This is a genomic window from Saccharopolyspora indica, assembly GCF_027853965.1.
Classification (GTDB): domain Bacteria; phylum Actinomycetota; class Actinomycetes; order Mycobacteriales; family Pseudonocardiaceae; genus Saccharopolyspora; species Saccharopolyspora indica.
Window position 1 is genome coordinate 55,754 of the sequence record NZ_JAQGLB010000024.1, and the last position, 56,477, is coordinate 112,230.

General features: G+C 71.3%; 54 protein-coding genes (2 of these 54 running past the window's edge). 30 read left to right on the forward strand and 24 right to left on the reverse strand.

Going from position 1 to position 56,477, the window contains the following annotated elements:
- From OU416_RS34615 to asnB, 4 genes are all read right to left on the reverse strand, one after another.
- Positions 1-176: the 5' portion of a helix-turn-helix domain-containing protein gene (locus OU416_RS34615; RefSeq protein WP_270931292.1), read on the reverse strand. The gene continues 130 nt to the left of window position 1, outside the view; the window shows 176 of its 306 coding nt (coding positions 1-176); the start codon lies at positions 174-176; its stop codon lies off the left edge, out of view.
- Entirely contained in the window at positions 173-526 is a 354-nt protein-coding gene (locus tag OU416_RS34620) for a type II toxin-antitoxin system RelE/ParE family toxin (RefSeq protein WP_270931293.1), read from the reverse strand. Before OU416_RS34620 ends, OU416_RS34615 begins: the two co-directional genes overlap by 4 nt.
- Before the next feature lie 42 nt (positions 527-568).
- On the reverse strand, positions 569-1,321 hold the full coding sequence (locus tag OU416_RS34625; protein WP_270931294.1) for an SDR family oxidoreductase: 753 nt from the start codon (positions 1,319-1,321) through the stop codon (positions 569-571).
- Between the two features lie 146 nt (positions 1,322-1,467).
- Entirely contained in the window at positions 1,468-3,396 is a 1,929-nt protein-coding gene (gene asnB / locus OU416_RS34630) for an asparagine synthase (glutamine-hydrolyzing) (protein ID WP_270931295.1), read from the reverse strand.
- Between the two features lie 558 nt (positions 3,397-3,954).
- Between asnB and ctaC the strand changes: the two genes are divergently transcribed.
- The 3 genes from ctaC to OU416_RS34645 all read left to right on the forward strand — a co-directional run bounded on the left by ctaC (position 3,955) and on the right by OU416_RS34645 (position 5,733).
- The gene (gene ctaC, locus OU416_RS34635) at positions 3,955-4,911 is read left to right on the forward strand and encodes an aa3-type cytochrome oxidase subunit II (RefSeq protein WP_270931296.1); all 957 of its coding nucleotides are present in this window, start codon (positions 3,955-3,957) and stop codon (positions 4,909-4,911) included.
- A 42-nt stretch (positions 4,912-4,953) separates the two neighbouring features.
- Positions 4,954-5,352, forward strand: coding sequence for a cytochrome c oxidase subunit 4 (locus OU416_RS34640; protein WP_270931297.1), 399 nt, complete (start codon positions 4,954-4,956; stop codon positions 5,350-5,352).
- Positions 5,353-5,448: 96 nt separating this feature from the next.
- Positions 5,449-5,733: an Lrp/AsnC family transcriptional regulator gene (locus tag OU416_RS34645; RefSeq protein WP_093158894.1), complete on the forward strand. Its 285-nt coding sequence runs from the start codon at positions 5,449-5,451 to the stop codon at positions 5,731-5,733.
- Positions 5,734-5,764: 31 nt separating this feature from the next.
- Here the strand turns inward: OU416_RS34645 and trpD are convergent, their stop codons facing one another.
- The 3 genes from trpD to OU416_RS34660 all read right to left on the reverse strand — a co-directional run bounded on the left by trpD (position 5,765) and on the right by OU416_RS34660 (position 7,890).
- A complete protein-coding gene (gene trpD / locus OU416_RS34650; protein WP_270931298.1) occupies positions 5,765-6,799 on the reverse strand; it encodes an anthranilate phosphoribosyltransferase in 1,035 nt (344 codons plus the stop codon).
- Positions 6,800-6,930: 131 nt separating this feature from the next.
- A complete protein-coding gene (locus OU416_RS34655; RefSeq protein WP_270931299.1) occupies positions 6,931-7,338 on the reverse strand; it encodes a hypothetical protein in 408 nt (135 codons plus the stop codon).
- A 114-nt stretch (positions 7,339-7,452) separates the two neighbouring features.
- Entirely contained in the window at positions 7,453-7,890 is a 438-nt protein-coding gene (locus OU416_RS34660; protein WP_270931346.1) for a hypothetical protein, read from the reverse strand.
- A 95-nt stretch (positions 7,891-7,985) separates the two neighbouring features.
- Here OU416_RS34660 and ctaE point away from each other — a divergent pair, with 95 nt between their 5' ends.
- The 5 genes from ctaE (at position 7,986) to OU416_RS34685 (ending at position 12,789) form a co-directional block, all read left to right on the forward strand.
- The gene (gene ctaE / locus OU416_RS34665) at positions 7,986-8,594 is read left to right on the forward strand and encodes an aa3-type cytochrome oxidase subunit III (RefSeq protein ID WP_093158887.1); all 609 of its coding nucleotides are present in this window, start codon (positions 7,986-7,988) and stop codon (positions 8,592-8,594) included.
- Between the two features lie 88 nt (positions 8,595-8,682).
- Positions 8,683-9,489 (forward strand): cytochrome bc1 complex diheme cytochrome c subunit, encoded by an 807-nt coding sequence (gene qcrC / locus OU416_RS34670; protein WP_270931300.1) that lies wholly within the window; start codon positions 8,683-8,685, stop codon positions 9,487-9,489.
- The gene (gene qcrA / locus OU416_RS34675; RefSeq protein ID WP_270931301.1) at positions 9,486-10,607 is read left to right on the forward strand and encodes a cytochrome bc1 complex Rieske iron-sulfur subunit; all 1,122 of its coding nucleotides are present in this window, start codon (positions 9,486-9,488) and stop codon (positions 10,605-10,607) included. Before qcrC ends, qcrA begins: the two co-directional genes overlap by 4 nt.
- Positions 10,604-12,265 (forward strand): cytochrome bc1 complex cytochrome b subunit, encoded by a 1,662-nt coding sequence (qcrB, locus tag OU416_RS34680; protein WP_270931302.1) that lies wholly within the window; start codon positions 10,604-10,606, stop codon positions 12,263-12,265. The genes qcrA and qcrB overlap by 4 nt, the downstream gene beginning before the upstream one ends.
- Positions 12,266-12,363: 98 nt before the next feature.
- Complete coding sequence (locus OU416_RS34685; RefSeq protein ID WP_270931303.1) at positions 12,364-12,789, forward strand: PPOX class F420-dependent oxidoreductase; 426 nt, start codon at positions 12,364-12,366, stop codon at positions 12,787-12,789.
- Position 12,790: 1 nt separating this feature from the next.
- On the opposite strand, the gene OU416_RS34690 is transcribed toward OU416_RS34685, so the two are convergent.
- The gene (locus OU416_RS34690; protein WP_270931304.1) at positions 12,791-14,509 is read right to left on the reverse strand and encodes a DEDD exonuclease domain-containing protein; all 1,719 of its coding nucleotides are present in this window, start codon (positions 14,507-14,509) and stop codon (positions 12,791-12,793) included.
- An 89-nt stretch (positions 14,510-14,598) separates the two neighbouring features.
- On the opposite strand from OU416_RS34690, the gene OU416_RS34695 reads away from it, so the two are divergent.
- The 3 genes from OU416_RS34695 (at position 14,599) to OU416_RS34705 (ending at position 18,736) form a co-directional block, all read left to right on the forward strand.
- The gene (locus OU416_RS34695; protein WP_372907177.1) at positions 14,599-15,957 is read left to right on the forward strand and encodes an NYN domain-containing protein; all 1,359 of its coding nucleotides are present in this window, start codon (positions 14,599-14,601) and stop codon (positions 15,955-15,957) included.
- A gap of 452 nt (positions 15,958-16,409) precedes the next feature.
- Positions 16,410-17,381 carry a C40 family peptidase gene (locus OU416_RS34700; RefSeq protein WP_270931306.1) on the forward strand — a complete coding sequence of 324 codons (972 nt, stop codon included), beginning with the start codon at positions 16,410-16,412 and terminating at the stop codon, positions 17,379-17,381.
- Positions 17,382-17,476: 95 nt separating this feature from the next.
- Complete coding sequence (locus OU416_RS34705; RefSeq protein ID WP_372907178.1) at positions 17,477-18,736, forward strand: hypothetical protein; 1,260 nt, start codon at positions 17,477-17,479, stop codon at positions 18,734-18,736.
- Positions 18,737-18,880: 144 nt separating this feature from the next.
- Here the strand turns inward: OU416_RS34705 and OU416_RS34710 are convergent, their stop codons facing one another.
- Positions 18,881-20,689 (reverse strand): AMP-dependent synthetase/ligase, encoded by a 1,809-nt coding sequence (locus OU416_RS34710; protein ID WP_270931308.1) that lies wholly within the window; start codon positions 20,687-20,689, stop codon positions 18,881-18,883.
- A 218-nt stretch (positions 20,690-20,907) separates the two neighbouring features.
- On the opposite strand from OU416_RS34710, the gene OU416_RS34715 reads away from it, so the two are divergent.
- From OU416_RS34715 to OU416_RS34735, 5 genes are all read left to right on the forward strand, one after another.
- Positions 20,908-21,696 (forward strand): metallophosphoesterase family protein, encoded by a 789-nt coding sequence (locus OU416_RS34715; RefSeq protein WP_270931309.1) that lies wholly within the window; start codon positions 20,908-20,910, stop codon positions 21,694-21,696.
- A 65-nt stretch (positions 21,697-21,761) separates the two neighbouring features.
- A complete protein-coding gene (locus tag OU416_RS34720; protein ID WP_270931310.1) occupies positions 21,762-22,205 on the forward strand; it encodes an SRPBCC family protein in 444 nt (147 codons plus the stop codon).
- Positions 22,206-22,209: 4 nt separating this feature from the next.
- Entirely contained in the window at positions 22,210-23,427 is a 1,218-nt protein-coding gene (locus tag OU416_RS34725) for an ArsA family ATPase (protein ID WP_270931311.1), read from the forward strand.
- Positions 23,424-23,771: a hypothetical protein gene (locus OU416_RS34730; RefSeq protein WP_270931312.1), complete on the forward strand. Its 348-nt coding sequence runs from the start codon at positions 23,424-23,426 to the stop codon at positions 23,769-23,771. The genes OU416_RS34725 and OU416_RS34730 overlap by 4 nt, the downstream gene beginning before the upstream one ends.
- Positions 23,765-24,718, forward strand: coding sequence for an ROK family protein (locus OU416_RS34735; RefSeq protein ID WP_270931313.1), 954 nt, complete (start codon positions 23,765-23,767; stop codon positions 24,716-24,718). Before OU416_RS34730 ends, OU416_RS34735 begins: the two co-directional genes overlap by 7 nt.
- A gap of 43 nt (positions 24,719-24,761) precedes the next feature.
- Here OU416_RS34735 and OU416_RS34740 read toward each other — a convergent pair whose 3' ends face one another.
- Both OU416_RS34740 and OU416_RS34745 read right to left on the reverse strand, forming a co-directional pair.
- A complete protein-coding gene (locus tag OU416_RS34740; RefSeq protein ID WP_270931314.1) occupies positions 24,762-25,226 on the reverse strand; it encodes a DUF308 domain-containing protein in 465 nt (154 codons plus the stop codon).
- On the reverse strand, positions 25,223-25,990 hold the full coding sequence (locus tag OU416_RS34745) for an alpha/beta hydrolase (RefSeq protein ID WP_270931315.1): 768 nt from the start codon (positions 25,988-25,990) through the stop codon (positions 25,223-25,225). Before OU416_RS34745 ends, OU416_RS34740 begins: the two co-directional genes overlap by 4 nt.
- A 184-nt stretch (positions 25,991-26,174) precedes the next feature.
- Between OU416_RS34745 and OU416_RS34750 the strand changes: the two genes are divergently transcribed.
- From OU416_RS34750 to OU416_RS34765, 4 genes are all read left to right on the forward strand, one after another.
- Positions 26,175-26,921: a lysophospholipid acyltransferase family protein gene (locus OU416_RS34750; RefSeq protein WP_270931316.1), complete on the forward strand. Its 747-nt coding sequence runs from the start codon at positions 26,175-26,177 to the stop codon at positions 26,919-26,921.
- Between the two features lie 37 nt (positions 26,922-26,958).
- Positions 26,959-27,459 (forward strand): polyadenylate-specific 3'-exoribonuclease AS, encoded by a 501-nt coding sequence (locus OU416_RS34755; RefSeq protein WP_270931317.1) that lies wholly within the window; start codon positions 26,959-26,961, stop codon positions 27,457-27,459.
- Positions 27,460-27,843: 384 nt separating this feature from the next.
- Positions 27,844-28,869 carry a 6-phosphofructokinase gene (locus OU416_RS34760; RefSeq protein WP_270931347.1) on the forward strand — a complete coding sequence of 342 codons (1,026 nt, stop codon included), beginning with the start codon at positions 27,844-27,846 and terminating at the stop codon, positions 28,867-28,869.
- A 168-nt stretch (positions 28,870-29,037) separates the two neighbouring features.
- Positions 29,038-30,501, forward strand: coding sequence for an MFS transporter (locus tag OU416_RS34765; RefSeq protein ID WP_270931318.1), 1,464 nt, complete (start codon positions 29,038-29,040; stop codon positions 30,499-30,501).
- On the opposite strand, the gene OU416_RS34770 is transcribed toward OU416_RS34765, so the two are convergent.
- Positions 30,498-31,283, reverse strand: coding sequence for a hypothetical protein (locus OU416_RS34770; protein WP_270931319.1), 786 nt, complete (start codon positions 31,281-31,283; stop codon positions 30,498-30,500). The genes OU416_RS34765 and OU416_RS34770 overlap by 4 nt on opposite strands.
- Positions 31,284-31,496: 213 nt before the next feature.
- Between OU416_RS34770 and OU416_RS34775 the strand changes: the two genes are divergently transcribed.
- Entirely contained in the window at positions 31,497-32,885 is a 1,389-nt protein-coding gene (locus tag OU416_RS34775) for a class II 3-deoxy-7-phosphoheptulonate synthase (RefSeq protein WP_093158837.1), read from the forward strand.
- Between the two features lie 61 nt (positions 32,886-32,946).
- Here the strand turns inward: OU416_RS34775 and mptB are convergent, their stop codons facing one another.
- Positions 32,947-34,500, reverse strand: coding sequence for a polyprenol phosphomannose-dependent alpha 1,6 mannosyltransferase MptB (mptB, locus tag OU416_RS34780; protein ID WP_270931320.1), 1,554 nt, complete (start codon positions 34,498-34,500; stop codon positions 32,947-32,949).
- Between the two features lie 158 nt (positions 34,501-34,658).
- On the reverse strand, positions 34,659-36,641 hold the full coding sequence (gene pknB / locus OU416_RS34785; RefSeq protein ID WP_270931321.1) for a Stk1 family PASTA domain-containing Ser/Thr kinase: 1,983 nt from the start codon (positions 36,639-36,641) through the stop codon (positions 34,659-34,661).
- 182 nt (positions 36,642-36,823) lie between these two features.
- Between pknB and OU416_RS34790 the strand changes: the two genes are divergently transcribed.
- The gene (locus OU416_RS34790; protein WP_270931322.1) at positions 36,824-37,189 is read left to right on the forward strand and encodes an Rv2175c family DNA-binding protein; all 366 of its coding nucleotides are present in this window, start codon (positions 36,824-36,826) and stop codon (positions 37,187-37,189) included.
- A gap of 94 nt (positions 37,190-37,283) precedes the next feature.
- On the opposite strand, the gene crtI is transcribed toward OU416_RS34790, so the two are convergent.
- Together crtI and OU416_RS34800 are read right to left on the reverse strand one after the other, a co-directional pair.
- Positions 37,284-38,750: a phytoene desaturase family protein gene (gene crtI / locus OU416_RS34795; RefSeq protein WP_270931323.1), complete on the reverse strand. Its 1,467-nt coding sequence runs from the start codon at positions 38,748-38,750 to the stop codon at positions 37,284-37,286.
- A complete protein-coding gene (locus tag OU416_RS34800) occupies positions 38,750-39,826 on the reverse strand; it encodes a polyprenyl synthetase family protein (protein ID WP_270931324.1) in 1,077 nt (358 codons plus the stop codon). The genes crtI and OU416_RS34800 overlap by 1 nt, the downstream gene beginning before the upstream one ends.
- Before the next feature lie 161 nt (positions 39,827-39,987).
- On the opposite strand from OU416_RS34800, the gene metF reads away from it, so the two are divergent.
- The gene (gene metF / locus OU416_RS34805; protein WP_270931325.1) at positions 39,988-40,854 is read left to right on the forward strand and encodes a methylenetetrahydrofolate reductase [NAD(P)H]; all 867 of its coding nucleotides are present in this window, start codon (positions 39,988-39,990) and stop codon (positions 40,852-40,854) included.
- Positions 40,855-40,918: 64 nt separating this feature from the next.
- Here metF and OU416_RS34810 read toward each other — a convergent pair whose 3' ends face one another.
- Positions 40,919-41,587 (reverse strand): DUF3153 domain-containing protein, encoded by a 669-nt coding sequence (locus tag OU416_RS34810; protein WP_270931326.1) that lies wholly within the window; start codon positions 41,585-41,587, stop codon positions 40,919-40,921.
- 98 nt (positions 41,588-41,685) lie between these two features.
- On the opposite strand from OU416_RS34810, the gene OU416_RS34815 reads away from it, so the two are divergent.
- On the forward strand, positions 41,686-43,365 hold the full coding sequence (locus OU416_RS34815) for a DUF885 domain-containing protein (RefSeq protein WP_270931327.1): 1,680 nt from the start codon (positions 41,686-41,688) through the stop codon (positions 43,363-43,365).
- A gap of 56 nt (positions 43,366-43,421) precedes the next feature.
- Here the strand turns inward: OU416_RS34815 and OU416_RS34820 are convergent, their stop codons facing one another.
- Entirely contained in the window at positions 43,422-44,429 is a 1,008-nt protein-coding gene (locus tag OU416_RS34820; protein WP_270931328.1) for an SGNH/GDSL hydrolase family protein, read from the reverse strand.
- Positions 44,430-44,539: 110 nt separating this feature from the next.
- A complete protein-coding gene (locus OU416_RS34825; RefSeq protein WP_270931329.1) occupies positions 44,540-45,109 on the reverse strand; it encodes a GNAT family N-acetyltransferase in 570 nt (189 codons plus the stop codon).
- Positions 45,110-45,463: 354 nt separating this feature from the next.
- Between OU416_RS34825 and OU416_RS34830 the strand changes: the two genes are divergently transcribed.
- Both OU416_RS34830 and OU416_RS34835 read left to right on the forward strand, forming a co-directional pair.
- Positions 45,464-45,910: an SAV_6107 family HEPN domain-containing protein gene (locus tag OU416_RS34830; RefSeq protein ID WP_270931330.1), complete on the forward strand. Its 447-nt coding sequence runs from the start codon at positions 45,464-45,466 to the stop codon at positions 45,908-45,910.
- Positions 45,907-46,677 carry a maleylpyruvate isomerase N-terminal domain-containing protein gene (locus OU416_RS34835; RefSeq protein WP_270931331.1) on the forward strand — a complete coding sequence of 257 codons (771 nt, stop codon included), beginning with the start codon at positions 45,907-45,909 and terminating at the stop codon, positions 46,675-46,677. Before OU416_RS34830 ends, OU416_RS34835 begins: the two co-directional genes overlap by 4 nt.
- 77 nt (positions 46,678-46,754) lie before the next feature.
- On the opposite strand, the gene OU416_RS34840 is transcribed toward OU416_RS34835, so the two are convergent.
- The 3 genes from OU416_RS34840 to OU416_RS34850 form a co-directional block, all read right to left on the reverse strand.
- Positions 46,755-46,964 carry a hypothetical protein gene (locus OU416_RS34840; protein WP_270931332.1) on the reverse strand — a complete coding sequence of 70 codons (210 nt, stop codon included), beginning with the start codon at positions 46,962-46,964 and terminating at the stop codon, positions 46,755-46,757.
- Between the two features lie 101 nt (positions 46,965-47,065).
- Positions 47,066-47,272, reverse strand: coding sequence for a hypothetical protein (locus OU416_RS34845; RefSeq protein WP_270931333.1), 207 nt, complete (start codon positions 47,270-47,272; stop codon positions 47,066-47,068).
- Positions 47,273-47,326: 54 nt separating this feature from the next.
- A complete protein-coding gene (locus OU416_RS34850; RefSeq protein ID WP_270931334.1) occupies positions 47,327-51,883 on the reverse strand; it encodes an ATP-dependent helicase in 4,557 nt (1,518 codons plus the stop codon).
- Between the two features lie 154 nt (positions 51,884-52,037).
- Between OU416_RS34850 and OU416_RS34855 the strand changes: the two genes are divergently transcribed.
- A complete protein-coding gene (locus OU416_RS34855) occupies positions 52,038-53,831 on the forward strand; it encodes an Hsp70 family protein (RefSeq protein WP_270931335.1) in 1,794 nt (597 codons plus the stop codon).
- Positions 53,832-53,834: 3 nt separating this feature from the next.
- Here OU416_RS34855 and OU416_RS34860 read toward each other — a convergent pair whose 3' ends face one another.
- Complete coding sequence (locus OU416_RS34860) at positions 53,835-53,966, reverse strand: hypothetical protein (RefSeq protein ID WP_270931336.1); 132 nt, start codon at positions 53,964-53,966, stop codon at positions 53,835-53,837.
- A gap of 37 nt (positions 53,967-54,003) precedes the next feature.
- Here OU416_RS34860 and OU416_RS34865 point away from each other — a divergent pair, with 37 nt between their 5' ends.
- The gene (locus OU416_RS34865; RefSeq protein ID WP_270931337.1) at positions 54,004-54,198 is read left to right on the forward strand and encodes a DUF3046 domain-containing protein; all 195 of its coding nucleotides are present in this window, start codon (positions 54,004-54,006) and stop codon (positions 54,196-54,198) included.
- Positions 54,199-54,295: 97 nt separating this feature from the next.
- Here the strand turns inward: OU416_RS34865 and OU416_RS34870 are convergent, their stop codons facing one another.
- On the reverse strand, positions 54,296-55,039 hold the full coding sequence (locus tag OU416_RS34870) for a DUF4383 domain-containing protein (protein ID WP_270931338.1): 744 nt from the start codon (positions 55,037-55,039) through the stop codon (positions 54,296-54,298).
- A gap of 269 nt (positions 55,040-55,308) precedes the next feature.
- Between OU416_RS34870 and recA the strand changes: the two genes are divergently transcribed.
- A complete protein-coding gene (recA, locus tag OU416_RS34875) occupies positions 55,309-56,352 on the forward strand; it encodes a recombinase RecA (RefSeq protein WP_270931339.1) in 1,044 nt (347 codons plus the stop codon).
- A 17-nt stretch (positions 56,353-56,369) separates the two neighbouring features.
- Positions 56,370-56,477, forward strand: partial view of a regulatory protein RecX gene (locus OU416_RS34880; RefSeq protein ID WP_333779673.1) — the 5' portion only. 507 nt of this gene lie beyond the right edge of the window; 108 of the gene's 615 nt are visible here — the first part of the coding sequence; its start codon is at positions 56,370-56,372; the stop codon falls past the right edge of the window.

Sequence of the window (56,477 nt, forward strand, 5' to 3'; positions counted from 1 at the left end):
ATCCCAGCGGCTTCGGCGAGCTGAGCCTGCGTCCAGGATCGCTGTTCACGAAGTTCGCGGGTCCTTCGGCCCAGCTCATAGGCGATCCGGGTAGCTTCGTACGCTTCGCGGGCGCCTGGTTCCGCCATCCGACGATCGCGCAGCGACTCCCATTCCGACTTGGCCACGTCGGTCACTCCCCAATGTCCTCGTCCACTGAATGTCCTTCGCTCAGGCAGAGACGAAACGCTCGCCACGCCCGGTCGACCTCCCGGTTCTCCCGCATTCGAGTCTTCCGGAAGGCGGTGAGAAGCACGATTCGTCTCCCCGGAGCGATCCAGTAGGTAATCCGTACCGGCTCCCCGTCGAGGTAGAACCGTAGCTCTCGTAACTTGCGTCGAAGTTGTTTGGTGTGTGGCTCGCCGAGGAGTGGTCCCTTCTCGGCGAGAAGTTCGATGTAGAAGGTGGCCGCTGAGAAATGCGCAGGTGACAGTCCCTCCAGCCAACCTCGGATCTCTGGCTCTAGTTCCACACTACCCCAGGACATACCATCGATGGTATAGATTGCTCGGTTTTCACCAATGGGCGATCACTGGTTCAGCCAGTCCTGCCAGGTGGGGCCTTCGGTGGGGTGGTCCGGGAGGGTGAGGGCTCCGGCGCGGAAGGCCTTGCCCAGGGCTCCTGGGACGTGCAGGGGGAACTGGGACTTGCGGTGGCCTCGGGCTTCGAGCCAGGCCGTGGCGAGCTCCTTGAAGGTCATGACCTCGGGGCCGCAGACGTTGGTGATCTGCTTCGACGGGCCCGCCGCCAGGTTCTCCGCGATGGCCCGCGCCACCACGCCGGGGTCGACCGGCTGGCCGGGCACCTTCGCCGGGACCGGCATCAGCGGGAGTCGGGCCGCTCCCGAGAGCACCATGTCGATCGCCGGGTAGAACTGCGTGGCGCGCACGATCGACCACGGCACGCCGTCGCGCACCAGCTCCTCGCCCGCGAGCTTCTGCTTGAAGAACTTCCACGGGATGTCGTCGATGCCGACGATGGACGCGAACAGCAGGTGCCCGACGCCGGCCCGCCGCGCCGCGTCGCGGAGCCGCTGGGTGCCGTCCACATCGGTCCGCTGCGTGTACTTGCCCTTGTACGGGCTCGAAGCCAGGTGCGCGATCGCGTCGACGTCCCGCACCGCGTCGTCGAGACCCTCCCCGGTGGCCAGGTCCGCCTGGCGCCATCCCGCGTCCGGCGCCGCTCGCCTGCTCATCCGCACCACGTCGTGCCCGGCCTCCAGCAGCGCCGGAACCACCTGCTGCCCCAACGTCCCGGTCGCGCCGGTGACGAGAATCCGCATCATGTCCTCCTGTCGTTCACCGGGAGGACGGAGCGGTGCGGCGAAGTGTGACAGGCCCCGTGAGCGTTTCGGGGTGCTGTGGCGCCCCAAAACGCTCACGGCCCGCCCACCTCGGAAGGTGAGCGGGCCGTTCGCGGTGAGAAGCCTCAGAGGCGGACCGGGTAGTGCGGCTCCGGGACCTCGGGGGACAGGCGCCCCTCGATGAAGATGCCGTGCCAGAGCATGAACACCAGCAGCGCCCACAGGCGGCGGCTGTGGTCCAGCACGCCGGAGCGGTGCTCCTCCAGCAGCTGCAGCACCGCGGTGCGGTTGAGCAGGTGGTCGGTCTGCGACTGCTGGATGATGTTGCGCGCCCAGTCGTGCATCTCGTCGCGCAGCCAGTGCTTGATCGGCACCGGGAAGCCCAGCTTGCGCCGGTTGATCACGTGCGCCGGGACCACCTGGTACATCGCCTGGCGCAGCGCGTACTTGGTCGTCTCCTTGGTGATCTTCTGCTCCAGCGGCACCGTGCTGGCCACCCGGAAGACCTCCGGGTCCAGGAACGGCACCCGCAGCTCCAGCGAGTTGGCCATGGTCATCTTGTCGGCCTTGACCAGGATGTCGCCGCGCAGCCAGGTGAACAGGTCCACGTGCTGCATCCGGGTCACCGGGTCCCAGTTCGCCGACTGCCGGTACGGGCCCGCGGTGACGTCGCGGTGCGACACGCCCGGGTCGAAGCTGCGCATCACGTTGCGCAGCTGGTCGTCCCGGAAGATCCGCGCGTTGCCGTAGTAGCGGTCCTCCAGGCTCAGCGCGCCGCGGCGCAGCAGGTCCTTGCCGCGCACGCCCTCCGGGATCGCGGTGGAGACCCGGCCCATCGCCTTGCGCAGCGCGCCGGGCACCTTCTCGAACGGCGCCAGCGACAGCGGCTCGCGGTAGATGGTGTAGCCGCCGAACAGCTCGTCGGCGCCCTCGCCGGAGAGCACCACCTTGACGTGCTGGCGCGCCTCGCGGGCGATGAACCACAGCGGCACCAGCGCCGGGTCGGCCACCGGGTCGTCCAGGTACCAGACGATCAGCGGCAGCGCCTCCATCATCTCCTCGGCGGAGACGGTGCGGACCACGTGCTTGACGCCGATCGCCGCCGCCGACTCGGCGGCCACGTCCACCTCGGAGTAGCCCTGCCGCTCGAAACCGGTGGTGAAGGTGATCAGGTTCGGGTTGTGCTCCTTGGCCAGCGCCGCGATCGCGGTGGAGTCGATGCCGCCGGACAGGAACGCCCCGACCGTGACGTCGGCGCGCATGTGCTTGGCCACCGAGTCGCGCATCACGTCGACGATCTCGTTGTGCAGCCGCCGCGCGTCGGCGTCGGTGTTGACCGGCCGGGAGTGGAAGTTCGGCTGGAAGTACCGCTCGGTGACCAGCTGGCCGCCGGGGGACACGGTGAACGAGGTGCCCGACTCGATGCGGCGGACCTGCCGGTGCAGCGTCTCCGGCTCCGGCACGTACTGCAGCTGCAGGTAGTGCTGCATCGCCTTGTGGTCGAGCTCCTCGGCGATGCGCAGCGTGCTGGCCAGGCTCAGCAGGCTCTTCTTCTCGCTGGAGAAGGCGGTGCCGCCCGGGCCCGCCGCGTAGAACAGCGGCTTGATGCCGAACGGGTCGCGCGCCCCGAAGACCACCTTGCGCTCGTTGTCCCAGATCAGGAACGCGAACATGCCGCGCAGCCTGCCGACCATGGACGTGCCGAGGTAGTGGTAGGCGGCGACGATCACCTCGGTGTCGCCGTCGGTGGAGAACCGGGCGCCGAAGCGCTCGATCAGCTCGGCGCGCAGCTCCAGGTAGTTGTAGATCTCACCGTTGAAGTTGATGGTGTACCGCTGCGGGGTCTCCGGCGGTCCCCAGGTCAACGGCTGGTGCGAGTGCTCCAGGTCGATGATCGACAGCCGGTTGAAGCCGAAGACGACCTCACCGCCCTGCCAGGTGTCGCTCTCGTCCGGTCCGCGGTGTCGCTGGCACGGCAGCGCGTTGGCCACCGCGTTGACCGCGAATCCGGCGTTCTCTTCCGTGGGACAGATCAGTCCAAGCAGGCCGCACACGCGTCTGGAGCACCTCTTCGAGTCGGCGATGTCGTCTCTCTGGAGCCTCCCCCCGAAGGCTGGCCCCAGTATGCCGTCCGCCCGCCCGCGCGCTGCACGCGCGGGGGAGCAGCTGTTCGAGCGCGCGAACTCCCGAGCGCACAGCGTGCTGGACAGGGCCTTCGGGGTTCCGCTGGGTAACCGGCCCTCGTCGAATCTGAACCAAGGTGTTTTGTCTTTGAAGCGGCGGAGCCGCTTAGCCCACCCTCGCAGCTGGCGCCGCCGCGGGTTCTCAGCGTTCGCCTGGCGAGGACGGCCCGGCCGCCGCGTATTGGTCATACATAAGGCCGGGCACCCGCAGTCCAGGCGGGCGCTGAGAACCCGCCACCCGCACCGCCACGCAAAACGAGTCCGTCAGACAAGTTCAGAGATCGATCGACGCCCCCGGAGCAGTATCGCGGCTACACCTGGGCTAGAGTCTGCGCAGGATTCCGGCGGCAGATCCGGCGGTCCGGCCTCGCGGCCGGGCTCGGATCACCCGGCCGCACCGGTGAGTTTTGCACGAGGAGGCGTCGCGCAGTGGGCCTGAAGGAGGGGACCCGAGTGCCACGGCTGGTCAAAGTCGCTGGGCTGATCGGCCTGGTTGGTGTCGCGGCCACGGGTTGCACGACCGATGAGGTCCTGCGGTTCGGTTGGCCGGAGGGTGTCACCCCGCAGGCCGATTCGATGCGGAACCTGTGGACTTGGTCGGTCATCGCGGCACTCGTGGTGGGCGTGTTGGTGTGGGGACTGATCTTCTGGTCGGTCGCCTTCCACCGCAAGAAGAAGGGTGACGAGGAGCTGCCCCGGCAGTTCCAGTACAACCTGCCGCTGGAGCTGATCTACACGGCCATCCCGTTCGTGCTGGTCGTCGTGCTGTTCTACTTCACGGCGGTCACCCAGAACTACGTGCTGGCCAAGCCCGCGAACCCGGACCAGAAGGTCAACGTGGTCGCGTTCCAGTGGAACTGGGAGTTCAACTACCCCGAGTACAAGACGCCGGACGGGCAGCCGGTGCGCACCGTCGGCAGCAGCAGCGAGATCCCGCTGCTGGTCCTGCCGACCGATGAGAGCATCGAGTACACGCTGAGCGCCACCGACGTCATCCACTCGTTCTTCGTTCCGGAGTTCCACTTCAAGCGGGACACCTTCCCGTACCCGAACAAGAACAACCAGGACAACGTCTTCCAGAACACCATCGCGCGCGAAGGTTCGTTCGTCGGCCGCTGCGCCGAGCTGTGCGGCACCTACCACGCGATGATGAACTTCGAGGTCAGGGCGCTGTCCCCGGACAAGTTCGACCGGTACATGCAGCTGCGCACGCAGGTCAACCCGGCGACCACCCAGCCGTACACGGCAGCGGAGGCGCTGACCCAGCTCGGCAAGGAGCGGCAGGACTGCGGCGAGCTGTGCGAGCCGTACGCGGTGACCGGCGTTCCGTTCAACACCGAACGCACCGGCGGAGCACCTTCCGGTCAGCTGGTCGGGACCAAGTAGTGGTGCCCTCGACAGGGCGTACGGCGTGAGAGCGAGGACTCCATGAAGATCGAATCCCGGATCTTCAACATCATCACCATCTTCTTCTTCCTGTCCGCGATCGTGTACGGGGTCTGGGCCAAGGAGCCGGTGGGCACCGTGGCGCTGATCCTGGTCGGCGGCCTCTCCCTGATCATCGGCAGCTACTTCTCGTTCGTGGCCCGCCGGATCGAGGACCGGCCGGAGGACAACCCGGACGCGGAGATCAGCGATGGTGCCGGCGAGCTGGGTTTCTTCAGCCCGGGCAGCTACTGGCCGGTCGGCGTGGCGGGGGCCGCTGCCTTCGCCGGTGTCGCCCTGGCGTTCTTCCACGTGTGGATGATCGTCCTGGCGGTCGGCTTCCTGCTGATCATGGTCGCCGGTCTGGTGTTCGAGTACCACACCGGCCAGGGCCACCACTGACGGAGAACTACTGATCAGGCCCCCGAGTCCCAAGGGACTCGGGGGCCTGATTCGGTCTAGCATCGGTTCCGCACCCAGCTGCAGGAGGTACTTCCCTTGATCACCGCGATCGTGCTGATCCAGACCGCCGCCGACCGGCTCGCCGAGGCGGCCCAGGAGATCGCCGACCTGGACGGCGTCGACGAGGTCTACTCCTGCGCAGGTGATGTCGACCTGATCGCGATGCTGCGCGTCCGCCGCCACGAGGACCTGGCCGACATCGTGCCGGGCCGGATCAACAAGGTGGCGGGCGTCCTGGACACCGACACCCACATCGCCTTCCGCTCCTACTCCCGCAAGGACGCGGAAGCTGCCTTCTCCATCGGGCTGGAAGAGGAGTGACGCCCCGGCGCTGACCGCCGCCGAGCGGTGGTCAGCGCAGCGCGGTCGACGTCCGCGCCCAGCGGCTCAGCAGCTCCGCGGCCGCACCGGAGTCGATCGCCTCCGCGACCCGGCCCAGCGCGGCCCTGAGCTGTGCGCTGATGTCCTCTCCCGGGCCGTCGTAGGCGACCATCGCGCCGGCCGCGTTCAGCAGCACAGCGTCGCGAACCGGGCCCTTGGCGCCCGCCAGGAGGTCGTGCACGGCCTTCGCGTTCACCACCGCGTCGCCGCCCTGCAGGTCCTCCGGCCGGGCGTAGGCGATCCCGAAGTCCTGCGGATCGATCCGGTCCTCGCGGACCATCCCGTCGTGGACCACCCACGCGGTGCTCGGCGTCGTGGTGGTGATCTCGTCCATGCCGTCGTCGCCGCGCACCACCAGCGCGGACTTGCCGCGGGCGGCGAACACCTCGGCCACCACCGGCGCCATCCGGCGGTCGGCGCAGCCGATCAGGCCCGCCACCGGGCGCGCCGGGTTGGTCAGCGGGCCCAGCAGGTTGAACGCGGTCGGGATGCCGATCTCGCGGCGCGGGCCGCCGGCGTGCTTGAAGCCGGGGTGGAACACCGGCGCGAAGCAGAACCCGATGCCGACCTCCTCGACGCAGCGCCGCACGCCCTCCGGCGGCAGGTCGATGGCCACGCCCAGCTCCTCCAGCACGTCGGCCGTGCCGCACTTCGAGGAGGCGGCCCGGTTGCCGTGCTTGACCACGGTGATGCCCGCGGCGGCGAGCACGATCGCGGCCATGGTGGAGATGTTCACGCTGCCGGAGCGGTCGCCGCCGGTGCCGACGATGTCCACCGCGCGCTGGGCGATGTCGACGTGGCGGGCGTGGGCGAGCATGGCATCGGCCATGCCGCGGATCTCGGCCGGTGTCTCGCCCTTGGCGCGCAGCGCGACGACGAACGCCGCGACCCGCGCCGGGGTGGCCTCCCCGGACATGATCAGGTCCATCGCCCAGGCGGTGTCCTCCGCGGAGAGGTCCTCACCCGCGACCAGGCTGCCCAGCAGTCCCGCCCAGCTTCCCGCCATGGTTCCCACGCTTCTTCTTCCGTGCTTAGACCAGCGGCGGACCCGAAGGCCCGCCGCGGAGTCATCTGGAGTTCCGGTACCCGCATCGCGCCGCGGGCAATCCGCGCCGGCGGGGTTTCACCCACCAGGGGTCAGGCCGGGACCGGCTTGCCGCTGGTGCGCAGCACCTCGGCGACGGTCTCGGCCGCGGCCAGCGGGTCGAGCGGGTGCACCAGCACCGCGTCGGCCTGCGACCAGGTGGCCAGCCACCGGTCGTCCTTGCGGCGCACCGCCACGACCACCGGCGGGCAGTCGTCGATCTCGTTCTTCAGCTGCCGGGACACGCCCATGCCGCCGGTGGGCTGGGCCTCGCCGTCCAGGATCACCAGATCGGCCTTGCCCGCGTCGACCTCGCTGAGCACGTCGGCGACGGTGCCGACCTCCACGTAGTGCAGCCGGCCCAGATCCGGGGCCGGGCGCCGGCCGATCGCTGTGATGATCGCCTCCCGGACCTCGGGGCGGTGGCTGAACACGAGAACGGTGGTGGTCGGTGCGCTCATCGACGGCTCCTCAGTGTCTGCGGGACGCCCCGGCGGTGGGCCGGGCGAGGTCGCGAACTTCCCCGGATGCTAGCGGCCGGACCGGGACGAACAGTAGTCGCCCGGCGAAATCGATCAACCCGGCGCGCCGGGGCCCGGCTGCAGCGCGTCCCAGCCGTAGACCTGGCCGCCGTGCCGCTGGGCGAGCCCGGCCATCCGCGAGCTCTCCTGTGAGCAATGCAACGCATCGAGTTGCTGAACACGCAGCGCGATCATCGCGGTCAGCCCGGGGTCGCCGAGCTCCGCGCCGCGCCCACCGGGGCGCAGGTCCCAGCCGTCGGCGCTCAGCAGGCCGCGAGCCGACTCGATCGAGTGATCCGGCAGCGCCAGGTGGTGACGCAGCACCGCAGGTAGTCCGGGTTGCCACTCATCCGCTCGGGCTAGTGCCGCCGAAGCCGCCTCGGTCTCGTCGTAAGCGATCACCACGACCCGCAGGGCCGGATCATCGGTGCTGATCACGGACCCGCGACGGGTGCGGCGGGCGGCCAGCCGGGCGGACCAGCGGGCGCGGATGCCTTTCACGGTGCGTCACCTCCGGATTGCGATCCGATCACCCCTCGGTCGACCTGGTGGACCCGAAGGCGCGAGCGGAAAAGCTGCAAGACATAATGCGTCGCGTGACAACGGCAGCGCCCTCAATCAGTCAACGCGTGCACTCGCTGAACCGACCGAACATGGTCAGCGTAGGCACCATCGTTTGGTTGGCCAGCGAGCTGATGTTCTTCGCTGGGCTCTTCGCCATGTTCTTCACGGTGAAGGCGCAGAACGAGGGGCCGTGGCCGCCAGCGCCGACCCATCTGAACCTCGCGTGGGCCCTCCCGTTCACGGTGATCCTGGTTCTGTCCTCGTTCACCTGCCAGTGGGGCGTGTTCGCGGCGGAGCGCGGTGACGTCTTCGGCCTCCGCCGGTGGTACGTCCTCACGCTGCTCATGGGCTCGGTCTTCGTCTTCGGCCAGGCCTACGAGTACGTCGAGCTGGTCAAGCACGGGACCACCATCGCCTCGTCGGCGTACGGCACGGTCTTCTACATGACGACCGGCTTCCACGGGCTGCACGTGATCGGCGGGCTGGTCGCCTTCGTCTTCCTGATCATCCGGACGAAGCTGAGCAAGTTCACGCCCGCGCAGGCCATCGCCGCGATCGTCGTGTCGTACTACTGGCACTTCGTGGACATCGTGTGGGTCGGCCTGTTCGCCGTGATCTACCTCGTCCCATGATGACGAGGAGCCGAGTCTCCTCGATCGGCTTCTCCGAACGAGGTCGAAACAGAACTCCCCGAACCGGACAGCAAGGGTTGCCGCTCTCATGACCACCAACAAGAAACGGAACCGCGCGGGCTCGAAGCTCAAGAGGCGGATCTCCGGTGTGCTGGCGCTGGGCATCGCGCTGGTGGGTGCCGGTGGGCTGTACACCGTCGTGACTCCCGAGCCGCAGACCGCGCAGGCCGCTGCGGAGCCGGCTCTGGTGAGGCAGGGCGAGCAGCTCTACAACAACGCCTGCATCTCCTGCCACGGCACCAACCTGCAGGGCGTCCAGGACCGCGGACCGAGCCTGGTCGGCACCGGCGAGGCCGCCGTGCACTTCCAGGTCTCCACCGGCCGGATGCCGATGGTGCGCCAGGAAGCGCAGGCGATGCGCAAGCCGCCGAAGTTCACCCCCGAGGAGATCGACGCGCTGGGCGCGTACGTGCAGACCTACGGCGGTGGACCGGAGTCCCCGAAGCAGGCCGGCGAGGCGCTGCGCGGCGAGGACCCGGCGCGCGGCGCTGAGCTGTTCCGGCTCAACTGCGCGTCCTGCCACAACTTCACCGGACGCGGCATCGCGATGTCCTCCGGCAAGTTCGCGCCGAACCTGCACGAGTCGACCGAGCAGGACATCTACGAGGCGATGCTCACCGGGCCGCAGAACATGCCGAAGTTCTCGGACCGGCAGCTCACCCCGGAGGAGAAGAAGGACATCATCGCCTACGTCAAGTCGGTGACCAACGGGAACAACAACCCCGGCGGCAACGACCTGGGCGGTTATGGTCCGGGAACTGAAGGCGTCATCGCCTGGGTGGTGGGCATCGGCGCGCTGATCGGCCTCACCCTGTGGATCGGAGCCAGGGCATGAGTGAGCAGAACAAGGAATACACAGAGGCCGAACTGGCCGAGATGAGCCGCGACGAGAAGATGCGGCTCGGCCTGGCCCTCGACGACGTCGAGCTCGTCGAGTACCAGGAGCAGTGGCCCGTCAAGGGCACCCGCGCGGAGCGCCGCGCGGAGCGCAACGTCGCGGGCTGGTTCGTGCTCTCCGGGCTGTCGGCGCTGGCGTTCATCGCGGTGTTCGTCTTCTGGCCGTGGGACTACGTCCCGCCGTCGGACGAGCGCGGCTACTTCATCTACTCGCTGTACAACCCGCTGGTCGGGTTCTTCTTCGGGCTGTCGATCCTGGCCGTGGGCATCGGCGTGGTGCAGTACCAGAAGAAGTTCATCCCGCACGAGGTCGCGGTCCAGCAGCGCCACGACGGGCACGCCTCGGAAGAGGTCGACCGCCAGACGGCCGCGGCCATCCTGGCCGACGCCGGTGAGAAGAGCGGCATCGCCCGCCGGTCGATGATCAAGCGCACCGCCGGTTTCGGCGTCGGCGCGTTCGGCCTCGGCGCCGGTGTGGTCGCGATCGGCGGCTTCGTCCGCAACCCGTGGGCGACCACCGGGCCGGAGTCGCTGCAGCACACCGGCTGGCTGTCGGAGACCGGCGAGAAGACCTACCTGCGCCGCGACACCGGCAACAAGCACGAGGTCTCGCTGCTGCGCCCGGAGGACATCGACGCGGGCGGCTTCGAGACGGTCTACCCGTTCCGGGAGTCCATGCGCGGCACCGAGGAGCTGGAGACCTCGCTGCGCAAGGGCGACGCACCGGTCATGCTGATCCGGCTCCGCCCGGGCAGCAAGCCGGTCAAGCGCAAGGGGCAGGAAGACTTCAACTACGGCGACTACTACGCCTACTCGAAGATCTGCACCCACGTCGGCTGCCCGACCTCGCTGTTCGAGCAGCAGACCGGGCGCCTGCTCTGCCCGTGCCACCAGTCGCAGTTCGACGTGGTCAACACCTACGCGAAGCCGGTCTTCGGTCCGGCGACGCGGGCGCTGCCGCAGCTGCCGGTCACGGTGGACGAGGACGGCTACTTCGTGGCCAAGGGCGACTTCATCGAACCGGTGGGTCCGGCTTACTGGGAGCGTAACGCATGAGCTCGATCACCCAACCGACGAAATCGGAGAGCGCCGCGTACCGCAAGATCGCCACGGCGGCTGACGAGCTCGACTCGCGCTACCGGGTGGCCAAGGGCATGCGGCGGCAGCTGAACAAGGTCTTCCCCACGCACTGGTCGTTCCTGCTCGGGGAGATCTGCCTCTACACGTTCATCCTCCTGATCGTCACGGGCGTCTACCTGACCCTGTTCTTCGACCCCTCCATGGAGGAGGTCGTCTACGAGGGCGTCTACCAGAACCTGCAGGGCATCCCGATGTCCCGCGCGTTCGAGAGCACGCTGGACATCTCCTTCGAGGTGCGCGGCGGTCTGTTCGTCCGGCAGCTGCACCACTGGGCGGCGCTGATCTTCGTCGCCGCGATGATGCTGCACATGTTCCGGATCTTCTTCACCGGTGCGTTCCGGCGCCCGCGCGAGGCGAACTGGACCATCGGCGCGCTGCTGCTGATCCTGGGCATGTTCGAGGGCTTCTTCGGCTACTCGCTGCCGGACGACGTGCTGTCCGGTACCGGTATCCGCGCCACCATGTCGGGCATCGTGCTGTCGATCCCGGTGCTCGGCACCTGGCTGCACTGGGCGCTGTTCGGCGGGGAGTTCCCCGGCACCGAGATCATCCCGCGCCTGTACGTGCTGCACATCCTGGTCATCCCGGGCATCATGCTCGGCCTGGTCGCGGCGCACCTGGCGCTGGTCTGGTACCAGAAGCACACCCAGTTCCCGGGCGTGCGGCGCACCGAGAGCAACGTCGTCGGCGTCCGCATCATGCCGGTCTTCGCCCTCAAGGGCGGTGCGTTCTTCGCACTGGTCACCGGTGTCTGCGCGATCATGGCGGGTGTCTTCCAGATCAACGCGGTCTGGCACATCGGTCCGTACAACGCCTCGCAGGTCACGGCGGCTTCGCAGCCCGACTGGTACCTGATCTGGGCGGACGGCATCCTGCGCGTCTGGCCGGCCTGGGAGCTGTACCTGGGGCCGTACACGGTGCCGCCGGTGTTCTTCGCCGGTGCGATCGGGATGGGCATCCTGTTCACCACGCTGATCGCCTACCCGATGCTCGAGCGCAAGCTGACCAAGGACAACGCCCACCACAACCTGCTGCAGCGGCCGCGCGACGTGCCGGTCCGGACCAGCCTGGGCGTGATGGCGCTGACCTTCGTCGGGGTGCTGTTCATCTCGGGCGCCAACGACATCGTGGCGTTCCAGTTCAACATCTCGCTGAACCTGATGACCTGGTTCGGCCGGATCGGCCTGCTGGTGCTGCCGCCGATCGCCTACTACATCACCTACCGGATCTGCCTGGGCTTGCAGCACAGCGACCGCGAGGTGCTGGAGCACGGCGTGGAGACCGGCATCATCAAGCGACTCCCGCACGGTGAGTTCATCGAGGTCCACCAGCCGCTCGGCCCGGTGGACGACCACGGCCACCCGGAGCCGCTGCCCTACCAGGGCGCTCCGGTGCCGAAGAAGATGAACAAGCTCGGCGCCGCGGGCAGCCCGGTCGAGGGCAGCCTGCTCCGCCCGGACCCGGTGGACGAGACCACCGCTCTGGAGCGGGCGCGGCACGAGCACGCCGCGCGCGATGCGGAGTCCGAGGAGCGCGAGCTCACGGCGGGCAAGCCCCAGCAGCCCACCGAGTGAGGCTCTAGCCGCTGTCACCGAACGAGGCCCGGTACCCCTGGCGGGGTGCCGGGCCTCTTCGCTGCGCGGGTGTCGGTGCGGGCACCTACGTTGGCGGCATGACTTCGATCGACGATCCGGAAGTTCGCGCCTTCCTCGAAGCGGGCACCCGCACCGGCATGCTCGGCTTCACCGCCGCCGACGGGCGCCCGCTGGTGGCACCGGTGTGGTTCGTGCTGGAGGGCGGCGAGGTCGTGTTCAACACCGGCAAGGACACCGCGAAGGGCCGGGCGATCGCCCGCGACCCGCGGGTGGTGCTCTGCGCGGACCTGCCCGAGCCGCCGTTCGCCTTCGTCCAGGTGCAGGGCGTCGCGGAGGTCTCGGAGGACCCGGCCGAGCTGGTGCGCACCGCGACCCGCATCGGCGGCCGCTACATGGGGCAGGACCGGGCGGAGGAGTTCGGCCGCCGCAACGGGGTGCCGGGCGAGCTGGTGGTGCGCATCCGCCCGACGAAGGTCATCGCGTCCCTGGACATGACCGCCTGAGTCAGTCGACGGCGGCGTAGGGGGTGCGGCCGTTGATGGCCTTGTCGAGCCAGGTCTGCCAGGAGCCCGCGGCGCTCGCGGGCTCGTCCCAGGGCGTCGAGCAGCGGACCAGGCGGGTGCCGCCGGTGGTCAGCCAGCGGTAGACGACGCGGGCTTCGTCGGCGCTGGTGCCGCGCAGCGGTCCGGGGCCGGGGATGACGGTTTCCGCCGATGCCTGCAGCAGGTCCACGACGGGCATCGGCGGCACGCCGCGCCGTGCGTTGCCCGCGGCGGCGAGCTTGCCGTGGCGGATCACCGACAGGTGCCAGCCGCCGCGACCGTCCGGCCGGGCCGCGACCAGTTCCGCGACCGAGGCCAGCGCGGCCAGCCGCTGGCCCCGGTCCAGCGAGCGCACCAGGCCGGCGAGCTGGTCGCGGTGCGCGGCGGCGTCCTCGAACCGCTGAGCCGCGGAGAGGCGGTCGAGCTCAGCGCGCAGGCGCTCCAGCACGACGACGCTGCGGCCGCCGATGACCTCGCGGATGGAGATCACCTCGGGTTCGTACTCCGCAGCGCTCTGGAGACCGGCACAGGGCGCCCCGCAACGCCCCAGCTCGTACAGGGCGCACGGCCGGCCCCGCGGGTCGCGCGCCGAGATGCGTTCGGTGCACCGGCGCACCGCAGTCACCGCTTGCAGCGCCTCGGCGGCGTCGGCCGCGGTGTGGCGGGAGCGGAAGGGGCCCAGTGCGCCGGGTTTCGGGGAGCGCACGATCGACAGGCGCGGGAACGGCTCGTCGGTCAGCACCACCCACCAAGCGCGCTGCGGGTGCTTGGAGCGGCGGTTGTAGCGCGGTTGGTGCGCTGCGAGCAGCCGCAGCTCGCGGACCTCGGCTTCCAGCGGGTGCGCGCACTCGACGTGGTCGACGCGCTCGGCGATCGCCACCATCTCCTTGACCCGGCTGCGCCGCTCGCCCGCGGTGAAGTACTGCCGGACCCGGCGCCGCAGGTCGGTCGCGGTGCCCACGTAGAGCACTTCGTCGTTGGGCCCGCGGAACAGGTAGACCCCGGGCGCGTTCGGCAGCCGGTCGGCGAGCCCGCGCTTGCCGCGCTGCTGCGGGGTGACGTCCGGCAGGTGGCTGAGCAGGTCCTCCAGCGTCCGCAGACCCAGCGCGCCGACCCGCTCCAGCAGGGAGTGCAGCACGTCGACGGTCGCGCGGGCGTCGTCCAGCGCCCGGTGCACCGGTTCGGTCCGCGCGTTGAGCACGCGGGCGAGCGTGCCGAGCTTGTAGTTGGGCGTCTCGTCCCTGCTCAGCACCCGGCGGGCCAGCCGGACGGTGTCCACGACCTGCGGTTTCGGCCAGCTCAGGCCGAGCCGTTCGCAGTTGGCGCGCAGGAACCCGATGTCGAACGGGGCGTTGTGCGCGACCAGCACGCAGCCGCGGCAGAACTCCAGGAAGGCGGGCAGCACGGTGTCCATCCGGGGCGCGTCGACCACCATCGCCTCGGTGATGCCGGTGATCGTCACGATCGACGGCGGGATGCCCCGCTCCGGGTTGACCAGGGTGGCGAACTCGCCCAGCACCTCGCCGCCGCGGATCTTGACCGCGCCGATCTCGGTCACCGCGTCCTGCGCGCGGTCACCGCCGGTGGTCTCCAGGTCGACGACCACGAAGGTCACCTGGTGCAGCGGGACTTCCTCGCTGGTCAGGATCTCGTCGAAGGACAGCTGCGGGTGCGCGGACATCGTCGCGCACGTTACGGCCCGCTACCGACAGCGCGGTGGATGCGGGGTTCCGGGGCCCTGGCGATTAGCCTGTGGGGGTGGCGCCACCGATGCCGGGGTCAGCGGACACCCCCGAACCCGATGGGTCTGCTGTGGACAGTGCACAGCAGACCTGCGGTGCGTCGTCCGTGGACTGGGACGAACTGCCCGGACCGCTGCGCGTGCGGCTCGCCGAGCTGGCCGCGGGCGCCCTGGGCGAGATGCGCCCGACGGACGTGCCCCCGCAGCTGCGCCCGGTGGTCAAGTTCGCTCCGGCCAAGCGCGCGAAGCTGGGGCAGCCGGCGCTGCTCAACGCTCTGCGCGATTCCAGCGTGTTCCGCACCGCGGTGGTGGACTGGTGCCGCAACCACCGCCCGGAAGCGCTCGGCCTCGACGATCCCGACCCGGTGGTGGTCGCCGCCGCGGCGGCGCTGCAAAGTTCCCCGATCGCACCGCACTACGCGGAGCTGATCGGCTTCCGCACCGAGCAGGGCCACCTGCGCAGCGAGCGCGACTCCGCCGTGGCGCGGGTCGAGCGGCTGACCGCCGAAGCGGACCGGCTGCGTGCCGAACTCGCCGAAGCGCGCCGCGCCGCGGAGCGCGTCGGCGAGGAGAACAGCACCGAAGCCGACCGGTTGCGCAAACGGCTGCGGGAGCAGGGCGTGCGGCTCAAGGAGGCCAAGGACGCCGCGGAGCGGGCGTGCGGCGAGCTGGAGGCCATGCGAGCGGAGCGCGAAGCGGAGATCGCGGAGATCGCCGCGGAGCGCGATCGGGAGCGAGGACGCGCGCAGGAGGAGCGGCGGCGCGCGGAGCGCGCGAGCGCCGAGGTCGAGGTGGCGCGGCAGAGCGCCCGAGAAGCCCGGCAGGGCGACGAGGTGCGCTTGGCGCTGCTGCTGGAGACGCTCGAAGGCGCCGTGGGCGGGCTGCGGCGGGAGCTCGGCGCGAGCGGGAGCGGGCCGCGGCCCGCGGACGTCGTGCAGCGGGTGCGGGCGCATTCCGGCGCCACCGGCGGTGTTCCGGACGTGGCGGCGCTGGACCGGTTGCTGGGGCTGCCCGCCGTGCACCTCATCGTGGACGGCTACAACGTGACCAAGACCGGGTACCCGGAGCTGCCGCTGTCCGATCAGCGCGACCGGCTGGCGCACCAGCTCGCGGCGCTGTCCGCGCGCACCGGTGCGGAGGTCACGGTCGTCTTCGACGGCGCCGACGTGCTCGCCGTGCCCGCGGCCGGTCCGCGCGGGGTGCGGGTGCTGTTCAGCGAGCCCGGCGTGCAGGCCGACGACGTGATCCGCGATCTGGTCTCGGCCGAACCGAAGGGGCGTCAGGTCGTGGTGGCGACCTCGGACCGCGCGGTGGTCACCTCGGTGCAGCGGCGCGGTGCCTACGCGGTGCCCTCAGCTCTGCTGCTGGCCCGGCTGAACCGCGTCTGACCCTTCGGCGACGGGAACGACCGCCCGGCGATCGGGTGGTGAGTGGCCGATCTCATAACCGATCACGCTGCTGAGTCGGTCTTCGGCGTGCGCGCGGCTGACCTTCACAAATCCAGGTGAAGCAGCCGCAATGTTCGTCACCGTGAGCAAATGGTTCTCGTCCGTTAGGGGTCTTGTGCGAGTATGCACAAATTTTCGCCCCCGCTTCTGGACGTCACGCCTCACCTTTCGTAACCTACTCGGGACCTCGTGGCGATCAGTTGCCCAGAACGGGTGGCCCGCGGGGCACCGCTGACACGACTTGTCGGGGAGTCGGCCAGGCCGGATACGGGGGCATCCGGCAGGTAAGCGGTGGAGAGGCAGAAGGAGCAGTGCGCGACGTGGCGTCGCACCGACTTAAGCGATCTCTGCGAGGAGCCCTTACCGCCACAGCGGTTGTCGCCGTCGTTGGCATGTCCTCCGGGCCGGCGCTCGCAGACCCACCACTTCCCGACAACGCCTCGGACGCGGCCAAGCAGGTCCGCGAGCTGCAGAACCAAGCGGTGCAGATCACCGAGGACATGAAGAAGGCCGAGGACGACCACGCGGCCAAGCAGGCGGAGCTCCAGCGCGCCAACGACGAGGCGGGCCAGGCGGAGCAGGTCGCCAACCAGGCCAGGGCCGACGAGGAGCGCTTCCGCGGCCAGGTCGACCAGCTGACCCACGCCTCCTACCAGGGCGCCCGGCTGAACAAGCTGTCCGCGCTGCTGGTGAGCGAGACGCCCGAGGACTTCCTCAACCGCGCGTCCGCGCTGGACGCGCTGGCCAAGGACAACAACGACGCGGTCCAGGCGCTCGCGTCGGCGCGCCGCCAGGCGGAGACCGCCGAGCGCGCCGCGCAGGACGCCCGCAACCGGGCTCAGCAGGCCGAGGCCGACGCCGGTCGCATCTACGAGGACGTCAAGAACAAGTCCAAGGAGATGCAGGACCAGATCAAGAAGGTCCAGGAGCGCTACAACGAGCTCTCCGGCGCCGACCAGGACTCCCTGATCACCGATGGCGACACCAACACCAGCCCGATCGCCGGTGCCGGTGCGGCGATCAAGGCGGTCAACGCGGCGCTGAGCAAGCAGGGCTCGCCGTACGTGTGGGGCGCCAAGGGCCCGTCGCAGTTCGACTGCTCCGGGCTGACCTACTGGGCCTACAAGCAGGCCGGGGTCACCCTCGGCGGCTCCACCAAGACCCAGGTCAACCAGGGTCAGTCGGTGTCGGCCGCCAACCTCAAGCCGGGCGACCTGATCTTCTACTACAGCCCGGTCAGCCACGTGTCGATCTACATCGGCAACGGCAAGGCGGTGCACGCGCCGACCACCGGTGACGTGGTGAAGGTCGCGGACTACAAGAAGATCGGTCCGATCAACTCGATCCGCCGCGTGGCGGGCTGAACCGACTGATCGCACCAGGGCCGGCGCGCACCGCGTGCCGGCCCTGATCGTCTTCCTGCGGGGCGAAGGATGTCCGTTATGCGCTCGGCCCTACGATGCGCTCTGTGCTGAGCGCTGGGAGCTTTCGCGGGTGGCTGGCGGCCGCCGCTTCCGGTGCGGTGCTGATCGGCATGACGGTGGCCGGGCTGCCCGGAACGCCCCGCAACGTCGGTCAAACCCAGGCCGCGGCGCCGGAATCGGCGCACGAATCCGCGATCGCGCAGCTGCTGGCGCAGCGCGCCGCCGCGATCCGCTCCGGCGACGCCGCGGCGTTCGCGACCACAGTGGACCCGCTGGCGCCCGCGGAGTTCCAGCAGCGCCAGCAGGAGTGGTTCCGCAACCTGGCGGCGATCCCGCTCGCCGAGTGGTCCTACCAGGTCGACGCGACGACTGAACCGGTGCTCAGCGGCGACAGCTGGGCGCCGGAGGTCTCGCTGCGCTACGCGCTGTCCGGTGTGGACGGCGTGCCGACGACGCGGCGGATCGAGCACTCCTTCGTGCGGCGGGGCAGTTCCTGGTACGTCGCCGACGACGCGGGCGCGCACCGGTGGCGGGGGCCGTGGGACTTCGGCCCGTGCCACGTCGCGCGCACCGCGGGCGGCCTGGTGATCGGGCACCGGCAGGAGCCGGTCGAGCGGGTGGCCCGGCAGCTGGACGCCGCGATCCGCGACGTGACCCGGGTGTGGGGTCCGGAGTGGGCCCAGCAGGTCGGCGTGCTGATCCCGGAATCGCGGGAGGAGCTGCGCTCGATGGTGGGCCCCGAGTTCTCGGCGGAGGGCGGCATCGCCGCCGTCGCGGTGGCGGACCGGGTGGACACCGCGGCGCGCCGGGTGGAGGGGCCGCGGGTGGTGCTGAACCTGCGGACCGCGGCGGAGCTGTCCGACGCCGCGCTGGCCGTGGTGCTGCGCCACGAGATCACCCACATCGCCGCGCGCCCGTACACAGTGGATGGTGCGCCGATGTGGCTGCGGGAGGGCTTCGCCGACTACGTCGGCTACCGCGACAGCGGCATGCCGCCGCGCGACATCGCCCCGGACCTGGTCCGCGAACTGCGCACCAGCGGCCCGCCAGCGGCGTTGCCCGCCGACGACTTCCACGACCCGGCCCGCCTGGACCTGGCCTACCAGCAGTCCTGGTCCCTGATCCGCCACCTCGTGGAGCAGTTCGGCGAGCAGCGCGTGGTGCGCCTCTACCACCGAGTCGCGGCCACCGACTCCCCCGCCGAAGCAGAAGCGGCCCTGCACGCGGAAACCGGCCTGACAACGGCCCAACTCCACACCACCTGGGCCGAATCCCTCCCCGCGACCTTCGGCTGAGACGAGACGAAGGGCACCTCTCACCAACACAGTCGGCGAAAGGTGCCCTTCACACCTACCCGATCGCGCACCCCCGGGACGGGGAGTGGTGAAGGGCACCTTTTAGCAAGTTACTTGCCTGAAGGTGCCCTTCACCGCGAACGATCAGGAGTAGATCGATTCGATGGTGGCCGCGTGGTTCTGGGCCACCTTGTTGCGCTTGAGCTTCATGCTCGGGGTCATCTCGCCGGTGGCCTCGGTGAAGTCCTCCGGCAGGATGCGGAACTGCTTGATCTGCTCGGCGCGGGAGACCGCCTTGTTGGCCTCGTCCACCGCCTTCTGCACCTCGGCGCGCAGGTCCGGGTCGTCCACCAGGTCGGCCGCCGGGGTGTTCTCCGGGCGGGAGTTGTTGGCCAGCCAGGACGGCAGGAACTCCGGGTCGAGCGTGATCAGCGCGCCGATGAACGGCTTCTGGTCGCCGACCACCATGCACTGGCTGATCAGCGGGTGCGACCGCAGCGCGTCCTCCAGCACCGCCGGGGCGACGTTCTTGCCGCCCGCCGTGACGATGATCTCCTTCTTGCGGCCGGTGATCCGCAGGAAGCCCTCGTCGTCGAGCGAACCCAGGTCGCCGGTGTGGAACCAGCCGTCCTCGAGGGAGTCCTTGGTGGCCTGCGGGTTGTTCCAGTACTCGCGGAACACGACATCGCCCTTGACCAGCACCTCGCCGTCCTCGGCGATGCGGATCGTGGTGCCCGCGATCGGCTTGCCGACCGTGCCCACCTTGAACGCGGTCTCCACGTTCACTGCCGCCGCCGCGGTCGTCTCGGTGAGCCCGTAGCCCTCCAGCACCGGTACGCCGACGCCGCGGAAGAAGTGCGCGAGCCGTTCGCCCAGCGGCGCGCCGCCGGAGACCGCCGCGATGCACCGGCCGCCGAGCGCCGCGCGCAGCTTGCCGTAGACCAGCTTGTCGAACAGCAGGTGCTTGAGCTTCAGCGACAGCCCGGCGCCGCCCGCGTCCAGCGCGCGGCTGTAGGCGACCGCGGTCTCCTCGGCGGTGTCGAAGATCTTGCCCTTGCCGCTGCCGTGCGCCTTCTGCTTCGCGGTGTTGTAGACCTTCTCGAAGACCCGGGGCACCGCGAGCACGAACGTCGGCCGGAACGAACCGAGGTCGGTGACCAGGTCCTTGACGTCGCTGGTGTGCCCGAGGGTGACGCGGCCGTAGACGCACATCACGGTGATCGCGCGGGCGAGCACGTGCGCCATCGGCAGGAACATCAGCATCGAGTTGCCCTGCTTGGTCAGCTGCGGGAACGCCTCGATGTCGGCCCGCACCTCGGCGAGCATGTTGCGGTGGGTCAGCACGCAGCCCTTGGGGCGGCCGGTGGTGCCCGAGGTGTAGATCAGGGTGGCCACGTCGTCGGCGCCCACCTCGCGGCGGCGCAGGTGCACGTCGCGGTCGTCCACGTCGGCGCCGAGCGCGGTCAGCTCGTCCACCGCGGCCGCGGCGCCGCCGCTGCTCGGCCCGTCGATCTGCCAGACGTGCGACACCTCGGGCAGCCGGTCCACGATGGCGTCCACCGCGGCGCGGTGCGCCTCGGTCTCCACGAAGACGGCCTTGGCCCCGGAGTCGGTGAGGATCCACTCGGCCTGGTCGGCCGAGGACGTCTCGTAGATCGGCACCGTGGCGCAGCCCGCGGTCCAGATCGCGAAGTCCAGCAGGCTCCACTCGTAGCGGGTGCGGGACATCAGCCCGACCCGGTCGCCCGGCTGCAGGCCGCTGGCCACCAGGCCCTTCGCCACGGCCAGCACCTGCGCTGCGAAGTCGGCGGCGGTGACGTCGACCCAGGTGCCGTCCACCCGGCGCCGGAAGCTCACCGTGCTCCCGAAGCGCTCCGCGTTGGCCCACACCATGTCGGTGAGGTTCTCGTCATCGGCCACCGCCGTGGTGGCTGGTGCGCTGAACTCTCGCACGTCGAAACCTCCGAAAACACGCCAGTCAGTGGGGCACAACCTAACGCTGATAGTTACTGAGCGGTAGTCCCCTTCGTCCGACCGCGCCAGCCAGCACAGCCTAGAACCCGTCGCGATCGTTCGGGCGACTCCGGTCCGAGGTCGCACCACGGGCGGTGCGCCGCGGGTCCGGGACGGATTAGGTTCGAGGGGAGCAGCGGTCGGTGGAGGGGAGTCGGATGCGGGTCCACGTCGTTTCGGACGTTCACGGCAACGTCGAGGCGCTCAAGCGCGCGGGTGACGGCGCCGACGCGCTCGTGGTGCTCGGCGATCTGATCGACTTCGTGGACTACCACGACCACGGCAAGGGCATCCTCGGGCGCGTGTTCGGCGCGGAGAAGGTGGCCCGGTTCGCCGAGCTGCGCCGCGGGCCGCACCTCGCGGAGTTCGGCTCTTACGTGCGATCGCTCTGGGCGAGCCTGGCGGACCCGGCCGCCGTGGTGGAGGAGGCGGTGCGCGAGCAGTACGCCGAGCTCTTCGGCGCGCTGACCGCGCCCACCTACGCCACGCCCGGCAACGTCGACGCACCGCACCTGTGGCCGGAGTTCGCCGGTGACGGCGTGCACGTGCTGGACGGCGAGAGCGTCGAGATCGGCGGCCTGACCTTCGGTTTCGTCGGCGGCACGGTGCTCCCGCCCGGCGCGGTGCTGCGCAAGCACGCGGCCTGGGTGCCGTACCTGCGGGAGGCCCAGGAGTACGACGCCGCGGTGGCCGGACTGCCCGCGGTCGACGTGCTCTGCACCCACCTGCCGCCCGCCGTGCCGGAGCTGATCTACGACGTGGTGGCCCGCAGGTCGGAGCTGGGTTCGGCCGCGCTGGCCGGGCGGATCGCCGCCGATCAGCCGCGCTGGTCGCTGTTCGGGCACGTGCACCAGCCGCTGGCGCAGCGGGTCCGCATCGGGCGCACCGAGTGCGTCAACGTCGGGCATTTCCAGCGCACCGGACGGCCTTACCCGATCGAGTGGTGACGTCGCGGGCGGACCGGGCGATCCTCCGCGCCGCTGCGCCCACCGGCACCCGGTAACCTGCGCGCATGGTCGATCAGTCCACCCAGTCCATCGTGATCAAGGCCTCCGCCGCGGAGATCATGGACGTCATCGGTGATTTCGCCGCCTACCCGGAGTGGGCCGCGGCGGTGAAGGAGATCGAGGTCGTCGAGCAGACCTCGGACGGCAAGCCCAGGAAGGTGGGCTTCGTCCTGGACGCGGGTGTGGTCAAGGACGTCTACGTCAACGTCTACGACTGGGCGGCCGACGGCCTGTCGGTGAGCTGGGAGCTGGTCGAGGGGAAGGTGCAGAAGGCGCAGCACGGCAGCTACCGGCTCGCCCCGCTGCCCGACGGCAGCACCGAGGTCACCTACAGCCTGGCGGTGGACCTGGCCATCCCGATGATCGGGATGTTCAAGCGCAAGGCGGAGAAGATGATCATGGACACGGCGCTGAAGGAGCTCAAGCGCCGCGTGGAGCACTCCGGGTAAGCCGTTGCGGATCCTGCTTCTCACCGGGAAGGGCGGGGTGGGCAAGACCACCCTCGCGGCGGCCACGGCCGCCCGCGTCGCCGCCGCGGGCGGGAAGGTGCTCGTGGTCTCCACCGACCCGGCCCACTCGCTGGCCGACGCCCTCGGCACCGAGCTCGGCGCGGAACCCGCTGAGGTGCGGCTGGACGGCTCCCGCGCGGTGTTGCACGCGGCCGAGGTGCAGACCCGCGCGCTCGTCGACGGCACCTGGCGCGAGCTGCGCGAACACCTGCGGACGATGCTGCAGGGCGCCGGGGTGGACGAGGTCGACGCCGAAGAGCTGACGGTGCTGCCCGGCGTGGAGGACCTCCTCGCGCTCTCCGAGGTGCACCGGCTGGCCTCCAGCGGGCTCTGGGACACCGTGCTCGTCGACTGCGGGCCGACCGCCGAGACCCTGCGGCTGCTCGCCCTGCCGGAATCGCTGGCCGGCTACCTGGAACGGCTGTTCCCGGCGCACCGCAGGGCCGTGCGCGGGCTGCTGGCCGGCATCGCGGGCAGCGATCAGGTGCAGCGCTGGGACGCCGTCGCCGACGGACTGGGGCGGCTGGCGGAACGGCTGAGCGCGCTCAAGGACATGCTCGCCGACCCGGGCACCAGCGTGCGGCTGGTGCTGACCCCGGAATCGGTGGTCGCCGCGGAAACCCGCCGCACCCTGACGGCCTTGGCGCTGCAGCAGATCCGGGTGGACGGGCTGATCGCCAACCGGGTGGTGCCAGACCCCGGATCGGCGCGCGGCGCGGCGGCGCAGTGGCTGCGCACCCGGCGCCGCGAGCAGGAGGACGTCCTCGATTCCCTGCGCAGCGCCACCGACCTGCCGCTGCGCGTCGTGGAGCACCGCGCCGCCGAGCCGGTGGGTGCGGAGGCCCTCCAGGAGCTCGGCGCCGAGCTCTACGGCGAGGCGGACCCGCTGGAGAACCTGCCCGCCGCCCCGGCCATGCGGGTCACCGGTGGCGGGCGGACGCTGGAGGCGGAGTACGACCTGCGGATCGCGCTGCCGCTGCACCCGGCGGCGGAGCTGGACCTGGCCCGCATCGGTGACGAGCTGGCGATCACGGTGGACGGCCGCCGCCGGTTGGTCGCGCTGCCCGCTGTGCTGCGGCGGTGCGTCGTGACCGGGGCGGTGGCCGGTGACGACGGGCTGACGGTGCGGTTCCGGCCCGACCCGGAACAGTGGATGCGGTGAGAGCGGTGGACGAAGCGCGCAAGCACGATCAACTGGTCGAGGAACTGCGGTTGCTGCTCGACGCGCTGGCGGGCAAGGCCGAGGAGTACCTGCGCGGCTGCGCCCCGCGCGCCGAGGGCGAGGAGCGCGGCTGCGGCTGGTGCCCGCTGTGCGCTGCGGTGGCGCTGGTGCGCGGGCACCGCCCGGAGCTCAACGACCAGCTGCTCGGGATCGTGCAGCTGCTGCGGCAGGCGATGGCCGAACCGGCGCCGCAGCAACCGGCCGAACCCGAACCCGAGCCGCCCGCCAAGGTGCAGCGGATCCGCGTGCAGCGGGTCGGCGGAACGGTGCTGGACGAGTGCTGACCATCGGCGTGGACGTCGGCGGCACCAGCGTGCGCGCCGGGGTCGTCGATCCGCACGGCGAGATCCTCGAAACCGGCCGGGTGCCCACACCGGCGGGCGGACCGGAGCTCAACGATGCGATCGCGCGCACCGTGCGGAGCCTCTCCGACCGGTACCCGGTGGCCGGGGTCGGGCTCGCGGTGGCGGGCTTCGTCAGCGAGGACCGCCGGGTGGTGCGCTTCGCACCGCACCTGGCGTGGCGGCACGTCGTGGTCGCCGACGAACTCGCCGCGCGACTCGGCCTCCCGGTCGTCCTGGAGCACGACGCCAACGCGGCGGCCATCGCCGAGCACCGGTTCGGCGCCGCGGCCGGAGCACGGGTGGCGGCGCTGGTGGCCATCGGCACGGGCATCGGCGCGGCGCTGGTGCTCGACGGTCAGGTCTTCCGCGGAGCACGCGGAGTGGCGCCGGAACTGGGCCACCTGCGGGTCGTCCCGGACGGCAGGCAGTGCTCGTGCGGAAAGCGCGGTTGCCTGGAGCGCTACTGCAGCGGAACGGCCCTGGCCGCCACGGCGGTGGAGATGCTGCGCGCGGGCGGCGAACCGAGCTCGCTGCGGGAGCTCCGCGACCCGACCGGCGTCGACGTGGCCCGCGCGGCGGAAGCCGGCGACCCGCTCGCGCGGCGCGCGGTGGACGACCTGGCGCGCTGGCTGGGGGAGGGGTTGGCGCTGGTCGCCGACGTCTACGACCCGGAGGTCGTGGTGATCGCCGGCGGCGTCTCCGCCTCGGCCCACCTCTACCTCGACGCGGCCCGCGAGCACTACGCGGCGATGATCACCGGCGCCGGGCACCGCCCGCTGGCCGACGTGGTGGTCGCCCACCACGGCGACCCGGCGGCCATGATCGGCGCGGCGACCCTGGCCCGGGAACACGTCCTCACCATCGCCAAAGCCCCCTCCGGAGGCTGAGGGCGCGTCAATTTCGTACGAAATTGACGCCGCCCCGGGTGGTTCAGACCTGGGCGCCGTCGTCGTCGGAGTTGCGCGGGGGCTGGCGCAGGCGGAGCAGGAGCCAGCCGATGCCACCGCTGATCAGCACCAGGCCGAGCGGCAGGGTGATCGTGCTCGACAGCCCGGCCAGGCCTGGCACCAGCGCGAACAGCACGCCGATCACGACCACGACGATGCCCGCCATGGTCGTCGGGCGCGGCGTCGGCAGCGGCGGGGGTTCCGGCGGGACGTAGTGCTCGTCCTCCTCGTTGACCGGGGCCGCCCAGTCGCGAGGTCCGCTCTCGACGGGTGCGACCGCGGTCGTCCCGGCGGCCACCGGCGGCGCTTCGGGCTTCTCGCCCTCGACGGCCGGCTCGTCGTCGGGCCAGCGCGCGAAGTTCTCGTCCCGCTCGAGGTCGGCGACGATCTCGGCGAAGGCCGCGTCGATGTCCTCCGGCCCGTCGGCGTTGTCGCGGCGCGTGCTCATACGAGTTCCTCGACCCGGTCGCGGTGGATCCGTTGCAGGAATTCGACGCTACCGCTGAACACCCGCGGTGCGTCGTGGTCCAACGTCGCGACGTGGAAGCTGTCCGCCAGCACGACCTCGGTGAGGTCCGCGCTGCGCACGCCGTCCAGCACGGTCGCGGCGTTGACCGGTTCGACGACGTGGTCGACCGCGGAGCGGAACAGCAGCACCGGCTGCCGGATCCGCCCCAGGTCGGCGCGCACGACGCCCCACAGCTGCTGCAGGCTCGCCATCGCCCGCAGCGGGAGCCGCTGGTAGGCCAGCTCGAACCCGCCGGGTTTGGCGATGTCGCCGGGAATCCCGCCCGCCGCCGGCCACACCCGGCTGAGCAGCGGCAGCAGCCGCGCCGCCCGGCGCTGGGTCAGCACCGACGGGTTGACCAGCACGATGCCCGCGATGTCCGGGTGCTCCTGGGCCAGCCGGAGGGTCAGCGTGCCGCCCATGGACTGGCCGAACACGAACACCGACGAGCACCGCCCGCGCAGCTCCGCGAGCTCGGCGTCGACCGCCCGGTACCAGTCCTGCCAGGTGGTCCGGTTGAGGTCGGGCCAGCGCGTGCCGTGGCCGGGCAGCAGCGGGCAGCGGACGGTGCACCCCTCCGCGGCCAGGTGCTCGCCCCAGGCCCGCATGCTCTGCGGAGTGCTGGTGAAACCGTGGCAGAGCAGCACGCCGATGTCGTCCGACCCGTCGTGCGAGAACGGTTCGGCGCCGGAGAGCACGGGCACTGCAGCCTCCCAAAAGCATCGGCGTGCCGTACCCAGCAATGGTCGCACGGGAGACCGACGAACGGGACGGCCTCGCGGATCTCGGAGTCCGCTAGATCACCTTCACCGGGACCGCATTGTGCTGGTCGCGCGTGCTCCGTAGGCTGAGCAGCGAAATCTTGCGGGGCAGGGAGGCGGCGGCGCGGTGTTGTACTGGGTGATGAAGCACATCCTGCTCGGGCCCTTGATGAAGCTGTTCTGCCGTCCGAAGGTCGAAGGCGTCGAGCACGTGCCCGCCGAGGGCAGCGCGATCCTGGTCAGCAACCACCTCGCGGTCGCCGACTCGTTCTTCATGCCGCTGATGATGCCGCGGCGGGTCACCTTCCTGGCCAAGCGCGAGTACTTCACCGGCAAGGGCGTGAAGGGCAAGTTCAAGAAGTACTTCTTCTCCGGCGTCGGCCAGGTCCCGATCGACCGCTCCAGCGGTGCCGCCGCGCAGGCCGCGCTGGACACCGGCGTGCGGTTGCTGCAGGAGGGCAAGCTGCTCGGCGTCTACCCGGAGGGCACCCGCTCCCCGGACGGCCGGCTGTACAAGGGCAAGACCGGGGTGGCGCGGATGGCGCTGGAGTCCGGTGCGCCGGTGATCCCGATCGCGATGTTCGGCACCGACCGGGTCAACCCGCTCGGCTCGAAGATGTGGTACCCGCACAAGGTCGTGGTCAAGGTCGGGCCGCCGCTGGACTTCTCCCGCTACGAGGGGATGGCGGGCGACCGGTTCGTGGAGCGCTCCATCACCGACGAGATCATGTACGCGCTGATGGAGCTGTCCGGCCAGGAGTACGTGGACGTCTACGCGGCCAAGGTCAAGGACGAGATGACCGCGCAGGGCAAGCAGGTCGCGGGCTGGAAGTCCCGGCCGGGCGGCCGGGTGCCGGAGTCGAAGGCGGGCTGACGCCCGGCGGCCGAGGACCGGCACCTACGCTTCTCGGGTGAGGTTCTTCTACGACTGCGAGTTCATCGAGGACGGGCAGACCATCGAGCTGGTGTCGATCGGGATGGTCGACGAGACCGGCCGCGAGTTCTACGCGGTGTCCACCGAGTTCGACGCGTCGCGGGCCGGCGCCTGGGTCCGGCAGCACGTGCTGCCGCAGCTGCCGCCGCCCGCCGACCAGTGCTGGCGCTCCCGCGCCCGGATCCGCGAAGACCTCTACAGCTTCATGACCTCGCGCGGGTCGAACCCCGAGCTGTGGGCCTGGTACGCGGCCTACGACCACGTGGCCCTGGCCCAGCTGTGGGGCCCGATGCCGATGCTGCCGTCCCGGATCCCGAAGTTCACCCGGGACCTCCGCCAGCGCTGGGAGGACGTCGGCAAGCCGAAGCTGCCCTCGGCCCCGGACAACGCCCACGACGCCCTCGCCGACGCCAAGCACAACCTGGAGCGCTGGAAGGTGATCGAAGAGGTCCGCCGCAAGCGCGGCTTCGCGATCTGAAAGCTTGTTGGTGGCTGGTCTGCGTGGCGGTGCGGGTGGCGGAACCTGAGTGCTTCCCTGGACTGCGGGTGCCCCTCCTGATGTATGACCAGATACACGGCGGAGGGGCCGTCCTCGCCCAGGGAGCCACCCAGTGGCGGGCCACCGTACCCGCGGCGGTGCAAGCTGCGTACGTACTCCAAGCGGCTTCGCCGCTTATAAGGCTCGGACGGCTACGCCGACAGGTTCTGAGCGGTTCGTCCGTTCCCACGCCGGGAGCGACTTCGAATGGTAAATACGCGGTTACTTGCTGCAACGATCCAGTTCGTGCCAGGCTGTGCCCGGGGGGAGACCTCGATCACAACCTGGCTCACTGAGGAGGCGGCGAGAACCATGCCCGCTGGAATGCGTGTCGGAGTGCTCACCGGTGGCGGCGACTGCCCTGGTCTCAACGCGGTGCTCCGGGCCGTGACCCGCAAGGGGATTTCCGTGCACCAGCACGAGATCCTGGGCTTCCGCAGCGGCTGGCTGGGGCCGGTGGAGGGCCTGACCGCACCGCTCACCCTGGACCGCGTCGAGGACATCCTCAGCCGCGGCGGCACCATCCTCGGCTCCTCGCGGACCAACCCGTACAAGGTCGACGACGGCATCACCAGGCTGAAGGCGACCCTGGCCGAGCACCGGGTGGACGCGCTGATCGCGATCGGCGGCGAGGACACCCTCGGGGTGGCCGAGCAGCTCACCCACGACGGGGTGCCGGTGGTCGGGGTGCCGAAGACGATCGACAACGACCTGGACGCCACCGACTACACCTTCGGCTTCGACACCGCGGTGCACATCGCCACCGAGGCCATCGACCGGCTGCGCACCACGGCGGAATCGCACCACCGCGCGCTGGTGGTGGAGGTGATGGGCCGCCACGCGGGCTGGATCGCCCTGCACTCCGGGCTGGCGGGCGGCGCCAACGTGATCCTGGTGCCGGAGCAGCCGTTCAGCGTCGAGCGGGTCTGCGAGTGGGTGGAGCAGCGCTTCGAGCGGCAGTACGCGCCGATCATCGTCGTCGCCGAGGGCGCGGTGCCGGAGGGTGGCAAGGAGCTGCTGGTCACCGGCGAGCGCGACGCCTTCGGGCACGTCCGGCTGGGCGGCGTCGGCACCTGGCTGGCCGACGAGATCGCCAAGCGCACCGGCAAGGAGTCCCGCGCGGTGGTGCTCGGGCACGTGCAGCGCGGCGGCACCCCGACCGCCTACGACAGGGTCCTGGCGACCCGCTTCGGCCTGCACGCCATCGACGCGATCACCGAGGGCGACTTCGGGAAGATGGTCGCCCTCCGCGGCACGGACATCGTCCGGGTTCCGCTGAGCGAGGCGACGGCCCAGCTCAAGACGGTTCCCCTGGAGCGCTACGCGGAAGCCGAAGTCCTCTTCGGCTGAGAGCGGGACCGGCGGGTCGCGGGACAGCGGCCCGCCCGTTCCAGCATGTGGACGCACCTGTTCCACCAGTTAGGCTAACCCCTCGCGATCGGGCGTCGGGGCCGTGCACGGGTGCTCGGGCCGTGCGCTCCCTTCGCCTCGCAGGTTCTTCGACGCGAAGGGGAAGCAGTGTCCACGCAACCGGTGGCCGGTGGGGAGCAGGTGCTCATCCGCTCGGCTCGGGACGTCACCGATCTGGTCAACTCCGGTGCTGCTCGGGGCAGCCACGCGAAGATGATCGTGCTGCTGGCGCTCGGCGGCATCTTCCTCGACGCCTACGACCTGACCTCGCTGGCCTACGGCATCACCGACATCAAGGAGCAGTTCGGCCTGTCCCCGGCCGGAGCGGGCGCGGTCACCGCCTCCATCAGCGTCGGCGCCATCTTCGGCGCCTGGCTCGGCGGCGTCCTGGTCGACCGGCTCGGCCGCTACCGCGTGTTCATGGCAGACATGCTGTTCTTCGTGGTCTCCGCGCTCGGCTGCGCGCTCGCGCCGAACATGGAAGTGCTGATCTTCTTCCGGTTCCTGATGGGCTTCGGCGTCGGCATGGACATCCCGGTGGCGATGGCCTTCCTGGCCGAGTTCTCCCGGCTGAAGGGCAAGGGCAGCAAGGGATCGCGCACCGCGGCCTGGTCGCCCGCCTGGTACGTGGCCACCAGCGCCTGCTACCTGGTGATCATGGGGCTGTACTTCGCGCTGCCCGACGAGCACCACGACCTGCTGTGGCGGTTCACCGTCGGCTTCGGCGCGGTGCCCGCCATCGTGATCCTGCTGGTGCGCAACAAGTACATGAACGAATCGCCGTCCTGGGCGGCCAACCAGGGCGACCTGGAGCGCGCCGCGGAGATCCTGCGCAAGTCCTACGGCGTCAACGCGGTGGTCGCCCCGGACGCCGAGGTGCCCGAGCAGCAGCAGGCCGAGCGCCGCGGCCTGCGCGACTTCACCCGGTTGTTCGCGCCCCGCTACCGCGCCCGGACCGTCCAGGCGCTGGCCATCGGCCTGGCCCAGACCTTCGGCTACAACGCGGTCGCCTACGGCCTGCCGATCATCATCGCCAGCATCCTGGCCCAGGGCGCGCTGAACACCATCACGGCATCGCTGGTGCTCAACCTGGTCTTCGCGGTCACCGGTGGGTTCCTCGGCATCCGGCTGGCCAACAAGGCGGGTGCCTGGAAGATGACGTTCCTGGGCTTCGCGGTGCAGCTGGCGTCGCTGGTGGTGCTGGCGCTCATCGGCAAGCCCTCGGCCACCGCCTACGTGCTGTTCGCGATCTTCGCGCTGGGCGCGTTCATGTTCGCCCAGGCCTCCGGGCCGGGCGCGCACTTCATGAGCTTCGCCTCGCTGAGCTACCCGACGACCATGCGCGGCACCGGCATCGGCTTCAACCAGGGCACCCTGCGGGTCGGCTCGACGCTCGCGCTGTTCTTCTTCCCGGTGCTCAGCGCGGCGCTCGGCAGCGGCGTGTTCTGGGTGATCGCCCTCGCGCCGCTGATGGGCCTGGTGGCGCTGCTGGTCAAGCGCTGGGAGCCGGTCGGCTACGACGCCGACGCGGTCGAGGCGCAGTGGCAGCGGGAGAAGGAGACCGCGAGCTAGTTCGGCTTGTTCCAGACCAGGACGTCGAGCGTCAGCTCCGCGGAGTCCTGGAAGTCGCGGACGACGATTCGCGCGTAGGTGCCGCTGCTCGTCTTCACGCAGAACGTGGCGCCGGGCTCGAGCTGGGTCGTGGACACGTAGTCGTGGTAACCGGCTCGCATGCACGCGTCGAGGGTCGCTCCGGCATCGGCGGATGCGATGTCCCCCCTCGCGTCGAGGGAGCCGGAGTTGAGGACGAGGTCGTACCGAGTGGTTGTGCCATCCGGTTCCTCGGCGATCCAGGGTTCGTCGTCGGAATCCAGATCCAGGCCGTACTCGCTGGTCAACACGATGGGTTTGTCGCCGCTCTGGCGCTTGACGGCAGGATCTGCGGAGGTGGATCCGGTCGGCGGAGCCGAGGTGGTCACCGGTGCAGAGCTCGGCGGGGAGGGCTGCTCGGTCGCGGGCGTGTCGACCGCGTGGTGCTGCCCGGTGGCCTGGCCGTTCGGCGGCACCGTCAGGGCCTGCGTGGCCACTACGGTGATCACGACCGCGCCCGCCACGATCCCGGTGACCGACGCCACCACCCGCCAGCCGACGGGCTTGCCGAAGGTCGTCGCGAGCGACACCGCGCCGAGCAGCAGCGCCACCGCGGCGATGACCACGACGAGGACCTTCGTCGAGCCGCTCACCAGCGTGACCACGGCGGCGACGTCCGCGATGAGCCCGACCGGCCACAACCGCTGCGCCACCGACTTGCGCTCTGGCTGTTCTTGCTGCGGCTCCCAGCGCGCGCCCGTCACTGCTGCCCCTTCCTGATGTTGAACGGACGGGAGCCTAGCGGGCACAGCGAGTGTCCGGAGCCGATTCGGGCGGGCCCGGACGATCTTGGGCCGCGTCGCCGAGCGGGCCCGCACGCCCGGCGGGGCTACTGAATCGAGCCCGGCTGGGCTTCCGCATGGTGGGACCGGCTTCCCGGAGTAAAAGCACTGGCGCGGACCGCCTATTCTGGATGCGTGAACTGGACCGTCGACGTCCCCGTGGATGACCTGCCCGAACTGCCGCCGCTGCCGCCCGAGATGCGCGCCCGGCTCGACGACGCCCTGAGCCGCCCGGCCGCCCAGCAGCCCAAGTGGCCGGACCAGGAGCAGGCGAACAACGTCCGGAAGGTGCTGGAGAGCGTTCCTCCGGTGACCGTCCCCTCCGAGGTCGACCAGCTGCGCCAGCACCTGGCGGCGGTCGCGCGCGGGGAGGCCTTCCTGCTGCAGGGCGGCGACTGCGCGGAGACCTTCGCGGACAACACCGAGCCGCACATCCGCGGCAACATCCGCACCCTGCTGCAGATGGCCGTGGTGCTGACCTACGGCGCGAGCATGCCGGTGGTCAAGCTCGGCCGCATCGCCGGGCAGTACGCCAAGCCGCGGTCCAGCGACACCGACGCGCTGGGCCTGCCGTCCTACCGCGGCGACATGATCAACTCGCTGGTCGCGACCGAGGCCGCGCGCCGCCACGACCCGTCGCGGCTGATCCGCGCGTACGCCAACGCCAGCGCCGCGATGAACCTCTCCCGTGCGCTGACCAGCGCCGGGATGGCCGCGCTGACCAAGGTGCACGACTGGAACAAGGACTTCGTGCTCAACTCCCCGGCCGGGGAGCGCTACGAGTCGGTGGCCGCCGAGATCGACCGCGGCCTGCGCTTCATGGCGGCCTGCGGCGTCGACGACTCCAGCCTGCACGCGGTGCAGTTCTACGCCAGCCACGAGGCGCTGGTGATGGACTACGAGCGCGCCATGCTGCGGCTGGACACCACCGGCGACAAGCCGCGCCTGTTCGACCTGTCCGGCCACTTCCTGTGGGTGGGGGAGCGGACCCGCCAGCTCGACGGCGCGCACGTCGCCTTCGCCGAGCTGATCTCCAACCCGATCGGCATCAAGATCGGTCCCGGCACCACGCCGGAGCAGGCCGTGGAGTACGTCGAGCGGCTGGACCCGAACAACGAGCCGGGCCGCCTCACCCTGATCAGCCGGATGGGCAACGGCAAGGTCCGCGACGTGCTGCCCGCCATCGTGGAGAAGGTCACCGCCTCCGGTCACCAGGTCATCTGGCAGTGCGACCCGATGCACGGCAACACCCACGAGGCCAGCACCGGCTACAAGACCCGCCACTTCGACCGCATCGTGGACGAGGTGCAGGGCTTCTTCGAGGTGCACCACCGCCTCGGCACCCACCCCGGCGGCATCCACATCGAGCTGACCGGTGAGGACGTCACCGAGTGCGTGGGCGGCGCGCAGGAGATCTCCGACGCCGACCTCGCGGGCCGCTACGAGACGGCCTGCGACCCGCGCCTGAACACCCAGCAGTCGCTGGAGCTGGCGTTCCTGGTCGCGGAGATGCTCCGCGGCTGAGACGGCTGAAGCGCGAGGCCCCGGATCCCGCAGTTCACAGCGGATCCGGGGCCCTTCTGCGTCAGGTCTTCTGGTGAGTCCGCGAGAAGCGGCCGAACGCTTCGCTGAGGCCCAGCGGGTCGTAGCGGACCAGGGACAGCGCGCCGAGCACGGCCGCGCCGATGCCCACCGCCACGAACGGCCAGTTGTACATCGCCTGCTCGCCGTCCGGGTAGTACGCCAGCACCAGCGCGATCGAGGCCCCGACCACGTAGGACAGGGCGCGCGGAGTCCAGGCGAACGCAGCGCCCAGCGCGAGGCCCCAGGTCGTGTACCAGGGCAGCAGGACCGGAGACAGGAAGGCGCCGAAGCACAGGACGATCGCCGCGCGGCGGATCGCCTCCGGGCCGCCTTCGCGGGCCTGCCACCAGTTCCACACCAGGATCGCCACCAGCAGCAGCGAGCCGAGCGTGCGGGTGGTGCCCACGAACGGCCAGATGTTGGTCTCGCCGAACAGCGAGACCAGGCTGTGCACCGCCTGGCCCACGGCCGTCGGCGCGGACAGGTAGTTGACGATCATGCCGGGCGCGGACAGCGCGGACAGCCAGCCGAACCCGACCTTGGCCAGCAGCGTGCACGCCCCGAAGACCACCGCGAACACGCCGAGCGCGGGGAACACCGCGCGCAGGAACCGCCGCCACAGCGGGCCGGTCAGCCGGGACGCCCAGATCCACACCAGGAACGGCAGCGCCAGCCCGGCGGTGGCCTTGATCGCCATCGCCGCCGAGGCCAGCGCGATGCCGCTGACGTGGCGGCCCTCCAGCACCAGCAGCGTGCCGACCGCCAGCAGCCCGATCATCAGCATGTCGTTGTGCGGGCCGCCGACCAGGTGCACCACCGTCATCGGGCTGGCCGCGACCAGCCACAGCGCGACCGGCAACCGGCCGCCGAGGTGGCGCACCAGGCCCGGCAGCGCGCCGATCAGCAGCGCCAGGCCGCCCAGCAGCACCAGCCGCATCACGATGACGCTGGCGATGACGTCGTGCCCGGCCAGCAGGATCACGCCCTTGGCCACGCCCATGAACAGCGGCCCGTACGGCGCGGGCGTGGTCTGCCAGGTCGGGTGCACGTTCTCCGGGATCGGGCCGGTGAGCGTGGACGGGCCGACGCCGTAGGGGTCGAGGCCGTGCAGCGCCAGCAGGCCCTGGCCCAGGTAGCTGTAGACGTCGCGGGTGAACAGCGGCGGGGCGACGAGCATCGGCAGCAGCCAGGCGACCGTCGCCCACAGCACTCCGCGCGAGGTCACCAGGTGCGCGAGCACGCCGCGGCCGAGCCGCACCCACGCCCACACCAGCAGCGCGAACCCGATGTAGACCACGGTGACCGCGACGTCGCGGCCGTGCCCGTAGCGCAGCACCGACAGCGGGCCGGTGCCGAGGACCGGGTCGTGCACGAGCGTTCCGCCCGCGCCGAAGGAACCGATCAGCAGCAGCACGGAACCGATCGCGCCCAGCGCGATGGTGCGCAAGGGCAGCGGACGGCTCTCGTGCCGTTCGCCGGTGGCCTGGTCGGCTGTCGTGTTGTTGGTCCGCTCGGACCAGTCGGGTGCCGACTCGGTGGAAACAGTCGGGGGCATCGTGCTCCCAATAGTTCCACAACGGCTCCGCGTGCCGCCCGTGACCAGGAAAGATCCGCTGTTCGGTCACCGATCGGGCGATTTGTCGCGGCCGAGTAGCCGCAGGTAGATCCCACATCGGGAAAACGTTACGCAACCCGATGGAGATCAGGATCACATCAGAACGCTGTTACGTGGATCTCGCTGCCGGGCTCGACCCGCGAGTCGGCGAACGGGTACTGGGTCAGGATCCGCATGCCCTCCCGCTGGAAGATCGCGCTGACGTTGAGGGTCAGCCCGAGCTCCTGCACCTTCTGCTGCGCCTCCTCGACGGTTCCACCGGTCAGGCTGGGCACCGTCACCGCGTTCGACAGCAGCACCCCGATCCGCGGCCTGCCGACCAGCCGGATCTCCTCGCCGATCGCCGGGTCGGTGCTGATGACGTGGTCGGCCGCCACGTCGCCGTCGAACTCCTTGCCCAACTCGTAGGGCTCGAAACCGGCGTTGCTCAGCGTGGCGAAGGCGTCGTCGCGGCTCATCCCGCGCACGTCGGGCACCGGTACCGGCGGCGGTCCCTTGCTGACGATCAGCGACACCTCGCTGCTGATGTTCAGCGGCGTGCCCGGCCCCGGGTCGACGCTGATGACCCGGCCCTCCGGCACGGTGGTGTGGAACTGGTCGGCCGACTCGTCGTGCTTCGGCTTCAGCTTCGCGTTGCGGATGAGGCTCTCGGCCTCGGCCAGCGGCGTGCCCTCGGCGATCTCCGGCACCTTGGGCTTGCCCAGCGACACCACCAGGTCGACGGTGCTGCCGGTGCGCACCTGCGAACCCTCGCGGGGGTTCGAGCTGATCACCACGCCTTCCGGCACGTCGTTGTCGTTCTCCCGGGTCACGTTGCCGGTCAGGTCGGCGGCGGCGAGCGCTTCCTGCGCGGCGGTCTCCTGCTCGCCGACGAGCTTGGGCACGTCGACGTAGCTGCCCAGGCCGAGCCAGAACGCGGCCCCGCCGACGAGGGCGGCGAGGACCAGGACGATCGCGGTCCACATCGCGACGGTCCGGCGCCCGCGCTGCCGCTGGGGAGCGGGTCTGGCCGCCGGGACCGGCGCCATCTCCTGCGTGTAGTCGTCGCCGGTGGCCGGGCGCAGCATCGCCCGGGTGCGCTGCGGCTGCACCGGCGGCGGCGCGTCCTGGACGACCGGGATCTGCGCCGTCGGCGGATCGTCGTCGGTGATCGTGGGCATCAGGGTGGTGCTCTCGGCGGACTCCGGCACCGGCACCGGGACCGGCGAGATGCCGAGCTCCGCGCGCGCCTGCTGCACCTCGGCGAGGAACGCCTCGGCGCTCTGCGGGCGCTGCGCCGGATCGCGGCGGGTGGCGCGCACCACCAGGTCGTTGATGACCGGCGGGAGGTCGGGGACCTGCTCGACCGGCGGCGGCACGTCGTCGTTCACGTGCCGGTAGGCCACCGAGAGGGCGGTGTCGCCGACGTAGGGCGGCCGGCCGGTGAGCATCTCGTAGAGCACGATCCCGGCGGCGTAGACGTCGGTGCGCGCGTCGGCGGCACCGGTGGTGACCTGCTCGGGGGAGAGGTAGGCAACGGTGCCGAGGATGACGCTGCCGCTGGTCGTGCCCGCCTCGGCCGCCGCGCGGACCAGCCCGAAGTCGGCGACCTTGACCGAGCCGTCGGTGCCGATCAGCACGTTCTCCGGCTTGACGTCGCGGTGCACCATCTCGGCCCGGTGCGCGGCCTCCAGCGCGGAGAGCACCGGCTCGATCACGCTCAGCGCCATGGCCAGCGGCAACCGGCCCCGGTCCATGATCAGATCGCGCAGCGTGCAGCCCTCGACCAGCTGCATCACCAGGAAGACGTGCTCCTCGCCGGTCCCGTGGTCCACGCCCTGGTCGTAGACGGCCACGATGTCGGGGTGGTGCAGCTTGGCCGCGGCCCTGGCCTCGCGCTCGAAGCGGTCCACGAAGGACCGGTCGCCGGAGTACTGCGCGTCCATGACCTTGATCGCCACCGGCCGGTCCAGGCGGGTGTCCAGGCCCCGGTAGACGGTGGACATGCCACCGCGGGCGATCAGCGCGTCGACCCGGTACCGGCGTTCGAGCATGGCTCCGACGAGGCTCGCGCCGCGTCCTCGCCGTGTCTCAGAAGTCATCGTCCGCCAACCGCCGGGTAACCGTTCCGACCACGATTGTGGCAGGTGCGGACGACACGCCGGGGCCAGGTGGTGGGATCGGTCATGATCTTGATCGTAGGGCGGTGCCGAACGCGGCCCGCGGGGATCTCCGGGCGAGCGGTGCTCGGCGTCGGTCGGTGCGATGTGGCAAGGTGTGCAGCGTGAGTGCGATCCCAGCTGCCCCGGATGTGCTCGCTCCCGATGTGGAGGTCGTTCCGCTGGAGGCCGTCGCCGAACGGCTCGGGCGGTCCGTGACCCGGGTGCACCAACTGATTCGTGATGGACATCTGCTGGCCCTGCGCCGCGAGGGTTCGCTCGGCGTGCCCGACGCGTTCCTGGACGGCAACGAGATAGTGAAGGGCCTGCCTGGCACGATCACCCTGCTCCGGGACTCCGGCTACCACGAGGACGAGATCCTCCGCTGGCTGTTCACCCCGGACGACACGCTGCCGGGAACCCCGATCGACGCCCTCCGCGGCGACCGCGGCCGGGAGGTCAAGCGCCGCGCCCAAGCGATGGGCTTCTGAGCAACTCCCCGACGAGCTCGGTGCGAGGTGTCGCTGACCCGGTGAAGGGCACCTTCAGGCAACTTACTTGCTAAAAGGTGCCCTTCACCGTGCCTCATGACCGGGTGATGCGCTGAGCGGCCAGCTTCCCGGAGATCAGGACCGGTGGCACGCCGACGCCCGGCGTGGTCCCGGATCCGGCGAGCACCACGTTGCCCAGGCCGCGGACCAGGTTCCGCGGCCGGAACGGGCCGGTCTGCGGGAAGGTGTGCGCGGCTGAGAACGGCGTCCCGGCGGCGTGGCCCTGGGCGGCCCAGTCCGCGGGCGTGACCAGCTCCTGCACCTCGATCGAGTCGCCGAAACCGGTGAAGCCGCGGCGCTCCAGGGTGCGCAGCAGCTCGTCGCGGTAGGCGGGGCCGATGCGCTCCCAGTCGAATCGAGCGGTGGCCAGGTTCGGGCACGGAGCCAGCACGTAGTGCAGGTCGCGGCCCTCCGGCGCCAGCGTCGGATCGGTCGTCGTCGGCCGCGTGACCAGCAACGACGGATCGCTCATCAGGGTCCCGTCGCGGATGATCTCGGTGAACGTCCGGTCCCAGGCCGCGCCGAAGGAGATCGTGTGGTGCGCGTCGGACCAGTTGCGCGTGGTTCCGGCGTGCAGCACCACGGCCGACGGCGACCAGCGCAGCCGCCGCCGCGGCCGGTGTCCGAGCAGCCGGTGCACCACCGGCAGGTCCGGGGTGAGCACGAACGCGTCGGCGCTGATCCGCTCACCGGCCGCGGTGCGCGCTGCGGTGATCCGGTCGCCCCGGCGCTCCAGGTCCGCGACCTCGGTGTCGTAGCGGAACACGACGCCTGCCTCCGCCGCCGCGTCGGCGAGCGCCTGAGGCACCGCGTGCATCCCGCCGCGCGGGAACCACACGCCGTTGATGGTGTCCATGTACGAGATGACCGCGTACAGCGCGAGGGCGCGGCGCGGGTCGAGGCCCGCGTAGAGCGCCTGGAACGAGAACACCCGGCGCAGCCGCTCGTCGCCGAGGAAACGCCCGATGGCCGGTCCCAGGCGCCCGAAACCGCCCAGCGCGGTCAGCCGGGCGAGCTCCGGTGACACCAGGTCCAGCGGCGAGTCGAAGTTGGCGTCGATGAACCGGTGCATCTCCGCCCGGTACACCTCGGTCAGCCAGCCCCGCAGCCGCCGGTACCCGGCCGCCTCCGCGGGCCCGGCGAAGCGGCGCACCTCCTGCTCCATCGCTTCGCCGTCGGTGTGCACGTCCAGCACCGAGCCGTCGGCGAAGCGCGCCTGGTAGGCCGGGTGCAGCGGAACCAGGTCGAGGCGTTCGGCCAGCGAGCTGCCGACCGCGTGCAGCGCTTCGTCGACCAGCTCCGGCATGGTCAGCACGGTCGGGCCGGTGTCGATGCGGTAGCCGTCCAGCCGGTGCAGCCCGGCGCGGCCGCCGGGCAGCGGCGCGCGCTCCACCACCGTCACCCGCCTGCCGGCCCCGGCCAGGTGCAGCGCGGCGGCGAGTCCGGCGAGGCCGGCGCCGAGCACCAGGACGTGGTCGCTGCGGCCGGTGGTGGTGCGCATCAGCGGGTGCGGTCGGTGACGGCGACGGCCAGCTCGGCGAGCCGGGACGCGGCCGGTTCGGCCAGGTCGGCGCCGTGCAGCGCGAGCAGCGCCGACCCGGTCAGGTCGGTGATCTGCTTCTCCACCGCGGCCACCGCGCCGAGCCGGGTGAGCAGCTGCCGGGCCTGCTCGACGCGCTCCTCGTCCAGGTCGGGGTCGCCGAGGACGCCGTGCAGCAGGTCCAGGGCCTCCTGGTCGCCCTGCTTGAGAGCGGTGGCCGCGGCTTCGGCGATCAGCAGCGTGCGCTTGCCCTCGCGCAGGTCGTCGCCTGCGGGCTTGCCGGTCACCTCGGGGTCGCCGAAGACGCCCAGCAGGTCGTCGCGCAGCTGGAAGGCGACACCGATGTCGGAGCCGAAGCGGCGCAACGCCTCCAGCGCCGCCGGGCTCGCCCCGGCGATCTCGGCGCCCACCTCCAGCGGGCGCTGCACCGTGTAGGACGCGGCCTTGAGCTGGCAGATCCGCAGCGCGGCCTGCGGGGACTCGTCGCCGCGGACTTGGCCGAGCACGTCCAGGTACTGCCCGGCGAGCACTTCCGTGCGCATCGCGCGCCACGGCCGCAGCGCGCGGTTCATCGCGGCAGGCGGGATCCCCGCGCCGTGCAGCATGTCGTCGGCCCAGGACAGCGCCAGGTCGCCGAGCAGCACGGCGCCCGCCATGCCGAACTGCCGGTCGTCCCCCGCGAAGCCGGACTCCCGGTGGACCTGCTCGAACTTGCGGTGCACGGTCGGGTTGCCGCGCCTGGTGTCGGACTCGTCGATGAGGTCGTCGTGCACCAGTGCGCAGGCCTGCAGCAGCTCCAGGGCGCTGGCCGCCCGCAGCATCGCGATCGCGGCCGGGCCCTCGTCGCCACCGCCGGCGGCGCGCCAGCCCCACCAGGCGAACGTCGGGCGGATGCGCTTGCCGCCGCTGAGCACGAAATCGGCCAGCTCGGCCACCGCGGCGCCGAACGCCGGGTCGAGGTCGGCCGCCTCGGTGCGGCGGGCCCGCAGGAACTCGGTCAGCTCCCGCTGGACCTGATCGGGAAGGCTCGACTCCACGACGGTGTCCTTGCTGGCTGCTTGCGCGGTAACCGATTGTGATGGAGGCACCCCACCATCCTCCGCGATGCCGTTCGGCTTCGGCTGCCCGGGCTACCGGTTCGCTCCCAGTCGTTGGGAAGACTCCGGAGCGTAGCCGGGAGTTCCTTATTCTGAGCTCCATGACGGTGGTGGGCAGGCTGGGAACCGAGCGGACGACCTTCTCGGTCGAGTTCTTCCCGCCGCGCGACGACGAGGAAGAACGCGTGCTCTGGCGGGCGGTGCGCGAGCTGGAGCCGCTGGATCCGGCGTTCGTGTCGGTGACCTACGGCGCGGGCGGGTCCAGCCGGGACCGGACCATCCGCACCACCGGGCGCATCGCGCAGGAGACCACCCTGACCCCGATGGCGCACCTGACCGCGGTCGACCACTCGGTGGCCGAGCTGCGCAACGTCATCGGCTGGTACGCCGCGTCCGGGGTGCGCAACGTGCTCGCGGTGCGCGGTGACCCGCCCGGCGATCCCAACGGCGAGTGGAACAGCCACCCGGACGGCCTCGAGCACGCCGAGGAGCTGGTGCGGCTCGTCCGCGAGCTCGGCGACTTCTGCGTCGGCGTGGCGGCCTTCCCGCACGGGCACCCGCGCTCGGCCGATCTCGGCACCGACGCCGACCACCTGGCCCGCAAGATCCGCGCCGGCGCGGGGTTCGCCATCGCCCAGCTGTTCCTGGAACCGGAGTACTTCCTGCGGCTGCGCGACCGGCTGGTCGCCCGGGGCTGCGACGCGCCGCTGCTGCCCGGGGTCATGCCGATCACGACGCCGCGGGTGTTGGCGAAGTTCGGCGAGCTGGCCGGAGTTCCGGTGCCCGCGGCGATCTCCGACCGGCTGCTCCCGCTGGCCGACGACCCGGCCGCGTTCCGGCAGGCCGGGGTGGAGGTGGTGACCCGCCTGTGCGAGCGCTTGATCGCCGAAGGCGTGCCCGCGCTGCACTTCTACACCCTCAACCGCTCCAAAGCGACGCGCCAGGTGGTGGCCGACCTCGGCCTCTGACCTCCGTCACCCGGGTGATGGTCAATTTCGTACGAAATTGACGCAGCACCGGGTGACGGCACCGTCAGGCGTTCTGCTCCGCGCGGTTGCGGAGGTGGGTGCGCAGGGCCAGCACCGCCACCAGCGCGGCCGCGATGAAGGTGAGCGCGCCGACCAGCAGCGCCCAGCCGATCCAGTCGCCGCCCGAGGCGTTCGAGTACTGGTAGATCGCCGACAGCTCGGTGACCGTGCCCGGCTCCAGCGACCAGGCCACGGTGCCCGCCGATTCCTGGCCGTTGGTGTTGGTGATCTCGCCCGGCGCGCTGACCTTGAGGTCCACCGCGGAATCGGTGTCGGCCAGCGGGGTCAGGTCCACCGAGCCGTCGACGATCACCAGCGAGCCGGAGCGGGACAGGTTCAGCCGGTACCGGGAGTCGGACTGGCTCAGCGCGCCGGCGAGGCTCTCGACCTCCGCGAAGCTCAGGTCGCGGAAGGACAACCGGGAGCCGACGCGGTTCTCGGCGCGGAACGGCACGACCTCGACCCGGTCGGCCAGCGCGTCCGGCGGCCGCAGCTCGAACGGCACCTGGCCGTCGAGGGACTCGGTGGTCACCAGCACCTCGCCGGACACCAGGTCCTCGCCGGAGACGTTCAGCGAGGCGTTGACGCGCAGGCACCCGCCGAGCAGCGTGCCGAGCACGGTGATCAGCACCAGCAGCGATGCCGCGCGGCGGCGCGGTCCGGTGGCCTCCACGTGGGCGATCTTCGCATCCGGCGGCCGATTTTGCCGACCGCGAAACCCCTCTCGTCGCAGTGGCGTGCCGCGCGGTTCCGCGCGATAGCGTGACGGGCATGGGAGTTGACCACGACGGCGTGCACGAGATCAGCGACCGGTTCGTCGACGAGCTGGCCGCGCTCGACCCGATCGCCGCTACCTACCTGGGCGTGCCAGGTGGCGAAGCAGAACTGACCGATTACTCGCCGGACGGCCACCGGGCCCGGGCCGAGCTGGCCCGCCGCAGCCTGGCGGCGGTGGAGGCGGCCGAGCCGCGCGACGACTCGGAGCGCATCGCGCAGGCGGTGTTCACCGAGCGGGTGGGGCTGGACCTGGAGCTGCACGAGATCGGCGCGGACATGTCCGCGCTGAACGTGATCGCCTCGCCGGCCCAGGAGCTGCGGCAGGTCTTCGACCTGATGCCGACCGACACCCCGGAGCAGTGGCGGACCATCGCCCGCCGGCTGTCGGTGATGCCCGAGGCGCTGCTGGGCCTGCGCGCCGGTCTGCTGTCGGCGGCCGCGGACGGCAACGTGTCGGCGGTGCGGCAGGTCACCAAGGTCGCCGAGCAGTGCGACACCTGGTCCGGGCGCGGCGGTCAGTCGTTCTTCGCGGCGATGGTGGCGCGCGCCGAGGGCGTGGACGAACCGCTGCGCCGCGATCTCGACGCGGCGGCCGAATCGGCGGCGGAGGCCTACGCCGGGTTCGCCGACTTCCTGCGCGGCGACCTGCTGCCGAAGGCACCGGAGAAGGACGCCGTCGGCGAGGAGCGGTACCGGTTGTGGTCGCGGTACTTCACCGGTGCCCGGCTCGACCTGCGCGAGGCCTACGAGTGGGGCTGGGCGGAGTTCGCGGGCATCGAGGCGGAGATGAAGGAGATCGCGAACCGGATCAAGCCGGGCGCGACGCTGGCCGAGGCCGCCGCGGTGCTCGACGCCGACCCGCGCTACCAGGTGCGCGGCCAGCGCGCCTTCGAGGAGTGGATGCAGCGGCTGTCCGATCAGGCGCTGCGGGACCTGCGCGGCACGCACTTCGACATCCCGGACGCGCTGATGGAACTGGAGTGCCGCATCGCGCCGCCGGGCGGCGGCGTCGGCGCCTACTACACCGGGCCCACCGACGACTTCTCCCGGCCCGGCCGGATGTGGTGGTCGGTGGCCGCCGACAAGGAGGACTTCCCGACCTGGCGCGAGGTGTCCACCGTGTACCACGAGGGCGTCCCCGGGCACCACCTGCAGGTGGCGACCGCGGTGCACGAAGCGCAGCGGCTGAACAAGTTCCAGCGGCTGGCCTGCTTCGTGTCCGGGCACGGCGAGGGCTGGGCGCTCTACGCCGAGCGCCTGATGCGCGAGCTGGGCTACCTGCAGGACGACGGCGACCTGCTGGGCATGCTCAACGACCAGCTGTTCCGCGCGGCGCGCGTGGTCGTCGACATCGGGATGCACCTGGAGCTGGAGATCCCGGCGGGCACCGGCTTCCACGAGGGTGAGCGCTGGACGCCGGAGCTGGGCCTGGAGTTCATGCTGAACCGGACGATCACCGATCCGCACCACGTCCGCGACGAGATCGACCGCTACCTGGGCTGGCCCGGCCAGGCCCCGTCGTACAAGCTCGGCGAGCGCCTCTGGCGCGCGGCCCGCGACGGAGCGAAGCAGCGCCACGGCGCGAACTTCGACGTCAAGGAGTTCCACACGACGGCCCTCCGCATGGGCGGCATGGGCCTGGACACCCTCCGCGAACAGCTCGCGAAGCTCTGAGCGGCGGTGAAGGGCACCTTCAGGCGAGTTGCTTGCCTGAAGGTGCCCTTCACCTCTCACCAGGACGGGTGGTGCGCGGTGAGTTGGGCGCGGGCCGATGCTTGGTGGGCGTCGGTGCGCTCGGCTTGGCGCGCAGCGTCCTCGGTGGCGCGTTCGGCCGCTCGCTCGGCTTCGGCGACGTCCGGGGCTTCGCCGTCCAGGACGTCGGCGATGATGCTGGCCTGCGCGGCCATCGCCGATGCGAACGGGTGGTACGGCGCCGCGAACGGGCTCAGGCGCTGGCCGTTGATCCAGGCCGCGCCGCCGGTCGCGCAGGCGTCGTGGCCCAGCGACGGGCCGTAGGTGTCGACGAAGGTGACGCCGGTGCGCTCGGCAGCGCCGGCGATCGCGGCGTTGAGCTGCTGCTCGATCTCGTCGGCGTAGCTGTAGTCGCCGTCGGCGATCGGGATGACGTCCGGGCAGTAGCCGCTGGGCGGCACGATGCGCGGGTAGCCGATGACCAGGATCCGGGCCCGCGGTGACCGCTCCTGCACGCCCCGCACGACTTCCGCCACGCGGTGCCCGGTGATCTCGATGCGCCGCACGAGGTCGTCACCGCCGTCGACGGCGAAGTGCTCGCGGCACGGCGAGCCGACCGGGTCGGTGGCGCGCAGGCCGGAGCAGGTGGCGATGACGTCGCCGAAGACGCTGGAGTCGTTGCCGCCGATGCCGAGCGTGACCAGGTCCGTTTCCGGGGTGAGCGCGTCGAACTGCGGTCCGGAGTACCAGTCCTGGGCGCTCGTCATGTCCGTGGTGTCCGCGCCGCCGCAGCTGACGTCGGTGAACTCGGCGGGCCCGAGCTCGCGCGCCAGCAGCGCCGGGTAGTTGTTCGTGGACCGCCCGCACAGCAGCGGGTCCAGCCGCATCCACGGGATCAGCGGGCCGGAGGTGAACGAGTCGCCGAGGGCGACGTAGTGCTGGTACGCGGGCTCGTCGGCCGCCGCCGGGACGACGCTCAGGGAGAGCCCCGCCAGCACCGACAACGCGATTCCGCCCGCTCTGCGGAGCGCTCCCACCCGGCCCATCGGCACCTCCACCGTCGCTACCTGCTGGTAACGCAGTGAAGACGATCACCGGGTGATCGGCAAGGATTTCGTGAAAGTGCTTCGGATTTTGCTCCGTGCGCGTGACCCGATCAGCGCTCTTCGAGCGGCAGCGGGCGGCCGAGCACGGCGAACGGGCGCGGATCGCCGGTGAACCGGTAGTTGCGCAGCACGTCGGTGAAGCCGACCCGGCGGTACAGCCGCCAGGCGCGCGTCGGGCCCTCCGGGGTGGACAGCAGGACCTTGTCGCCCGGGGCGTCGGTCAGCAGCTGGCGCAGGACCCGCTCGCCGATGCCCGCGCCCTGACCGGCCGGGTGCACGTGCAGCTCGGTCAGCTCGAAGTAGTCGTCCAGCCAGTCGCCGATCTCGGTCCCGCTGCTGAGCAGGCCGCGCCGGACCTGCTCGTGCCACCACTGGCCCGGGGCGCCGAGGTAGCCGTAGCCGATGCCGATGAGCTGGTCCTGCTCGCTGAACGCGCCGATGCAGCGCCAGCCCGCGCGCTGCATGTGCGCCGACCACATCGGGGCGCGCTGCTGGGCGGTGGCGGGCGGGTAGCCCATCGCGGTCACGTAGATCTGCAGGGCTTCGGGCAGCCGGGCCTGGAACTGGTCGGCGGTCAGCTCGGCGATCCGGTCACAGCGGGGCGGCGGGGCGGCGGTCACGGCCGAACACTAGCCGGTTCCGGGCGGGCGGTCGTTCCTGGCGTGCCCTCCGGGTGGTGAGGCGGTCACCGCGTGTTCGATTCGCCCCTTCGGGTGATCATCTTCGCTGGTAGTGACTCGAACAGGTGAGCTATGGCGCATTGCTTGAGTCGATCGGCCTGGCGCGCTAATCTGAAGGTGTTCGAACACGGGTTCGATGGACTCCAGTTCGAACGCAAGGTCCGGCGGTGGGGTGGGGGAAGCACTCCGCCGCCGGGCCTGCCGCCTCGGACCTGCTGGCCGGCGAAGGACGCCGGGCAGCGCGCGGTGCCCGGGTGGGCGTGGACGGCTTCGTCGTTGCAGAGGAGAGCGCCGATGTCTTTTTCCACCGATCTCTCGATTCCCGCTCCGCGGAGCTCCGTGGAGGACCAGGGCCCGACCCCCGAGGCGGAAACCCCGGCGGGTTCGCTGTCGTTGCTGCTCAACGCGCGGACCTGCCTGCACGAAGCGGAGCAGGCGGACCGGCCCGGTGAGCGGTACGCCGCCGCCCACGTGGCCGCGTTGCGCGCGGCCACCGCGGTGGTGGTGGCCCGCTCCTGGCAGCGCGAGCGGAGCCGGCCGGCCAGCGTGTGGACGCTGTTAACCGGGGCCGCCCCCGAACTGCGGGAGTGGGCGGCCTACTTCGCGGCGCGATCGGACCGGCGCGCGGCCGCCGAGGCCGGAGTGCCGACGATCACCTGGCTCGACGCCGACGGCCTGTTGGCGCGCAGCCGGGAATTCCTGGACATAGTCGGGCGAAGCTTGTTGGGGGTGGCGCGGTGAACGGCACTGACTTGGGACTGGACTACGGGCGGATGCTGGACCTGCTCGGCATCGAGGCGCAGTTGCTCACCGCGGCGACGCACGACGCGCACCCGGACGCACCGGTGTGGAGCGCTTCCGGGCGGACGCTGGGGCAGACCGTCCGGCACCTGGGTGATCTGTGCGAGGACGCGCTGTGCTGGCTGGGATCGGCGGAGGTCGAGCGGCCGTGGCAGCTGCCGGACCGGCCCGAGCTGCGCGAGGTGACCAGCCGGTTCGCGGTCCGGTTGGCCGGGCTGCTGGCGGAGTTCGGTTCCCGGCCGCCGCACGACCCGTGCCCGACCTGGTGGCCGGAGCAGCACGAGGTGCGGTTCTGGCTGCGCCGGGTGCTGCACGCCACCACGGTGCACCGGGTGGACGTGCAGACCGCCGCGGGGGTGGAGCGGACCGAGATCGAAGCCGACGTGGCGGTCGACGGCATCGACGAGGTGCTGCGGGCGTGGTTCGGCTACCGGCTGCACGCCCTCGGCATCACGGCGAGCCGCGCCTGCTCGGTGGGCGTGCACGTGGCCGGCCGCAACTGGCTGGTCACCGCGGACCAGCGCGGTACCGCCGTGGTCGGCTCGGACGACGTGGCGGCCACGACGCCGGATGCGGTGGTGGGCGGTGACGCGGCGGCGGTCTACCTGTGGATGTGGGGCCGGTTGCCGAACCGCGCGGTGGAGATCAGCGGCGATCCGGACGCGGTGGCCCAGCTGTGGGGGCTGCTCCAGCTCGCCATCCGCTGATCGCGGAAACCGTTGCACCGCAGGTGCTCCGGAGCTGCCCGGCCTCGTTCCTGCGCGAGGCCGGGCTTTCCGGAGCATTACTCCCAGAGGGAGAAGAGCGCGGCGAGCAGCAGCATCGAGATCAGGAAGGCCGCGTAGAAGACGAGGACCGTGACCAGCGCGGAACTGATGATCGCGCCTGCCAGCCGCCAGCCGTTCCGCCAGCCGTGCCGTCGCACCTTGCGGTGGAAGGTCCAGCCGCCCGCCGCCAGTGCGACGGCGAACATGGAGATCGAGTACGGGTTCACGCGCCGAGTATCGATCAGCGCTCGCTCGATGATCGGGAAACGCTCGATTTTCCGGGGCGGAGTCGCTCTCGCGCGGCGAGCCGCAACGCCGTGTCCGGCGTTCAGGCGATGACGAAGAGGAGTGCGAGCACCAAGATCATGATCGTGTACGCCGCGAAGTAGGTGAGGACGCCGACCAGTGCAGCGCCGGAGACGAGGCCCGAGAAGTGCCAGCCGCCCTGCCAGCCGTGGCGTTTCGCGAGGCGGCGCAGGGTGAAGCCGCCTGCGGCGAACGCCATTGCCAGCAGCACGGCCTGGTGCAGATCCATGCCCGGACTATCGCTCAACGTGCCGCTTTCGATACCGGATCATCACCACCGACGTCAGGCGCGCAGGCGCAGACCTTTCGGCGTGGCGCGGAATCCCGCCTCGGTGAGGACCGCCGCGAGCCGCGATCCCCACGCGCCTTCGCCGTCAGCGCGCTGCACCGAGAGCTGCTCCAACCACCCGTCGCGGACGACGCGCGCAAGTCCGCCCGCCGCTGCGCGCAGCGCGGGCTCGTCCTCGGTGAACGACAGCAGCGACTTCCCGCCGCGCTCGACGTAGAACACCGCCTCGCCGGACACGAGAACCACCAGCGCACCAGCCTTGCGGCCTGGCCGGTGCCGGGTTTCGCCCATCGCTGCGGGCCAGTCCAGCGCGCCGCCGTAGGGCTGAGCCGGATCGGCGGCGGCCAGCACCACGGCTTCACCCGGGCCTTCCTCGCGGGACAGCGCCCGCAGGCGGTCGATCGCACCGGGCACCGCGAACTGCGCGGCCCCGAGCCCCTCGACGACGTACCCGCGACGGCAGCGCCCGGATTCCTCCATCGCCCGAAGCACCTTGTACACAGCGGAAAACCCGCCGGTGACGCGTTCGACGTCCAGCGCTCCGCGGGTGAGCACCCCGTGCCGCTCCAGGAACGCTTCGGCGCGGGCGTGCGCACGCCGTGTCGGCTCGTTCGAAGGCTGCGGCGCCAGCGACCAGCGTCCGGAGACGGTGGGCGGGCCGCTGCGGCTGGGCATCGACGGACGTCCCGCGCGCAGCCGCGCATAACGACCACGAGGCGCACTGCGGCGCGGTTTGTGCGCAGCACCGCGCCCGGACACCAGAGACCGCAACGGCGCCAACGTGTCGTTGGTGACCGTGCCGGACCAGACCAGGTCCCACAGCGCGGAGGTGACCGCATCATCCGCGGGAACGCTCTCGTCCTGCTCCAGCAGCAACGCCCCGGCCCGGTCGGCCAGCTGCCGGAAGAACAGCGCCCCACCGTCCAAGGCGGACACCACCGCCCGGTGCAGCGGGGAGTCGGTGCCGGGCTCCTCGGGCAGGTCCGGCAGCAGCAGGTCCGCCACGTCCGCGGGCGCCAGCGCGATCCAGCCGTCACCACCGGCCAAGGAGCCGGATCCGACCCAGGTGACCTCGCCGGTCGCGGTCAGCTCGTCGAGCAGCGCGGGGGAGTAGCCGGGCAGCCGCGCGGGCAGGATCAGCGACTCCAGGCCGCTGGCCGGGACCGGGACACCGGCGAGCTGCTCGACGGCGGAGTACACGTCGTCCACCGTCGGCGCCGTGCGCAACCGCGCACCGATGCCGTGCCAGGTGGGCAGGAACCGTCCCAGCGCGGCAGGTTCGACGGGTTCGACCTCCGCGCGCAGCCGGGCGAGCGAAGCCCGCCGCAGCCGCCGCAGCACCTCGGCGTCGCAGTACTCCAACGCCCGCCCGCCCCCGGCTTCCAGCGGCCGCAGCTCACCGCGGACCAGCCGCCCGGTGCCGGTCAGCCGGTCCAGCACGCCGTGCACCACCGCCACGCCGAGGCCGAAGCGCTGAGCTGCGGCATCGGCGGTGAACGGCCCGCGGCTGCGGGCGTAGCGGATCAGCAGGTCGCCCAGCGGATCGGCCACCGGCTCGGTGAACGCCTCGGGCACTCCCACCGGCAGCGCGACACCGAGCGCATCGCGGACCCGGCCGGCGTCCTCGATCGCGATCCACCGCTCCTGCCCGGCGATGCGCACCTGGAGCACGCGCCGCTGATCGGCGAGCTCGGCCAGCCACTCCGGGCGCACGCCCCGCGCCTCGGCCTCCTCAGTGGACAGATCGCCGAGGAAGCGCAGCAGGTCGACCGCGCCCTCGGCGTCGCGGGCGTGCCGGTCCGGGTCGAGCCGTTGCAGCTGCTGCTCGATCTCCGCCAGGGCCTCGGCGTCGAGCAGTTCCCGCAACGCCTCGGAACCGAGCAGTTCGGCCAGCAGCGTCGAGTCCAGGCTCAGCGCGGCCGATCGCCGCTCGGCCAGCGGCGCGTCGGTCTCGTACAGGAACATGCCGATGTAGCCGAACAGCAGGCTGCGCGCGAACGGCGACGGCGTCGGGGTCTCGACCTCGACCACCCGCACCTTCCGCGCGGCGACCTGCGACATCAGCTCGGTCAGCCCGGGCAGGTCGTAGACGTCCTGCAGGCATTCCCGCATCGCCTCCAGCACGACGGGGAACTGCTCGTACTGCGCGGCGACCGCCAGCAGTTGTGCCGCCCGCTGCCGCTGCTGCCACAGCGGGGTGCGGCGGCGCGGGTCGCGGCGCGGCAGCAGCAGCGCTCGCGCCGCGCACTCCCGGAACCGCGCGGCGAACAGCGCCGAGCCGCCGACCTCGTCGGTCACCACCTGCTGGACCTCGTCCGGTGGCAGCAGCACGTCCTCGGCGGTGGGCAGCACCTCGGCGCCGGAATCGTCCAGCGCATCGGCCAGCCGCAGCACGATCCCGTCGTCGGAGGAGGCGACCTGCGGTTCGATGCCGCGCCGCTCCCGGATCCGCGCGCCGATCGCCAGCGCCCACGGGCCGTTGACCTTCGCCCCGAACGGGGAGTGCACCACCAGCCGCCAGTCGCCGAGCTCGTCGCGGAACCGCTCCACCACGATCGTCCGGTCGTCGGGCACGTGCCTGGTGGCCCGCCGCTGTTCGTCCAAGTAGGACAGCAGGTTGTCCTGCGCCCACCCGTCGAGCCCGGCGGCCGCGATCCGCTCCCGCGCGGCAGCGGTGTCCGCGCCGGTCAGCTCCCGGACGAAGGCGCCGAGCGCGCGCCCCAGTTCGAGCGGCCTGCCCGGCGAATCGCCCTTCCAGAACGGCATCCGGGCAGGCTGGCCGGGGGCGGGCGTGACCACGACCCGGTCGTGGGTGATGTCCTCCACCCGCCACGCCGAGGTGCCGAGCAGGAACGTGTCGCCCACCCGCGATTCGTAGACCATCTCCTCGTCGAGCTCGCCGACGCGCACCCCGCCCTTGCCCGCGGCGTCCTCGCCCGGCGTGGTCACCATGAACAGGCCGCGGTCCGGGATCGTGCCGCCCGAGGTGACGGCCAGCCGCTGCGCACCCGGACGCGCGCGCAGCTCGTCGTTGACCCGGTCCCAGACGATGCGGGCCCGCAGCTCGCCGAACTCCTCGCTCGGGTACCGGCCCGCCAGCATGTCCAGCACCGCGTTCAGCGCCGAATCGGGCAGCCCGGCGAACGGCGCGGCGCGGCGCACGACGGCGGCCAGCCGCGCCACCGGCCAGGGATCCATCGCGACCATCGACACCACGTGCTGCGCCAGCACGTCCAGCGGGTTGCGGGGGAAGGCGATCGATTCGATCAACCCGTCGGCCATCCGCTCCGACACGACCGCGCACCCGACGAGATCGCCGCGGAACTTCGGGAACACCACGCCGCGCGACACCGCGCCGACCTGGTGCCCACCGCGCCCGATGCGCTGCAGCCCGGAGGCCACGCTCGGCGGCGTCTCGACCTGGACGACCAGGTCGACCGCGCCCATGTCGATGCCCAGCTCCAGCGACGAGGTGGCCACCACGCAGGGCAGCCGCCCGGACTTGAGCTCCTCCTCGACCACGGCGCGCTGCTCCTTGGACATCGAGCCGTGGTGCGCCTTCGCGATGACCGGTGGCGCCCCGGCGGCCACCCCGGAACCGCCCACCGCCTCGGCCGGGAACCGCGCCGCCGGTTCGAGCTCCTCCTCGACCGCGAGCTCGTTGATCCCCGCGGTCAGCCGCTCGGCCAGCCGCCGGGAGTTGCTGAACACGATGGTCGAGCGGTGCTGCCGGATCAGCTCCAGGATCCGCTCCTGCACCGACGGCCAGATCGACGGCTGCTGATCGGCACCCTCACCGCTGGACGCGCCCAGCTCGGCCATGTCCGGCACCGGGACCTCGACCCGGACCTCGACCTCCTTCGGGTGCGCGGGCTGGATGGTGCGGACCGGCCGCCCACCGGCGAGGAAGGTGCTGACCTCCTCGACCGGCCGGACCGTCGCGGACAGCCCGATGCGCTGCGCGGGCGCCGGCAGGAGCTCGTCCAGCCGCTCCAGGCCCAGCGCCAGGTGCGCCCCGCGCTTGGTCCCCGCCACCGCGTGCACCTCGTCGACGATCACCGTCTCGACCCCGCGCAGCGACTCGCGCGCCGCCGACGTCAGCAGCAGGAACAGCGACTCCGGCGTGGTCACCAGCACGTCCGGCGGCGTCCGGTTGAACGATCGCCGCTGGTCGGCGGGGGTGTCGCCGGTGCGGATGCCGACGGTGATGTCCGGTGGGGCGCTGCCGCGGCGCTGCGCGGCCTGCCGGATGCCCGCCAGCGGTGCGCGCAGGTTGCGCTCCACGTCGACCGCCAGCGCCTTCAGCGGCGAGACGTAGAGGACCCGGCAGCGGTGCTTGGCCTCCGCGGGCGCGCCTTCGACGGCCAGCTTGTCCAGCGCGGACAGGAACGCCGCGAGCGTCTTGCCGGAACCGGTCGGTGCGACGACCAGCGCGTGCTCGCCCGCCGCGATGGCCTCCCACGCCCCGCGCTGCGCCTCGGTGGGCGCGGCGAAGGCCCCGCGGAACCAGTCGCGGGTCGCGGGGGAGAAGGTGTCCAGCACATCGCGCACCCCTCCATGCTGGACCAACGGCCCGACAGCGCGTCGCCGAGACCGTCCGAAGTGGGCCGCGGAGGCCGCCAATGGTCGGGATCGGTGCTCCCACCGGGACGCTGCATGGCAGCATTCCCCTCCGGGAAGGTCTTCTCAGCTGGGAGGGGGACGGGTGCGCGTCCTGTCGGTGGATCTCGGTACGTCGAACACCGTGGCGGTGCTGGCCGCGCACGGGCGGCCACCGCGCGTGATCGAGGTGGACGGATCGGCGACCATGCCCTCGGCGGTGTTCGCGGGCGAGGACGGCGGGCTCGTCGTCGGCCGGGACGCCGAACGCCGCGCCAGGCTGGACCCGTCCCGGTTCGAACCGAACCCGAAGCGCCGCGTCGACGAGAGCACCCTGCTGCTCGGCGACAACGTCATCACGGTCACCGACGCGCTCGCCGCCGTCCTGCACCGCGTCGCCGAGGAGACCACCCGCCAGCTCGGCGGCGCCCAGCCCGACGAGGTCCGCCTCACCCACCCCGCGCAGTGGGGCACGGTCCGGCGCAACGTGCTGCTGTCGGCGGCGCGGCTGGCCGGGTTCAGCTGCAACCTCGTCCTGGTGCCCGAACCCGTCGCGGCCGCCGCGCACTTCGCGTCGTTCCCCGACCGGGCGCTCGGCAACGGCCAGGTGCTGGCCGTCTACGACCTGGGCGCGGGCACCTTCGACTGCGCGATCGTCGGGGCCAGCCAGCACGGGTTCGTGGTGCTCGCCGAGGACGGCTTGGGCGACCTGGGCGGTCTGGACGTCGACCAGGCGCTGCTGGAGCACGTCGGGCGGCAGGTCTCCAACAAGGACCCGCAGCGCTGGCAGCACCTGCTGCGGCCGGACACCACCGCCGACCGCCGGGCCCAGCGCGCCTTGATCGAGGACGTCCGGGCGGCGAAGGAGACGCTGTCGCGGCACCCGCAGACCGAGGTGCCGATGCCCGAACCGTTCGAGGACGTGCTGATCACCCGCGCGGAGCTGGAAGGCCTGGTGCGCCCCACCATGCTGCGCAGCGTCGAGCTGCTGTCCTCGGTGCTGCGCTCCAACGGCATGGCGCCCGAGCAGCTCGCCGGGATCTACCTGGTGGGCGGTTCCAGCCGGTTGCCGCTGGTCGCGAGCCTGATCGGCGAGCAGCTGCGGGTCGTGCCGACGACGCTCGACCAGCCGGAGACCGCGGTCGCCCTCGGCGCGCACCACGTGGCCCGCGACGCCGCGTCGATGTGGACCAACGACATCCGCCCCGGGCCCGCCCCGGCACCGGCGCCCGCCCCGGTCGGCTACCGCGAGCCCGACACGGTGCGCACCCGCCCGGTGGCCCCGCCGCAGCCCGTCCCGCCACCGGCCGAGCCGGGTTCCCGGCGCAACCTCCTGATCGGCCTGGGCGCCTTCGCCGCCGTCGCGGTGCTCGTCGCGGTGGTGGCGATCGTGGTGCGCGTCAGCGGCGGCTCGCCGGCGCCGAGCGCGTCCGAGTGCTTCCAGCCCGGTGCCCGCGACGACAAGGGCTTCACCACGTGCCTGCGCAACTTCGCGGGCAGCGTCCCGGAGCGCGCCAACTGCGCGCCTGGCTGGCAGCGGATCATGCCCGGGCTGCGGGAGCTCAGCGGCACCGTGGTGTCCTGCTCGATCGGCAACCCCAACGAGGGCACCCAGATCGTCTACACGCAGCTCGACTCGCAGGAGGCGGCGGCCGCGCGGGCCGATCTGCTGCTGTCCTTCAACGGGGTGCACAGCGACCAGGTGGAGGCCGACTGGACCGGCAACGGGCTGTCCGGCAGCTACCGCGCGGTCACCGGCATCGACTTCGGCACCCTGGTGTTCACCGTCGAGGACCGCCCGCTGGTCGGCATGCTGCTGCAGCCCAACGAGGACCTGAAGCTGAGCCCGGAGGCCCTCGCCGACACCTTCGAGAAGACCGTCCAGCCGGGGCTGGCCTGACCGTCAGCGGCGGTTGCGCCGTTCCCACAGGAACCGCACCGCGACGACGATCGCGGCCAGCAGCCCGAGGGCGATCACGACCTTGCCGAGCGGGGTGGACAGCCCCGTCGGATCGGCCTGCATCAGGAGCAGCACGCCACCAGGGTACCGGCGGCGCGTAGGCTGGCGGGCGATGCGCCACACAGCTTTCCGCCAACGCATGGCCGACGAATTCGGTCGGGTCCGCGCCGAGATGCTGGCTCAGGACCACGTCTTCTCGTCGCTCGGCGGGCGCACCGTCGACCAGGCCCTGGAAGCCGGGGTGACGACCAAGGAGGTCTGGCAGGCGGTCTGCGAAGCCTTCGAAGTGCCCGCCGAACGCCGCTGATCCCCGGGTTCTCCCGCGATTTCAATGGAAGTCCAACATCCGATTTCAATGGAAGTCAGGTGCCTGATTTCCATTGAAATCGCGTTCCGCCGGCGGGTCAGGACTCCGGTTCGCGCGGGGGCCTGGGCTGGGCGGGGGTTTCGAAGTCGGCCCAGAGGTTCTGGGCGCTGACCTGCTGCTCCGGGGTGCGCCCGGCATCCACGTAGTGGGCGTAGGCGCGGCGGCGCTCCTCCTGCATGTGCCGCGCGGCCTCGGCGCGCAGCCGACGCGCCTGCTCCGGGGTCGCGTGGCCCTCGGCCATCGCGACCTCGTCCTTGGCCAGCGGGGTGAGCTCGGCGATCCGCCGCTCGTCGGCCAGCCGCTGCTCGGGAACCTCCTCGGCGGGCGGTTCGTGGTGCCGGTAGCGGACGAAGGGGTTGTCCCGCGGCAGGCCGCCGCTGACCCGCCCGTAGAACCCGAAGAACATCAGGACCAGGCCGGCGATCAGGCTGAACACCACGTTCTGCAGCTTGAACGCGAAGAGGTTCCAGGGCGTTTCGAGCAGTCCGAGGTTGATCAGCCCGGACAGGAAGAACAGCACGCCGATCACGGCGGTGGTCGTGGAAGCCACCGGCCCGCCCCAGGCGGCGGCGCAGACCAGGATCGCGCCGACGACGATCGAGACCACCGCCAGCAGCCCGTTGCTGGACAGCCCGAGGACGTCGATGCCGCTGGTGGTGAACAGCGGAACCCGGTTGGCCAGGCCCAGCACGCCGAAGGCCAGCAGGCAGGCGCCGAAGACGGCCGCTGCCATCCGGTAGAACCGGCTGAGCGGGTGGTCCGGCGGAAGGTAGCGGTCCATGCGCACGGTCGGCACCTCCTCCTCGGGTCGCCGGTCGGGCGAACGTCGGGTGGTCCTCCGAGTGTCCACCTGAGCAGGGCTGATCGCACTGTCACACGACCAGGTGAAGCGACTGGCGTGTCGGGCAGGTGATCGAACATCCGTTCGCTTAAGATGTGGGGGCAACGGGACCGAGGTCGGCGAACCCCGCGGCCGGATTGTCGGTCCCTGCCCGTAGCGTCTGATCTGAACAACGACGACGAAGAACGACTCGACCGAGGTGGACCCCGATGGCAGCAGCGACACCGGACAAGGGCAAGGCGCTGGAGCTGGCGCTCGCCCAGATCGACAAGCAGTTCGGCAAAGGGTCGGTCATGCGACTCGGCGAGGAGACCCGCGCGCCGATCGAGGTCATCCCGACCGGGTCCATCTCGCTCGACGTCGCGCTCGGGATCGGCGGCCTGCCGCGTGGCCGGATCGTGGAGGTCTACGGCCCGGAGAGCAGCGGTAAGACCTCGGTCGCGCTGCACGCGGTGGCCAACGCGCAGAAGCTCGGCGGCACCGCGGCGTTCGTCGACGCCGAGCACGCGCTGGACCCCGAGTACGCCAAGGCGATCGGGGTGGACACCGACGCGCTGCTGGTGTCCCAGCCGGACACCGGTGAGCAGGCGCTGGAGATCGCGGACATGCTGATCCGCTCCGGCGCGCTGGACATCATCGTCATCGACTCGGTGGCCGCGCTGGTGCCGCGCGCCGAGATCGAGGGCGAGATGGGCGACAGCCACGTGGGTCTGCAGGCCCGGCTGATGAGCCAGGCGCTGCGGAAGCTGACCTCCGCGCTCTACAACGCCAAGACCACCGCGATCTTCATCAACCAGCTCCGCGAGAAGGTCGGCGTGATGTTCGGCTCCCCGGAGACCACCACCGGTGGTAAGGCGCTGAAGTTCTACTCCTCGGTGCGGCTGGACGTGCGCCGGATCGAGACGCTCAAGGACGGCTCGGACGCGGTCGGCAACCGGACCCGCGTCAAGGTGGTCAAGAACAAGGTCGCGCCGCCGTTCAAGCAGGCCGAGTTCGACATCATCTACGGCATCGGCATCAGCCGCGAGGGCTCGCTGATCGACATGGGCGTCGAGCAGGGCATCATCCGCAAGTCCGGTGCCTGGTACACCTACGAGGGCGACCAGCTGGGCCAGGGCAAGGAGAACGCCCGCCGGTTCATGCGGGAGAACCCGGACGTCGCCAACGAGATCGAGAAGCGGATCAAGGAGAAGCTCGGCATCGGCGCGACGCTGGACGCGGAGGACGCCGAACCGGCTCCGGTCGAGTTCTGATCCTGAAGCTGGTGCGGATGAACGACGGTGGCAGGCGTCGGGGGAGCGGTGCGCGGAACCGCTTCCCCGACGATGCCCGTTCGGAAGAAGCGACTCGGGGCGAGGCGGCGGAACCGAAGCGGAGC

Excerpts from the sequence above, each read along its gene's own strand:
- OU416_RS34620 (WP_270931293.1), bottom strand. The coding sequence starts at position 526 with ATGTCCTGGGGTAGTGTGGAACTAGAGCCAGAGATCCGAGGTTGGCTG.
- OU416_RS34625 (WP_270931294.1), bottom strand. The coding sequence starts at position 1,321 with ATGCGGATTCTCGTCACCGGCGCGACCGGGACGTTGGGGCAGCAGGTG.
- OU416_RS34640 (WP_270931297.1), top strand. The coding sequence starts at position 4,954 with ATGAAGATCGAATCCCGGATCTTCAACATCATCACCATCTTCTTCTTC.
- trpD (WP_270931298.1), bottom strand. The coding sequence starts at position 6,799 with ATGGCGGGAAGCTGGGCGGGACTGCTGGGCAGCCTGGTCGCGGGTGAG.
- OU416_RS34655 (WP_270931299.1), bottom strand. The coding sequence starts at position 7,338 with ATGAGCGCACCGACCACCACCGTTCTCGTGTTCAGCCACCGCCCCGAG.
- ctaE (WP_093158887.1), top strand. The coding sequence starts at position 7,986 with ATGCGTCGCGTGACAACGGCAGCGCCCTCAATCAGTCAACGCGTGCAC.
- qcrC (WP_270931300.1), top strand. The coding sequence starts at position 8,683 with ATGACCACCAACAAGAAACGGAACCGCGCGGGCTCGAAGCTCAAGAGG.
- qcrA (WP_270931301.1), top strand. The coding sequence starts at position 9,486 with ATGAGTGAGCAGAACAAGGAATACACAGAGGCCGAACTGGCCGAGATG.
- qcrB (WP_270931302.1), top strand. The coding sequence starts at position 10,604 with ATGAGCTCGATCACCCAACCGACGAAATCGGAGAGCGCCGCGTACCGC.
- OU416_RS34685 (WP_270931303.1), top strand. The coding sequence starts at position 12,364 with ATGACTTCGATCGACGATCCGGAAGTTCGCGCCTTCCTCGAAGCGGGC.
- OU416_RS34690 (WP_270931304.1), bottom strand. The coding sequence starts at position 14,509 with ATGTCCGCGCACCCGCAGCTGTCCTTCGACGAGATCCTGACCAGCGAG.
- OU416_RS34695 (WP_372907177.1), top strand. The coding sequence starts at position 14,599 with ATGCCGGGGTCAGCGGACACCCCCGAACCCGATGGGTCTGCTGTGGAC.
- OU416_RS34700 (WP_270931306.1), top strand. The coding sequence starts at position 16,410 with ATGTCCTCCGGGCCGGCGCTCGCAGACCCACCACTTCCCGACAACGCC.
- OU416_RS34705 (WP_372907178.1), top strand. The coding sequence starts at position 17,477 with ATGCGCTCTGTGCTGAGCGCTGGGAGCTTTCGCGGGTGGCTGGCGGCC.
- OU416_RS34715 (WP_270931309.1), top strand. The coding sequence starts at position 20,908 with ATGCGGGTCCACGTCGTTTCGGACGTTCACGGCAACGTCGAGGCGCTC.
- OU416_RS34720 (WP_270931310.1), top strand. The coding sequence starts at position 21,762 with ATGGTCGATCAGTCCACCCAGTCCATCGTGATCAAGGCCTCCGCCGCG.
- OU416_RS34740 (WP_270931314.1), bottom strand. The coding sequence starts at position 25,226 with ATGAGCACGCGCCGCGACAACGCCGACGGGCCGGAGGACATCGACGCG.
- OU416_RS34760 (WP_270931347.1), top strand. The coding sequence starts at position 27,844 with ATGCGTGTCGGAGTGCTCACCGGTGGCGGCGACTGCCCTGGTCTCAAC.
- mptB (WP_270931320.1), bottom strand. The coding sequence starts at position 34,500 with ATGCCCCCGACTGTTTCCACCGAGTCGGCACCCGACTGGTCCGAGCGG.
- pknB (WP_270931321.1), bottom strand. The coding sequence starts at position 36,641 with ATGACTTCTGAGACACGGCGAGGACGCGGCGCGAGCCTCGTCGGAGCC.
- crtI (WP_270931323.1), bottom strand. The coding sequence starts at position 38,750 with ATGCGCACCACCACCGGCCGCAGCGACCACGTCCTGGTGCTCGGCGCC.
- metF (WP_270931325.1), top strand. The coding sequence starts at position 39,988 with ATGACGGTGGTGGGCAGGCTGGGAACCGAGCGGACGACCTTCTCGGTC.
- OU416_RS34815 (WP_270931327.1), top strand. The coding sequence starts at position 41,686 with ATGGGAGTTGACCACGACGGCGTGCACGAGATCAGCGACCGGTTCGTC.
- OU416_RS34820 (WP_270931328.1), bottom strand. The coding sequence starts at position 44,429 with ATGGGCCGGGTGGGAGCGCTCCGCAGAGCGGGCGGAATCGCGTTGTCG.
- OU416_RS34830 (WP_270931330.1), top strand. The coding sequence starts at position 45,464 with ATGTCTTTTTCCACCGATCTCTCGATTCCCGCTCCGCGGAGCTCCGTG.
- OU416_RS34845 (WP_270931333.1), bottom strand. The coding sequence starts at position 47,272 with ATGGATCTGCACCAGGCCGTGCTGCTGGCAATGGCGTTCGCCGCAGGC.
- OU416_RS34865 (WP_270931337.1), top strand. The coding sequence starts at position 54,004 with ATGCGCCACACAGCTTTCCGCCAACGCATGGCCGACGAATTCGGTCGG.
- OU416_RS34870 (WP_270931338.1), bottom strand. The coding sequence starts at position 55,039 with ATGGACCGCTACCTTCCGCCGGACCACCCGCTCAGCCGGTTCTACCGG.
- recA (WP_270931339.1), top strand. The coding sequence starts at position 55,309 with ATGGCAGCAGCGACACCGGACAAGGGCAAGGCGCTGGAGCTGGCGCTC.